The 49335-nt window shown below is 64.5% G+C and carries 47 protein-coding genes and 1 pseudogene (1 of these 48 cut by a window edge); 19 read left to right on the top strand and 29 right to left on the bottom strand.

Features of this window, described 5'->3' with window-relative positions; genetic code table 11:
• A pseudogene (locus NKI15_RS31995) lies at positions 1 to 159 on the top strand (integrase); the annotation flags it as partial.
• Positions 160 to 230: 71 nt separating this feature from the next.
• On the opposite strand, the gene NKI15_RS21540 reads toward NKI15_RS31995, so the two are convergent.
• From NKI15_RS21540 to NKI15_RS21530, 3 genes are read right to left on the bottom strand one after another with little or no spacing between them, the layout of a single operon-like run.
• Positions 231 to 2531 carry a xanthine dehydrogenase family protein molybdopterin-binding subunit gene (locus NKI15_RS21540; protein ID WP_352515033.1) on the bottom strand — a complete coding sequence of 767 codons (2301 nt, stop codon included), beginning with the start codon at positions 2529 to 2531 and terminating at the stop codon, positions 231 to 233.
• Positions 2528 to 3511, bottom strand: a complete 984-nt coding sequence (locus NKI15_RS21535; RefSeq protein WP_023727038.1) for an FAD binding domain-containing protein — start codon at positions 3509 to 3511, stop codon at positions 2528 to 2530. Before NKI15_RS21535 ends, NKI15_RS21540 begins: the two co-directional genes overlap by 4 nt.
• Positions 3508 to 4002, bottom strand: a complete 495-nt coding sequence (locus tag NKI15_RS21530) for a (2Fe-2S)-binding protein (RefSeq protein ID WP_023672519.1) — start codon at positions 4000 to 4002, stop codon at positions 3508 to 3510. The genes NKI15_RS21535 and NKI15_RS21530 overlap by 4 nt, the downstream gene beginning before the upstream one ends.
• Before the next feature lie 458 nt (positions 4003 to 4460).
• On the opposite strand from NKI15_RS21530, the gene NKI15_RS21525 reads away from it, so the two are divergent.
• Complete coding sequence (locus NKI15_RS21525; protein ID WP_023709407.1) at positions 4461 to 5078, top strand: TetR/AcrR family transcriptional regulator; 618 nt, start codon at positions 4461 to 4463, stop codon at positions 5076 to 5078.
• Positions 5079 to 5087: 9 nt separating this feature from the next.
• On the opposite strand, the gene NKI15_RS21520 is transcribed toward NKI15_RS21525, so the two are convergent.
• The gene (locus NKI15_RS21520) at positions 5088 to 7184 is read right to left on the bottom strand and encodes an alpha/beta fold hydrolase (RefSeq protein WP_031205196.1); all 2097 of its coding nucleotides are present in this window, start codon (positions 7182 to 7184) and stop codon (positions 5088 to 5090) included.
• Between the two features lie 134 nt (positions 7185 to 7318).
• Here NKI15_RS21520 and NKI15_RS21515 point away from each other — a divergent pair, with 134 nt between their 5' ends.
• Complete coding sequence (locus NKI15_RS21515; protein ID WP_023672522.1) at positions 7319 to 7681, top strand: hypothetical protein; 363 nt, start codon at positions 7319 to 7321, stop codon at positions 7679 to 7681.
• 24 nt (positions 7682 to 7705) lie between these two features.
• Here NKI15_RS21515 and NKI15_RS21510 read toward each other — a convergent pair whose 3' ends face one another.
• The 3 genes from NKI15_RS21510 to NKI15_RS21500 form a co-directional block, all read right to left on the bottom strand.
• A complete protein-coding gene (locus NKI15_RS21510; RefSeq protein ID WP_023703064.1) occupies positions 7706 to 8011 on the bottom strand; it encodes a hypothetical protein in 306 nt (101 codons plus the stop codon).
• Positions 8012 to 8025: 14 nt separating this feature from the next.
• Positions 8026 to 10575, bottom strand: a complete 2550-nt coding sequence (locus tag NKI15_RS21505; protein ID WP_352515034.1) for a caspase family protein — start codon at positions 10573 to 10575, stop codon at positions 8026 to 8028.
• A 233-nt stretch (positions 10576 to 10808) separates the two neighbouring features.
• Positions 10809 to 12044, bottom strand: coding sequence for an ROK family protein (locus NKI15_RS21500; RefSeq protein WP_352886887.1), 1236 nt, complete (start codon positions 12042 to 12044; stop codon positions 10809 to 10811).
• A gap of 166 nt (positions 12045 to 12210) precedes the next feature.
• Here NKI15_RS21500 and NKI15_RS21495 point away from each other — a divergent pair, with 166 nt between their 5' ends.
• From NKI15_RS21495 to NKI15_RS21485, 3 genes are all read left to right on the top strand, one after another.
• On the top strand, positions 12211 to 12867 hold the full coding sequence (locus tag NKI15_RS21495) for an SGNH/GDSL hydrolase family protein (protein ID WP_023715137.1): 657 nt from the start codon (positions 12211 to 12213) through the stop codon (positions 12865 to 12867).
• Between the two features lie 158 nt (positions 12868 to 13025).
• A complete protein-coding gene (locus tag NKI15_RS21490) occupies positions 13026 to 14171 on the top strand; it encodes a sugar ABC transporter substrate-binding protein (protein WP_352515036.1) in 1146 nt (381 codons plus the stop codon).
• A 72-nt stretch (positions 14172 to 14243) separates the two neighbouring features.
• Positions 14244 to 16106, top strand: coding sequence for an ATP-binding cassette domain-containing protein (locus tag NKI15_RS21485; RefSeq protein WP_352515037.1), 1863 nt, complete (start codon positions 14244 to 14246; stop codon positions 16104 to 16106).
• Positions 16107 to 16124: 18 nt separating this feature from the next.
• Here the strand turns inward: NKI15_RS21485 and NKI15_RS21480 are convergent, their stop codons facing one another.
• The 3 genes from NKI15_RS21480 to NKI15_RS21470 form a co-directional block, all read right to left on the bottom strand.
• Positions 16125 to 17129, bottom strand: coding sequence for a zinc-dependent alcohol dehydrogenase family protein (locus NKI15_RS21480; RefSeq protein ID WP_352515038.1), 1005 nt, complete (start codon positions 17127 to 17129; stop codon positions 16125 to 16127).
• A gap of 48 nt (positions 17130 to 17177) precedes the next feature.
• Positions 17178 to 17450, bottom strand: a complete 273-nt coding sequence (locus NKI15_RS21475) for a hypothetical protein (RefSeq protein ID WP_352515039.1) — start codon at positions 17448 to 17450, stop codon at positions 17178 to 17180.
• 86 nt (positions 17451 to 17536) lie between these two features.
• Entirely contained in the window at positions 17537 to 18289 is a 753-nt protein-coding gene (locus tag NKI15_RS21470; RefSeq protein ID WP_352515040.1) for a DUF899 domain-containing protein, read from the bottom strand.
• Between the two features lie 388 nt (positions 18290 to 18677).
• On the opposite strand from NKI15_RS21470, the gene NKI15_RS21465 reads away from it, so the two are divergent.
• Both NKI15_RS21465 and NKI15_RS21460 read left to right on the top strand, forming a co-directional pair.
• Positions 18678 to 19898, top strand: a complete 1221-nt coding sequence (locus tag NKI15_RS21465) for a helix-turn-helix domain-containing protein (RefSeq protein ID WP_352886881.1) — start codon at positions 18678 to 18680, stop codon at positions 19896 to 19898.
• A gap of 29 nt (positions 19899 to 19927) precedes the next feature.
• Entirely contained in the window at positions 19928 to 20560 is a 633-nt protein-coding gene (locus NKI15_RS21460) for a Vgb family protein (protein ID WP_023705129.1), read from the top strand.
• A 52-nt stretch (positions 20561 to 20612) separates the two neighbouring features.
• Here the strand turns inward: NKI15_RS21460 and NKI15_RS21455 are convergent, their stop codons facing one another.
• A complete protein-coding gene (locus tag NKI15_RS21455) occupies positions 20613 to 20918 on the bottom strand; it encodes a hypothetical protein (RefSeq protein WP_023689804.1) in 306 nt (101 codons plus the stop codon).
• 368 nt (positions 20919 to 21286) lie between these two features.
• On the opposite strand from NKI15_RS21455, the gene NKI15_RS21445 reads away from it, so the two are divergent.
• Entirely contained in the window at positions 21287 to 21547 is a 261-nt protein-coding gene (locus NKI15_RS21445) for a hypothetical protein (RefSeq protein ID WP_023705127.1), read from the top strand.
• Between the two features lie 37 nt (positions 21548 to 21584).
• Here NKI15_RS21445 and NKI15_RS21440 read toward each other — a convergent pair whose 3' ends face one another.
• Positions 21585 to 22316, bottom strand: a complete 732-nt coding sequence (locus NKI15_RS21440; RefSeq protein WP_023673885.1) for a DUF2270 domain-containing protein — start codon at positions 22314 to 22316, stop codon at positions 21585 to 21587.
• A 238-nt stretch (positions 22317 to 22554) separates the two neighbouring features.
• Between NKI15_RS21440 and NKI15_RS21435 the strand changes: the two genes are divergently transcribed.
• Positions 22555 to 24849, top strand: a complete 2295-nt coding sequence (locus NKI15_RS21435) for a cation:proton antiporter domain-containing protein (RefSeq protein WP_023749889.1) — start codon at positions 22555 to 22557, stop codon at positions 24847 to 24849.
• Positions 24850 to 24879: 30 nt separating this feature from the next.
• Here the strand turns inward: NKI15_RS21435 and NKI15_RS21430 are convergent, their stop codons facing one another.
• Positions 24880 to 26088: an MFS transporter gene (locus NKI15_RS21430; protein WP_023705125.1), complete on the bottom strand. Its 1209-nt coding sequence runs from the start codon at positions 26086 to 26088 to the stop codon at positions 24880 to 24882.
• Positions 26089 to 26334: 246 nt separating this feature from the next.
• Between NKI15_RS21430 and NKI15_RS21425 the strand changes: the two genes are divergently transcribed.
• Entirely contained in the window at positions 26335 to 26763 is a 429-nt protein-coding gene (locus tag NKI15_RS21425) for a VOC family protein (protein WP_156931523.1), read from the top strand.
• 95 nt (positions 26764 to 26858) lie between these two features.
• On the opposite strand, the gene NKI15_RS21420 is transcribed toward NKI15_RS21425, so the two are convergent.
• On the bottom strand, positions 26859 to 27446 hold the full coding sequence (locus tag NKI15_RS21420; protein WP_023724498.1) for a dihydrofolate reductase family protein: 588 nt from the start codon (positions 27444 to 27446) through the stop codon (positions 26859 to 26861).
• 136 nt (positions 27447 to 27582) lie between these two features.
• Here NKI15_RS21420 and NKI15_RS21415 point away from each other — a divergent pair, with 136 nt between their 5' ends.
• Positions 27583 to 27999, top strand: coding sequence for a winged helix-turn-helix transcriptional regulator (locus NKI15_RS21415; RefSeq protein ID WP_023705122.1), 417 nt, complete (start codon positions 27583 to 27585; stop codon positions 27997 to 27999).
• A 61-nt stretch (positions 28000 to 28060) separates the two neighbouring features.
• Here the strand turns inward: NKI15_RS21415 and NKI15_RS21410 are convergent, their stop codons facing one another.
• Positions 28061 to 28333: an FAD-dependent oxidoreductase gene (locus NKI15_RS21410; protein ID WP_348528050.1), complete on the bottom strand. Its 273-nt coding sequence runs from the start codon at positions 28331 to 28333 to the stop codon at positions 28061 to 28063.
• A gap of 122 nt (positions 28334 to 28455) precedes the next feature.
• Here NKI15_RS21410 and NKI15_RS21405 point away from each other — a divergent pair, with 122 nt between their 5' ends.
• Positions 28456 to 29559, top strand: a complete 1104-nt coding sequence (locus NKI15_RS21405) for a flavin-containing monooxygenase (protein WP_023705120.1) — start codon at positions 28456 to 28458, stop codon at positions 29557 to 29559.
• A gap of 20 nt (positions 29560 to 29579) precedes the next feature.
• Here the strand turns inward: NKI15_RS21405 and gcvA are convergent, their stop codons facing one another.
• A complete protein-coding gene (gene gcvA / locus NKI15_RS21400; RefSeq protein WP_352515041.1) occupies positions 29580 to 30479 on the bottom strand; it encodes a transcriptional regulator GcvA in 900 nt (299 codons plus the stop codon).
• A 131-nt stretch (positions 30480 to 30610) separates the two neighbouring features.
• On the opposite strand from gcvA, the gene NKI15_RS21395 reads away from it, so the two are divergent.
• The gene (locus NKI15_RS21395) at positions 30611 to 31315 is read left to right on the top strand and encodes an SDR family oxidoreductase (protein ID WP_023673468.1); all 705 of its coding nucleotides are present in this window, start codon (positions 30611 to 30613) and stop codon (positions 31313 to 31315) included.
• Between the two features lie 31 nt (positions 31316 to 31346).
• On the opposite strand, the gene NKI15_RS21390 is transcribed toward NKI15_RS21395, so the two are convergent.
• From NKI15_RS21390 to NKI15_RS21360, 7 genes are all read right to left on the bottom strand, one after another.
• Positions 31347 to 32249 (bottom strand): carbohydrate ABC transporter permease, encoded by a 903-nt coding sequence (locus NKI15_RS21390; protein ID WP_023673469.1) that lies wholly within the window; start codon positions 32247 to 32249, stop codon positions 31347 to 31349.
• A gap of 1 nt (position 32250) precedes the next feature.
• Positions 32251 to 33150, bottom strand: coding sequence for a carbohydrate ABC transporter permease (locus tag NKI15_RS21385; RefSeq protein WP_488494731.1), 900 nt, complete (start codon positions 33148 to 33150; stop codon positions 32251 to 32253).
• Between the two features lie 141 nt (positions 33151 to 33291).
• Positions 33292 to 34617, bottom strand: coding sequence for an ABC transporter substrate-binding protein (locus NKI15_RS21380; RefSeq protein WP_023693796.1), 1326 nt, complete (start codon positions 34615 to 34617; stop codon positions 33292 to 33294).
• 39 nt (positions 34618 to 34656) lie between these two features.
• Positions 34657 to 35742 carry an ABC transporter ATP-binding protein gene (locus tag NKI15_RS21375; RefSeq protein WP_352886878.1) on the bottom strand — a complete coding sequence of 362 codons (1086 nt, stop codon included), beginning with the start codon at positions 35740 to 35742 and terminating at the stop codon, positions 34657 to 34659.
• A gap of 194 nt (positions 35743 to 35936) precedes the next feature.
• Positions 35937 to 36527, bottom strand: a complete 591-nt coding sequence (locus NKI15_RS21370) for a DUF922 domain-containing Zn-dependent protease (protein ID WP_023742421.1) — start codon at positions 36525 to 36527, stop codon at positions 35937 to 35939.
• A gap of 53 nt (positions 36528 to 36580) precedes the next feature.
• Positions 36581 to 37858: a D-tagatose-bisphosphate aldolase, class II, non-catalytic subunit gene (locus NKI15_RS21365; RefSeq protein ID WP_023742422.1), complete on the bottom strand. Its 1278-nt coding sequence runs from the start codon at positions 37856 to 37858 to the stop codon at positions 36581 to 36583.
• Positions 37855 to 38838 (bottom strand): tagatose kinase, encoded by a 984-nt coding sequence (locus NKI15_RS21360; protein WP_031246361.1) that lies wholly within the window; start codon positions 38836 to 38838, stop codon positions 37855 to 37857. Before NKI15_RS21360 ends, NKI15_RS21365 begins: the two co-directional genes overlap by 4 nt.
• A 209-nt stretch (positions 38839 to 39047) precedes the next feature.
• Between NKI15_RS21360 and NKI15_RS21355 the strand changes: the two genes are divergently transcribed.
• On the top strand, positions 39048 to 39677 hold the full coding sequence (locus NKI15_RS21355) for a glutathione S-transferase family protein (RefSeq protein ID WP_352886875.1): 630 nt from the start codon (positions 39048 to 39050) through the stop codon (positions 39675 to 39677).
• Between the two features lie 145 nt (positions 39678 to 39822).
• Entirely contained in the window at positions 39823 to 40056 is a 234-nt protein-coding gene (locus NKI15_RS21350) for a hypothetical protein (protein WP_081731260.1), read from the top strand.
• 66 nt (positions 40057 to 40122) lie between these two features.
• On the opposite strand, the gene NKI15_RS21345 is transcribed toward NKI15_RS21350, so the two are convergent.
• The 6 genes from NKI15_RS21345 to NKI15_RS21320 form a co-directional block, all read right to left on the bottom strand.
• Complete coding sequence (locus NKI15_RS21345; RefSeq protein ID WP_023735430.1) at positions 40123 to 40620, bottom strand: GNAT family N-acetyltransferase; 498 nt, start codon at positions 40618 to 40620, stop codon at positions 40123 to 40125.
• A 10-nt stretch (positions 40621 to 40630) separates the two neighbouring features.
• Complete coding sequence (locus NKI15_RS21340; protein WP_023735429.1) at positions 40631 to 41647, bottom strand: ABC transporter permease; 1017 nt, start codon at positions 41645 to 41647, stop codon at positions 40631 to 40633.
• Positions 41644 to 43275, bottom strand: a complete 1632-nt coding sequence (locus NKI15_RS21335) for a sugar ABC transporter ATP-binding protein (protein WP_502898707.1) — start codon at positions 43273 to 43275, stop codon at positions 41644 to 41646. Before NKI15_RS21335 ends, NKI15_RS21340 begins: the two co-directional genes overlap by 4 nt.
• A 171-nt stretch (positions 43276 to 43446) precedes the next feature.
• On the bottom strand, positions 43447 to 44394 hold the full coding sequence (locus NKI15_RS21330; protein WP_023673481.1) for a substrate-binding domain-containing protein: 948 nt from the start codon (positions 44392 to 44394) through the stop codon (positions 43447 to 43449).
• 406 nt (positions 44395 to 44800) lie between these two features.
• A complete protein-coding gene (locus NKI15_RS21325) occupies positions 44801 to 45808 on the bottom strand; it encodes an aldo/keto reductase (protein WP_352515044.1) in 1008 nt (335 codons plus the stop codon).
• Entirely contained in the window at positions 45805 to 46161 is a 357-nt protein-coding gene (locus NKI15_RS21320) for a hypothetical protein (protein WP_156932639.1), read from the bottom strand. Before NKI15_RS21320 ends, NKI15_RS21325 begins: the two co-directional genes overlap by 4 nt.
• Positions 46162 to 46206: 45 nt before the next feature.
• Here NKI15_RS21320 and NKI15_RS21315 point away from each other — a divergent pair, with 45 nt between their 5' ends.
• The 3 genes from NKI15_RS21315 to ku form a co-directional block, all read left to right on the top strand.
• Positions 46207 to 46431: a hypothetical protein gene (locus NKI15_RS21315; protein WP_023673483.1), complete on the top strand. Its 225-nt coding sequence runs from the start codon at positions 46207 to 46209 to the stop codon at positions 46429 to 46431.
• Positions 46432 to 46548: 117 nt separating this feature from the next.
• Positions 46549 to 49035 (top strand): DNA ligase D, encoded by a 2487-nt coding sequence (gene ligD / locus NKI15_RS21310; RefSeq protein WP_023705108.1) that lies wholly within the window; start codon positions 46549 to 46551, stop codon positions 49033 to 49035.
• Between the two features lie 271 nt (positions 49036 to 49306).
• A protein-coding gene (gene ku / locus NKI15_RS21305; protein WP_023712534.1) for a non-homologous end joining protein Ku crosses the window boundary here: on the top strand, positions 49307 to 49335 show its start. Its footprint extends 877 nt past the window's final position; the window shows 29 of its 906 coding nt (coding positions 1-29); its start codon is at positions 49307 to 49309; its stop codon lies beyond the right edge, outside the window.

Genomic DNA, 49335 nt, shown 5'->3' with positions numbered 1-49335 from the left:
CTGGCGGGCGAACCGGTCGCTGCGTTGGAGACCGAAGACGGACAATGGACACTCTCATTCCATGCCCACCCGCTCGGCATCATCGACACACGGCACATGAAGCTTGTCCGCCGCAGCGCCGCGCCAACCAATCCGCTTGGCGCTGCGGCGGACGCATAGGGGGAGAGAAGTGTCACCTATGTATCCGGTTCAAAGTGTTACCCATCTATCGGCTGGACACACGCCGCTTCCTAGATCAACTTCTCCAGCGTGATCGGGAGGTCGCGTATCCTTTTTCCAGTTGCGTGGAACACCGCGTTGGCGATCGCCGGCGCTACGCCGACGATGGCGAGTTCGCCCACACCCTTGCCGCCGAGCACAGAGGAGTGCAGGTCGGGAATGCCGACCGAGATGACCTCGATATCGGGGATGTCGGCATTGGTCGGCACCAGATAGTCGCCGAGATTGTTGTTGACGATGCGGCCATGCCTGCGGTCGACAATGCCTTCTTCCAGCAGCGCCTGGCCGATGCCCATGATGATGCCGCCCTTCCACTGGCTCTCCGCGAGTTTCGGGTTGTAGAGCCGGCCGGAATCCAGCGCCGACACCACGCGCGACACGCGCACGGTGCCGAAATCCTCGTCGACGCGCACCTCGATGAAATGCGCGCACCAGGAGTGGCGCGAATAGTCGCCCTCGGTGTGCGGCAGTGCCGCCGCGATGGTGGTGTAGTTCTTGTAGCGATCCTCGGCGGTCGAGTTCGCCGGCATGGTGTCGCCGGTGGCCTCGATGCGGTCGCGGCCGACGCTGGCCAGCAGGTCGGCGATCGAGACATCGGGACCATCGCCGCGCGGCGACCTGATGCGGCCATTGGCGACGACCAGCGTGTTGGCCTGCAGCGCGTGGAAGGGCGAGCGCGGATCGCTGATCGCCAGTCCGACAAGCTGATCGAGCGCCGATGTCGCCGCCTTGTAGACCGCGCCCGTCATCACGCCGGCCAGCCGCGACCCGCCGGCCACGCCGGCGCGGGGATACCGGGAATCGCCGAGCTTCACGACGACATGGTCGGCCGCCACGCCGACCGTTTCGGCCGCCGTCTGCGCCAGGATCGTGTACGTGCCTTGGCCCATGTCGATCGAGGAGCTTTCGACCTCGACCGAGCCGTTGGCAAGGATACGCACGATGGCCTCGCCATAAGCGCGCCGCACCGGGTAGGTGCCGGCGGCGACGCCCCAGCCGATCAGCTGGTTGCCGTCGCGCATCGAACGCGGTTTGGACGTGCGCTGGGCCCAGCCGAAGCGTTCGGCGCCAGCCGCGAAAGCCTCGCGCAACTGCCGCGTCGACCAAGCCTTTTTTGCGTGCGGATCCTGCTCGGCGTAATTCCTCAGCCGGATCTCCAGCGGATCGATGCCGACCTCGTAGGCGAGCTCGTCAATGGCGCTTTCGATGCCGAAGGCGCTAGGGTTTTCGCCCGGCGCGCGCATGGCGCCAGGCACCACCGAATTCACCCGCACGACATTCTGCTTCGAGGAGAAGTTGGGCGTCGCATACATGATCGAGGTGACCACGCCCAAAGGCTCGACCCACATGCCGTCGATCGACGTTTCATTGACGCCGCGATGCACGATCGACTGGATCTTTCCGTCACGGTCGGCGCCGATCGTCACCGTCTGGCGGGTCGCGGCGCGGCCGCCATAGCCGGTAAAAGTCTGCGGCCGCGTCATCACGACCCGCACCGGACGTCCCAGCATCTTGGCTGCGGCAGCAGCCACCGCGCCATGGCCGAGCGCCAGCGCCTTGGAGCCGAAGCCGCCGCCAATATAGGGCGAGACCAGGCGCACATTCTCGAACGGCACGCCGAACCATTCGGCATAGGTGCGGGCCATGCCGTCGAGCCACTGGCTTGGTTCCCACACGGTGAGCTTGTCGCCCTCCCAGCGGGCGATGAGGCCATGCGGCTCCATCGGCGCCTGGTATTCGCGCGGCGTGTTATAGGCGCCGCAGACGCGCACCGGGGCAGCGGCGAAAGCGGCCTGCGCATCGCCCCATTCCTTGGTCATGGCGGCGATCGGAATGCCGTCGCCCGCCTTGGCGTCGCTGAGGTCGACGATGGCCGGCGTCTCGTCATAGCTGACCTTGACCAGGGCTGCGGCCGCAACGGCCTGCTCGAAGGTCTCCGCGATGACCGCGGCGACATGCTGGCCCGAAAAGGTGATATCGCGCGCCAGCGGGCAGTAGGGCTTGTCCGGCGGCGGTGTGCCGAACCAGTCCGATGCAGTCTTCAGCGGCATGATGGTGTCCGGCGTCAGCACCTTGAGCACACCAGGTGCCGCCTCGGCGGCTGACGTGTCGATCGAGCGCACCTTGCCTGATGCGATCGTGCTTTCGACCAGGACGCCGTAGGTTAGCCCGTCGAGCTGCTGCTCGACGGCATATTTTGCCGCACCGGTAATCTTGGCCGGGCCGTCGACGCGCGACAGCCGCCCGCCAACCTGATCGGCAGTGCCGTCCGAAGCGTCGCCGTGCCGTGTCCTCGGGTCGTGAATGGTCATGACATGGCTCCCGTCTTGAGGATGGCGCGGGCAACGACGCGCGGCGCCAGTTCGATCTTGTAGTGGTTGGCGCCGTGGTCGATCGCCCCTTCCATGGCGAGCAAGCTGGCTGCCCGCACCCTGTCTTCGCTGAGCACCTTGCCCTTCAACGCCGCTTCCACGGCGTGCGCCCGCCACGGCTTCGTCGCGACGCCGCCCAGCGCGACGCGCAGGTCGCGAATGGTGCGGCCATCGGCTTCGAAGTCGATGCCGACTGCGGCACTTGCAGCGGCGAACTCATACGACTGCCGGTCGCGGATCTTGAGATAGGTCGAACGCCGGGCCGTGCCGGAAGCCGGTATGCTGATGGCGGTGATCATCTCGCCCGGTTGGATGGCATGTTCCCTGTCGGGCGTGGCGCCGGGCAGGAGAAAGAAGTCGTCGACGGCAACCTGGCGTTCGCCAAGATGAACCACGGCGTCGAAGGCGACCAGCGCGGTGGCGAGGTCACCGGGATACATGGCGATGCAGGCGTCGCTGGTGCCGAGCACGGCATGGCCGCGGGTGACGCCCCCGATCGCCGAGCAGCCGCTGCCGGGCGAGCGCTTGTTGCAGGCGGAAAAATTCGCGGGATCGCGGAAATAGGGGCAGCGCGTGCGCTGCATCAGATTGCCGCCGATGGTCGCCATGTTGCGCAGTTGCGCGGAAGCCGCCTGCCACAGCGCTTCGGAGACCGCGGGAAAGCGGCTCTTGATCTCGGCATGGTCGGCGACGTGGCTCATCTTGGCCAGCGCGCCGATCATAGCACTGTTAGCGTCGACCTTGATGGCGTCGAGCCCTGTGAGATGGGTGATGTCGACCAGGCTGTCGGGTTCGGCCACTCCGCATTTGGCGAGATCGACCAGCGTCGTGCCACCGGCAAGCAGCATGGCCCCAGGCAGGGCGGCTGCCTGTCGTGCCGCATCGATACTATCGGCGCGAACGTAGGAAAAATCCCTCATGACGCGACCTCCAGTGCCGCCTGGCGCACGGCGGCAACGATGTGCGGATAGGCGCCGCAGCGGCACAGATTGCCGGCCATGTATTCGCGGATCTCGTCATCCGAGCCGGCATGGCCCTCGCGGATGCAGGCGACCGCCGACATGATCTGTCCCGGCGTGCAGTAGCCGCACTGGAAAGCATCCTGGTCGAGGAAAGCAGCCTGAACCGCGTTGAGCGTGCCGTCATCGCCGGCCAATCCTTCGATGGTGGTGATCTCGCGGCCTTCGACCTGTGCTGCAAGCGTCAGGCAGGACAGCACGCGCTGTCCCTCGACATGCACCGTGCAGGCGCCGCACTGGCCCTGGTCGCAACCCTTCTTGGTGCCGGTCAGGTCGAGGCGATCACGCAATGCATCGAGCAGCGTGACGCGCGGCTCGACCTGCAGTTCGTGACTGTGTCCGTTGATGGTGAGACGGATTGGGATAGTGGTGGATTTGGTTTGGTCGGTCATGAGGCGTCTGGCTCCAGTTGCTTGACGCTAGGGGATTGAAATGGCTCGAGTGGGAGAGGACAAGGGAAGAGGCGACGGCGCGCCTAATCTCCCCCCTTGTGGGGGAGATGCCCGGCAGGGCAGAGGGGGCGCGAAGGAATGCGACGTTCCCGATTTACATGCGTCGAAATAGACCTTTTCCAAGCGGGTGTTGGTCAGGCCTCGATAGGCTGGCGGGACAGGGCCCCCCTCTGTCCTGCCGGACATCTCCCCCACGAGGGGGGAGATTGACAGCTCTGCCGCCCCGACTCTCCAGCGGGCAGGGGATGCTTCAGTCTTCACAATCTCAACACGTGACATACCGGCTCCCCTGATTATATGATAAGACTGCTCCACTAAAACGGAGGCGCCTCCGTTTATCTAGTTGGGGGCTTACCCCTTTGGGTTCAAGCCCCCATATATCGACAGTGGAGAAAAAATTGACCGAGCAGTCGCAAGCAATTGCCGACGAGAAGCGCGAAGCCGCAGCGCCAAGGCCGCTGCGCGCCGATGCGCAGCGCAACCGCGACCGGCTGGTCGAGGTTGCGGCAGCGGCCTTTGCCGAGCACGGTGTCGATGCCTCGCTGGAGGAGATCGCGCGCCAGGCCGGCGTCGGCATCGGCACGCTCTACCGGCATTTCCCAACCCGCGAGCATCTGGTCGAAGTGGTCTACCGGCGTGAAGTCGAGGCGCTCTGTGCGGCGGCCGATGACCTCGCCAGCCACCATTCGGCCGACATGGCGCTGGAACAGTGGATGCAGCGCTTCGTCGACTACATCGCCACCAAGCGCGGCCTGGCGGCCAGCCTGCGCATCCTGTTCAACACCAATTCCGCCGTGTTCTCCGACATGTCGGGCCGGGTGTCGCTGGCCTTGCGGCAACTGGTCGAGGCGGCGGTGGCCGAAGGCTCGATCCGCAGCGACGTCGACGCCTCCGATGTGCTGCACGCACTCGGCGGCATCTACTCGGCCCCCGACACCAAGGACTGGCGCGACCGCTCGCGCCGGCTGGTCAAGCTGCTGATGGACGGGCTGCGGTTCGGGGCAGGGAAGAGGTGACCTAGCGGCTCAAGCCGAACCATCGACCGCATAGAACCGAAACGCGCCGGGCAGCCCGCTTGCCGCCATTTCGCCACGCTCCTCGAACCGCAGGCCGGAGCCGACCACGAGATCGCGCACCGTCCTTGATGCGATGATTTCGCCCGGCCGCGCATGGTCAAGCAGACGCGATGACAGTTCGATCGCCGCGCCTGAAAATTGATGGCCCCGCTGCTCGCACTCGCCGATATGCACCGCCGAGCGGACCTCGACACCGGATTGCCGCAAGCGATCGCGGATGGCGATCGCGCACTGGATCGACCGCGTTGGCCGCTGGAACACCGCGAGCACCTTGCCGTCCGATCGGCTGATCTCTCTGCCTTCGGCCGCGAGGAGTTCGCCACGGAGCGCTTCGGCGTGCCGCTCGGCCGGGTCGATGCCGAAAGGCGAGCCCGTCATATCGAGGGACAGCACCGACACAAGCAGCCGTTCGCCTGGGGCCGCCGGCAAGGCGCCGGTGACGAAAGCCTGGATCTCGTCGACGATCCGATCGGAATTCTCGCCCCAGATGACGTGGTCGCGGCCGGCGAACTCAATGTATCGGGCGCCCTCGATGTGCGTCGCCAGGTAACGTCCTTCTTCCCGCTTCACCCAGCCGTCGCCAGTCGTCTGCATGATCAGTGTCGGAACATGGACAGCAGGCAGAATGTCGCGAACATCGATTTCGGCTCCCCAGCGCCACAGGGCGATCGCGTCGGCGGGCGAGGCAGAATTCCTGAGATAGGCGGCGAACCATTCTGTCTCGAACGTGTCGCTCATCAGACTGGGCGCCGCGTTGCTCATATCCGCCGCCGCTCCCCATTCTTTCTCGACGATCGCCAGATCCTCTTCCACCTGCTCGCTTGTCTTCGCCCACGGATAGTCTTGTGACCACCTGCCGCGGGCGTAGGCCCCATTGAGCACGAGTGCCGCTGTGCGCTCGGGATAGGTCGCCGCGAACAGCATGCACATCGGGCCGCCCTCGGAGCTGCCGAAAAGCACCGTGCGCTTCGAGCCAACCGCATCCAGCACTGCCCGCACATCTTCCATCCGCTCTTCCAGGGTCGGCAGACCGACATTGCGGTCCGAGAGCCCGGTGCCGCGCTTGTCCATGCGGATTAGGCGCGAGAAAGTGCCGAGCCGCCGGTGCACATGCGAAAGCCGCGGCGAGCCCCAGGCGTGGTCGAGGTTGGAGACCCATCCCGGCACATGGATCAGGTCGACCGGACCGTCGCCGGTCACCTGATACGCGATGTTGATCCCGGCCGATTTGACATAGTGGGTCGGGGGGGCTGCGAGTTCGTGGCTGAAGCCGGTAGCGTCATCCGCATCAGTCGTGGGTGGCCGTGCCGGCGCCATTGTGCGGCGTGTGCGCAGCGTCTCGAACAATTGCCGCGTCTCCGGCTCCGGCTGCAGCTTGAGATCGCGTAGAAGCGCGGTGCGGCAGTGCTCATATTGCTTCAGCGCGAGATTGGTCCTGCCTTGCGCCGCATAGGCGCGCATCAGGGCACGGTGGACATCCTCCCTCAACGGGTCCATGGCCAGCAGGCGCGCCGCCGCGCGCACGCATGCGGCAGGATCGTTCGTCGCGGCATAATGCGCGACGAGCCTGTCGAGCGCCGCGACGGCCAGTGCCCGCAGCCGCTCGCGTTCGATCCTCAGCCAGTCCTCGAATGGCTCCTCCTTCAGGCCGAAGCCGTCGAGCAGGTCGCCGCGGTAGACATTGAGCGCCAGTTCGAGGTCTTCGGGTGCCGGGCTGGCGACCAGCGCCTCGAACCGCGCGACGTCGAAATCAAGGCCGTCGAGATGCAGAGCGACGCTGTTGCCATCGGTGAGGAAGCGGCCGCCGCCGCACGTCTGCATGGCCTTCCTGACAGACGATACCGCTTGCCGCAGGCTCATTCGCGCCTGCGCCTCGCTGTTGATGCCCCAGAGCAGGGTCGCCAGCTTCTCGCGCGACTGCGAATGCCCCGACTGCAGCGCGAGATAGGCGACCATCGCACGCGCCTTGCGGCTGATGGCTGGAACCGTGGCCCCGACGCCACCAAAGTCGAAACCACCCAGCAGGTGAAGATAAGGTCCGGTCATCGGATCCGCCACGGTCACAGCGCGACGACGATCCGCTCAAGCTCGGTCCATTTCAACACTTATTCCGCCGCCGAGGCGCTTTTCACGATTCCATCACGCAGGTTCCCACGCGTTGCTCACGGCGCTTGAGGAGATTGTTCGCACTGGATCTCTTTTCGCAGGAGGATACCGTGCATCACCCTGGCCCGACCGAGTGGCCCATCTGGCATGACGACCCCGGGCGCGACCGGCAGGAGCTTGGCGCACCATCGCGTCACGATATTGCGCTGGCCCGCTATCTCGAAACACAACAGGCCCATCGGGCATTGGCGGCTCGCAGACTCGATCCGGCGGCGGTCGTGGCCTCTGCACTGGCAGCGTTCGTCCGCTGCCTTTTCCGTGCAGCGCTGCGCCGAATTGTCCGCTGGCCAACCGATGCCGCGACAGGGATGGACGATTTCGGCTTGACGTTGTCCAAGGCTCATGCGGAATTTAGCAAGACCCTTTGGGGCCGCTGAGTGCAGCGCCCTTGGTCGACGATCTCATCCCCAACCGCCGCCGCCGCCGCCAGCCCCACCGCCGCCTCCGCTGCCGCCGAGAGAAGGAATCACGGGCGGCTTTTGCGGGATCTCCTCGGCCGGCTTGATCACTTTGCCGGTGGCCGCCTTCTTGTATCTGACCACCTTTGGCTGAGGTGCTACGCGAACCACTTTGCGATGGTTCACCGGCGGCGCCGGCTCAAACATCGGCGACACCGAGGTGCAGCCCATGAGCCCGGCCAGAACGCCGGATAGAATTATCCCGATGAATGCCTGCCCGAATGTCTGCTTGAATGCCTTGCCCACCATGGCCTCCTTATTGTTCAGAACAAATCCCGACGCGGATTGGCTTCTTCCCAGACCCCCCGGGCCGCATTGACCAGTTGCGTGTCCAGCGAACCGGACGCGGGAATCTTCGACTTGAGCTCTCGACGCAGGGCGTCCAAAGCTGCCGTTTTCGGCTTGGTGCCGAACTGCGCCAGGCCCTTTTTGGCGTCCGGCAGCTCATTGCGCAGATCGAGCGCGACGGCGAATGCCAGGAAGCGCACCGCGACAGCCTGATCGGCCTTGTCGCCTTTCGCCATTTCAAGCGCCGCGCGATCATAGGCGCTCGACGGATCGCCGCGCGTGGTCGCCAGTTCGAACAGCCTTTGCGCTTCCGCCGGGTCCTGGCGCACACCGGCGCCATCCCTGTACATGCGGGCGAGGCTGCCGGGCGCGTAGGGCTGGCCAAGATCGGTGGCCTGCTGGAACAGGGCCTGCGCCGTCTTCGGATCCTTGTCGATGCCCTGGCCGGCGAGGTAATTGCGGCCGAGCAGGTTCATCGAATACATGTCTTGGCGCTGCACCCCCGCTTGCAGGAAGGCGACGGCGCGGGCCGGATCGGCAGGCACGCCATTGCGGCCCTCGGTGAAGATGGCGGCAAGATCGTTCATGGCATAGGTGTGCCCCATGGCCGCCGCCTTGAGCAGCAGGTCGAGGCCCTTGGCCGTATCGCGGTTGACGCCATAGCCATTGAACAGCGCGCGTCCCCACGAGGTCATACCGTAAGGATCACCCTTGTCGGCGGCAGCCTTGTAGAGAGCGTTGGCCTGGGTGCGGTCTATGGTCGTTCCGGTTCCGGTTGCGTTGAGATAGCCGAGTTCGAAGACGGCGCGCACATGGCCTTTCTTGGCGGCGTCCTCGATGGCTGACCTGGCCTCGCCGACCCTGCCTGCCGCAAGCAGGGCGCGGCCGAGCTCGTAGTGGAAGCGGGCGACGTCTGGATAGGTTTTCACGGCCGCCTCGCAGGCTGCCACCGCACCGGCGCCGATCTCGTTCGGCAGCAGGCCGGGCACCACCCCTTGCAGGTCGAGAGGCTCGCCGGCGGCGGTATCGCAGGCATCGACCGTCGGCGACAGCTTCATTGTCGCGGGCTTAGCCGAGCTGCTGTCGGCCCGGATTTCGAAGCCGACCTCGACCGGCGCGCCGGCGCCGATCTGCGGCTCGTAACGGAGATGGTCGACTTCACCGGCCAGAAGGCTGGATTGCGGCGACAAGGTTCGATCAGGCAATGACAGCGTTCCCGTTGCCGGATACCCGGTGACCTTCAGGCTGACCGCCGGATCGTCGGTGGGGAAATCCAGATTGAGCGCGACCGGGCCGACGCCGACGGGAATATCAAGCTTGCGGTTCTCGATCGCTTCGGCAGCGCCGGTGATGTGGATGCCGCGCTCCAGCACCTGCTGCTTCTGCTCGGCCTCGAGCGAAGCCATGATCTGCTGACCCGCCGCACCTTCGCCGCTCTTGACGCGGAACACGAGTATGCCCTGGCTCCCGCCGCCCCAATTGTCATGCGTGGCATAGGCCAGCATATCCACCTCGTCCTGCGTGGCGGCGCCTTTGGGGACATCCATTTGCAGGCGCGGCAGGTCCTTGCCCTGGATCGGTTCGCCCACCGCGACGTCTTTGCCGTCCAGCACCAGACGGCCCATTGCCGGCGGACGTTCGATGCTGACGCTGATAGCGCCGCCATCGACATCGACCGGCTCCGGCAGGCCGAGAGCGACAGGACCGACCCCCGAGAGCACTACCTTCTCCAGCACTGGCGGCAGCGAAGGCCGGTTGTTGCGGCGCACCAGCACCACGTCATCGATCAGCGAGGAATTTTCCCAGGGCACCTGCATGCCGTTGGTGGCCTGCACGACATCGCGGCGCACCGCCGACATGACCGTGCGGATCTCCTGGTTCGGCGCCAGCGCGCGCCGCGAAAAGGCCGATGAAAACGGGCTGAGGTCGCCGCTGCCGTCATAGGCGACCGCGCCTGGTTCGGTGGCGAAGGCAATCAGCGTGTTGAGCGAGCTTCGCACCTGCGCCAGCCCGGTATTGCCGGCGGTGACAAGCTGGTCGCGCAGCCAGTAATTGTTGCGCGGGAAGGGGTTGTTGCGGCAGGCATCGAGGATGATCACCTGGATCTTCGACTTCGAGCGCAGCTGCTCCAGCACGTCGTTGAGCTTGATGGCCTGGACCTCGATGTCGGCCGCCTTCTTCAACGAGGCGTCGACGGGTATCAGGAAATTCTCGCCGCCGATCTGAAAGCCGTGCCCGGAATAGTAGACGACGGCGAGATCGGCGCCGTCGGCGGCGGCCAGATAGTCCCGGAACTGGCCTTCGAACTGCTGCTTGGTGAGATTCTCGGCGACGAAAACCTCGAAGCCGGCCAGCCGGAACGTGGCCGATACGTCCTGGGCATCCTTGGCCGGGTTCTTCAGCGCCGGGATGTCGCGATAATCGGAATTGCCGATGACGAGCGCGACCCTTCGATCGGCGCAGGCCTCGAAGCTTGTGAAGCCGGCAAGGATGAAGGCCGCGATGAATCCGCAAAGTCGGAGCATGACAAAACTCCTGGTCGCGGCCTGACGCCGACGAGAACACCGCTTGCGGCATCAAGGTCCGTTGAGAGTATGCAACCTGCCACAGCATAAAGTGAAAGGCCCGTCACCGCCAGACCATGCCAGGCGATTTCTTTCGGCGTCGACCTACCGCAGGGTGCAAGTAGCACGCGCTTCACGAGCAGGTATGTGACAAGTCTCACAGTTCGAAATGCCTGGTGCCGGCGGCTGCGCGCCTATTCCTTGAAGAGCAATTCCTTGTCGTTCGAATATTTCACCAGCAACGGAATGCTGGCGCCGCCGATAACGGGGCCGAGATGGCCAAACGTCCCCTCGATGACGGAGAACGGCTCGGGGCGATCGACAAGGATCCGCGCCAGCTTTCTGCGCATGGACTTGGCGATCTCCTTGCGCACGCCATTCGGTATGGCGCCATCGATCACCACATTGTCGATGTCGAGCAAGGCAACGGCACTGCGGGCGGCATAGGCAAGCCCGTCCGAAACCTCATCGATCCACGCGGTGAGCGGCTCTCCAAGGTCGCCCCAATCGTCGGGCGACGACCAGATGCGGCCGGCATCCTTGTCCCCATTGTCCTGGTCGTTGAACTTGCCGGCGAGCGAATGCAGCGAAGCGACGCGCAGCAGCGGCGTCATCCGGTCGCCCTTGCGCCCCGGCGCGGGCACCGGCATGTCGCCTAGCGCCCCGGCCAGCTTGTTGCGGCCGGGGAACAAGTGATGATCGAGCACCAGGCCGCCGCCGATGAAGTGCCCGACATAGGCATAGAGAAAATCGGCGCGGGATCCGCCGGCGCCAAACATCAGTTCGGCCGCGGCCGACACCGTGGCGTCGTTGTAGAGGAACACCGGCCAGTCGAACACCCGGTCCAGTTCGGCGCGAATGTCGATTTCCTTCCAGGCATCCAGCCTGCCCGCCGGCACCGCGCTCTCTTCGCTCAGGTTCCACTGATGGAATGGCGAGGCGATGCCAAGACCGGCGATGCGGTCTTGCTCTATCGATTTGTGCTTGCGGCACATGCGCGCGATGGCGACATTGGCGAATTTCATCACCTCGACGGGCGTCGGATAGTCGAACAGCGTGCGTTCGAACGCGATCACGTCGCCGACGAAATTGACCAGGGCGACATCGGCGCTGCGATGGTCGACCTTGAGGCCGAAGGCATAGGCGGCTTTCGGGTTCAACGCATAGGGAACCGAGGGTTGCCCCAGCCGTCCGCGCAAAGGCTCCAGGCGCAGCAACAGCTTGTTGTCGGCGGCGCGGTTGACGATGGTGGTGATGGTTTGCGCGGCCAGCCCGGTCAGCCGCGTCAAATCGGTCTTGGCCAGCTGGCCGTGCCGGCGGATCAGCGAGACGATCAGGCGTTCGTTGTAGACGCGGCTCTCGGCCTGCGTGGTTCCGCCGCTGCGGCCCTCGGCGATCTTTTCGAGACTGAAGAAGCTGGTGCCGGTCACGCTTTCCCCTGCGCAAGGAGGTTGGCCGCAAGACGAGCCGATCAAAGCGCTGACGTAGCAATGCGGGCACGGCAAGGCAACACTTAAATCCACCCGATGGAAAAATGTAGTTGACGCCGGCCGGCCTGCTGTCGTTCAAAGTATGCAAGCCTGGAGGAGCAATGCCGTGACGCAGACCCGGACAATCATGTGCTTTGGCGATTCCAATACCTATGGCGCCATTCCCACCCTGGCCCGGGTCGGACGGCACCGCTTCACGCCCGACCGGCGCTGGCCGGGCATCATGCGCCGCCAGCTCGGCAGCGGATGGGATGTGATCGAAGAAGGGCAGGGCGGGCGCACCACCGTGCACGACGATCCGATCGAAGGTCTCCACAAGAACGGGCTCAAATCGCTCCCGGTGTGCCTGGAAACGCATATGCCGCTCGACCTCGTCATCCTGATGCTCGGCACCAACGATCTCAAGCATAGGTTCTCGGTAACGCCGAATGATGTCGCTGATTCTATTGAGATCTTGGCCAGAATTGTGCTGCGCAGCGAAGCTGGCCCCGCAGGCGTGGCGCCCGCGGTCCTGATTGTTGCGCCGCCGCCGATGCTGGAGGTCGACTGGTTCGGCCAGATGTTCCTGGGCGGCGCTTCAAAGTCGATGCACTTTGCCGGCCTGTTCCGCGATGCGGCCCGGCGCGCCGGCGCCGCCTTCTTCAACGCCGGCGACGTCGTCGAATCGAGCGCGGTAGACGGCATTCACCTCGACAGCGACGCGCATCGCGTGCTCGGCACGGAATTGGCCAAAGTCGTCCAGTCGCTGATCGGCAAGGCGTGATCGCGTGGGCGAGTCACCCGACTATCTCTGATTAATTAATTCCACTGGAAAAAGTTTTGACTTGCGAGCGGGAAGGTGGGTATCTGGGGAGACTGGGAAGAGTAGCGACCGCGAGGCTTGCGATGCGCGGCAACAATCAACGACAGGGAGGAAGTAAAATGCGATCTGACAGGAACATGATGCTGGCGACGCTGCTCGGCGTTGCCGGTGTGCTCGCGGGCGGTACCATTCTGGCAAGCGCGCAGGACGGCCCGGCCGGGCTCACCAAGCCGGCGGTATTTGCGCCGTTCGATCCGAAGGCGCCGGCCTGCAGCCCACCGCCCGGCCTGAACAAGGTGCTGGCCTTCGCGCAGGACAACGAGCGTGAATTCATGCAGGGCGTCGACCGCGGCCTGGCCGCCGCCGCCAAGGATCGCGGGCTGGAATATCGCCGCGCGCTTGCCAACAATGACGCCGCCAAGGGGGTCGAGCAGGTGCAATTGTTTCTCGCCTCCAAGATCGGCGGTCTGGTGGCGGCGCCTGTGGACCCGGCCTCGATGAGCCGCAGCCTGCAGGAGCTTATCTGGTCGGGCGCCTATGTCGGCACCATCGTGCCGCCGCCAGCCACGTCGCTGCTCAATGCGCCGCAATACGAGACCGGCAAGGTGCTGGCCGAAGCGGCCGCAGCCTACATAAAGGACAAGCTCGGCGGCAAGGCCAATGTCGTCATCCTGTCCCATGACAGCATGGAATTCCTGGCGCCGCGCTTTGCCGCCATGCGCGACATCTTCAAGGCCATGCCTGATGTCACCATCGTCGCCGACATCTCGCCCAATCCCGTCAACAAGGAAGGCGGCTTTGCCACGATGAGCACCATTCTCCAGGCCCATCCCGACGTCGATGTCGTGCTCGGCGCCGACACGGTCGTGCTCGGCGCGCTGGCTGCCCTGGAAGCGGCGGGCAAGGCGCGGCCGGACCAGTTCCTTGGCGGCATCGACGGCGAGCCGGAAGCGGTCGCCGCGATCAAGAAAGGCGGCGGTCCCTACAAGGCAAGCATCAGCCTTGCTTCGCCGGTCTTCGCCTACGCCATGGGCCAGCATGCCGCCGACTGGCTGGAGGGCAAGAGCATCCCGCAGGCGATGGATATCCTGCCCGTGGCCCTGACCAGCGACTACATGGCCCAGTACGAGGCCGACGTCGCCGACCCGGCCGCGGTCTACAAGGACCCGAAGCGCCGCGACATCTATCTCAGGATGTACGGCAACATCTGCTACGATACGCGCGACCAGTATGTGAATTTCCCCTGGTCATCCGAGGCAAAGTAGCGCCTGTTTTTCCCGCGCGATACGGGCGGGTTCAGCCTGACCTGAAACCGCCCGCTTCAGTCAGAGGCAAGCATGAGCACAGACAGCCTTCGAACGGGGACGACGCCGCCGCAAACGTGCCGGTTTTCATCCTTGCTGCCGGGCGTCAAGGTGCCGGGCGAAGCGTCTGGCCGCGTCGGCCTTGCCCTGGTTGCGCTGGGCTTGATCGTCGCCTTCTCGCTGTTGAACAAATCGTTCTTCAGCCTCGACAATTTCGTTGTCATCGGCGTCAACTCGACCTCGATCCTGATTGCCGTGCTCGGCACCTCCGCGCTGCTGATCGCCGGCTATGTCGACCTCTCCATCGGCAGCATGGTCGCCTTGATCGGCATCATCACTGCCAAGGTTGCAGTGGCGACGCAGAGCGCGCTGCTGGCGATCTGCGTCGGCCTGGGTCTGGGCCTTTTGCTCGGTCTGCTCAACGGTCTGCTGGTGCGCAGGCTGAGCATCTCGCCGTTGATCGTCACGCTGGCGATGCTGGCGCTCTATGGCGGCCTTGCCTTCGTCGTCTCCAGCACCGCGGTCTATGGTTTTCCCGAGGCTCTGCTCGAATTGGGGCGGGGCAAGATCTTCGGCATCCAGTACACCGTGATCATCGCCGCGCTGGTCTTTGTGATCGGAGCCTTTGTCTTGACCAGCACGGTCACCGGCTTGAGGCTCTACGCCATAGGCGGCGACCCGCGCGCGGCCGAACTCTGCGGCATTCCGGTGCGGCGCACGGTGGTTGGCCTCTACGCCGCCAATGGCTTGCTGATCGGCCTGGTCTCGGTTCTGATCGCCGGTCGTCTCGGCAGCATCACGCCGACCATCGGCGTTCGCTTCGAGCTCGACGTGCTCACCGCCGCGATCCTCGGCGGCGTTGCGTTTTCCGGCGGCTCCGGCCGGCCGCTCGGCATCGCCATCGGCGTTGCCACCATCGGCATCCTCAATGCAGGACTGATCTTCGTCGGCCTGCAATCATGGTGGCAATCCATTTCGGTGGGAAGCATGCTGTTGCTGGCGCTGGTGGCCGACCAGGCTGCGATCGGTTTTCGCGGCCGGCGCGCTCGGGCCGCCGCGACCAACTTCACGGTGGCGGACAATGGTGCCGTCGCCTCGGCCGGCCCTGCCGTGACGGAGGGCAATGGAGAAGCCCCGCAAGGTCCGGCATTCTCGATTGCCGGCGCCCGCAAATCCTACGGCGCGCTGACGGCCCTAGAAGAGGCGAGCTTCACGGTCGGCAAAGGCGAGATCGTCTGTCTGCTCGGCGACAATGGCGCCGGCAAGTCGACGCTGGTGAAAATTATTTCGGGCGCCATCCAGCCCGATGCCGGCGCGATGACCCTTGAGAGCCAGCCGATTTCCTTCAGGAGCCCGCAGGATGCACGCGGCGCCGGCCTGGAGACGGTCTACCAGGATTTGGCGCTCTGCCCAAACCTCAGCGTCGCCCACAACATGATCCTCGGGCGTGAGGAAACGCGGCGTTGGCTCGGTGTCTTCCCGGTTCGCGACGACCGAAAGGCCGCCGAGCAGTGTCGTGCCCGGCTTGCCGCGCTGGGCGTCACGCTTCGCGACGAAAACGTTCTGGTGCGCTCGCTGTCGGGCGGCCAGCGGCAGTCCATCGCCATTGCCCGCGCGCTTGCCGATCACGTCAAGCTGATCTGCCTCGACGAGCCTACCGCCGCGCTCGGCGTCAAGCAGACCGCGCAGGTCGTCAAGCTGATCCGTTCGATCGCCGTCAGCGGCACCGGCGTCATCCTGGTCACGCACGACCTGTCCACAGTGCGGGCGCTGGCCGACAGGATCGTGGTGCTCAGCCTCGGCCGGGTGGCCTACGACGGCTCGGCCAGACAGCTGACGGCCGATCAGCTCTGGGGCCTGATGGCAAGCGGCACGCTCGCGCCGGCCGCTGGGTAGGAATGCCGATCGCAGGGTCTAAAGCTCGAGGCAGATCTTGCCGAAATGCCTTTGCGCTTCGTAATGCCTGAAGGCGGCGGCGATGTCCTGCAGTGGAAAGCTGCTGTCGATGACGGGCTTCAGGCGGTTGACCTCTATGGCACGGATCATGTCCTGCTGGTCGGCTTTGCTGCCGATTGAAATCCCGCTGATGCGGATCTGGTTTGAAAACAGCGCCGGGACTGACACTTCTGCTGCAAAGCCGGTCAGGACGCCGATGAGTGCGATATGCCCACCTGTCCGGCAGGCCGCTATCGACTGCGCCAGCGTCGCCGGTCCACCGACCTCGATCACATGGTCGACGCCGCGTCCGTCCGTCAGTTCCTTGGCCCTGCCGCCCCACTCCGGCACCGCCTTGTAGTTGATGACGCTGTCGGCCCCGAGTCGTCTGAGCTTCTCCAGCTTCTCTTCATCGGACGACGTGGCGATGACCCTTGCGCCGGCGGCCTTGGCAAATTGCAGCGCAAACAATGACACGCTGCCGGTGCCAAGGATCAGCACCGTGTCGCCGGGCTTTACCTTGCCGCATGTCACCAGGCCGCGCCAGGCGGTGACGCCCGTGCAGGTCAGCGTTGCCGCCTCGAGATGCGTATAGCCCGCCGGCGCCTTGGTGAAGGCCTGCGCCGGCATGCACACATACTCGCTGGCGAAGCCGTCGAAACTGTCTCCGGGAATGTCGCGGCTTGTATCGGATCTCATGTCGCCGGCCAGCCACCAGGGGTAGAAAACACTGACGACGCTGTCGCCCGGCTTGAACGTGTCGACGCCGTCACCGATCGCGATCACCTCGCCGGCGCCATCCGACAGCGGCACGCGGCCGTCAGCGAGCGGCACCTTGCCTTGTACGGCGAAATCGTCGCGCATGTTTAGCGCGCAGGCGCGAATCCTGACCAGCATTTCTCCCGGCCCAGGCCGGGGCTGATCCTCCTCGACCAGGTCGAGCTTGTCCAACCCGCCCGGCGCTCTCAGCCTGACCAGCTTCATAGTCTCTCTCCGACGTAAAGAGCGTTAGCATGGCGGCGGCGGTCCAGCCTATCGCCGGACCGGCCGGCCGGAAATCACGCGCAGCCAGGGCGCCAGATGGACGGCGCTCATCAAGAGATACATCAGCGGCATGCCGGTGAGCGGGGAGGCATCGGCCCCCAGGCACGACATGACGCCGTCGCCAGCGTGAATGCAGGTAAACAGCGCCATCACGGCGAAAACAGGGGCCGCGGCGAGGCACAGCCAGTCGGCGGTGCGGAGAGAAACTGCATCGGAGCGTTGAGGGACCTCACTGTCGGTGCCTGTGCCGATATCGCTCATGGTCGTAATCCCTTGATGATCAATGCCCGGGTTTCCTGTCCCGTGAGGGACAGGAAACCAAGCTGGATGGGCGCCGCTCCAGGTCCTTACTTGCCGTCCTTGTTGCGGAACGCGGCTTCGCCGGCCGCCGACACTTCCTCCCACGTCATGTCGGGTGCGGCGTCGTAATTGTCGTGCCAGTTCCACCAGCTGTAGAGCTCGGTCTGCGGATAGCCTTCGGGCGAATCCTCCCAGATTTCCTGGCGGCCGAGCGGCGTTGCGTCGAGGTAGCTCCAGACCGTGCCCATCTGCTCGTCGCCGCGGTTGTTGATGAAGTAGGTGCGATACACTTTCTTGCCGTCCTGGATGAACACGTTGTGGCCGTGCCATTCGTCGACGCCGAAATCCTTGTCGAAACTGTCGGTGATTGTGTACCAGGGCATCTCCCAACCCATCCGCTGCTTCAAGCTGGCAATGTCGGCCTGCGGCGCGCGGGCGGCATAGGCAAGCGTGGTGTTGCGGGCGTTCAGATGGGCGAGATGGCCGACCTGGTCGGCGCCGAGCGAACAGCCGCGGCAGGCATGTTCGGGCCAGCCGTGGACGCCGGGTTCGTAGAAGGCGCGGTAGACGATCAACTGCCGCCGGCCCTCGAACAAATCGAGCAGGCTCGCTTTGCCGTTGGGACCCTCAAACACATAGGCCTTGTCTACTTCCATCCATGGCATGCGCCGGCGCTCGGCCGACAGCGCGTCCCTGGCGCGCATCGTTGCCTTTTCCTTCACCAGCATCTTTTCGCGCTCGGCTTCCCATTCCTGCCTTGAAACGACCGGTGGGGTCTTCATTGCCACGTGCTTGGTCATTGCTTGTTTCCTTTGCCAGTTGTTGAGCCGTTGTGGCTTGTCGTTGCCTGTTGATCGTGAGGCAGGCTAGGGCCGCGAGGCGGCGAGGGCGGAGTTACAAATGTGACGGCATTTGCAGGCGGGCCACCGCAGCAGGGGTGGCGAGGCCGCACGGTGGGCTCGAGGTCCTCGGAAGCAGGCATGGTCGGTTTTTCCTTATTGAGAAGCTTAACGCGACTGTCTGAGATGCTCAGGCTAGCGAATGCGAATATTGCCGTCAACGCAGCCTGGGCGTCTTCAACCAGTCCAGATGGCTAGGTCGCCGTCCGCAGCTTGCTGCTTGGCGGTGGTGACTTAAGTTAGGGCCGGTAAGGGGAGCGGTGGGAGTTACAAATGTGACGGGATTTGCATGGACTCGCTGATCACCGCGGCAGGGCTGGCGCTGGCGGCGGGCAACCCGCTGGCGGCACTCGACCGCGTCGCCTTGCGCGAGGATGCCCCGGCGCTGGCGTTGCGCGGCATTGCCATGGCGCAGCTCGGCGATTTCCATCGCGCCAAAGTACTGTTGCGTAGGGCCGGCCGTGCCTTCGGTCCAAAGGAGGCGGTGGCGCGCGCCAGGTGCGTTGTCGCCGAAGCCGAGATCGCGCTTGTTTCGCGTGATCTCGGCTGGCCGTCCAAGGCGCTCGACGCGGCGCGGTCGACATTGGAAAAGCATGGCGACCGGCTGAACGCGGCGCATGCCGGGCATCTCAAAGTGCGCCGCCTGCTGCTGATCGGCCGCCTCGACGAAGCTGAAGACGCGCTGGCTGGGCTCGATCCGTCGCCGCTTCCGCCGGCCTCACGCGCCGCGCATGAACTCGCGGTTGCCGGCATCGCCATGCGGCGCCTGAAGACGAAGGCCGCGCGCGCAGCCCTTGAGTGGGCGCGCCATGCCGCCCGCCGGGCCGGCATTCCGGGTCTTATAGCGGAGGTCGACAGCGCCTTCCTGGCGCTGGAGACGCCGGCGGCGCGGCTGATCGCAGGCGGCGAGGAGCATCCGCTGTTGCTCGAAGAGGTCGAGGCGCTGCAGGCGTCGCGCGCGCTGGTCGTCGATACGTTCCGCTATATCGTGCACAAGCAGGAAACAACGATCTCGCTGGCAACGAGGCCGGTGCTGTTTGCGCTGGCGCGCGCGCTTGCCGAAGCCTGGCCGGCGGATGTGCCGAGGGCGACGCTGATTGCCCGCGCCTTTGGCGGCCGGCATGCCGATGAATCGCATCGCGCCAGGCTGCGGGTCGAGATCGGCCGGCTGCGAGCCGAATTGCGGCCGCTGGCGGGCATAGGCGCGACCAGCCAGGGCTTTGCGCTAAAGCCGCGCGAAGCAGGCTCCGTGGCGGTGCTGGCGCGGCCGATCGAGGAGCGGCACGCCGCGGTGCTGGCCTTCCTGGCTGATGGTGAATCCTGGGCCAGCTCGGCGTTGGCGCTGGCGCTGGGCGCCGGACAGCGCAGCGTACAGCGGGCGCTCGAGCAGTTGGCCGAGACCGGCAAAGTGCAGTCCTTCGGCCACGGCCGGGCGCGGCGCTGGATGACGCCACCGGTCGCTGGTTTCACGACCACCTTGTTACTCCCGTCGCCGCTGCCGAACGGCTAGGAAAGGTGACCATGATCGAGGACCAGGACATGAAACATTCAGCAGCGGAAATCCTGCGCGAATACGGGCCCTTTCCTGATGTCGACACCGTGCACGGCGTGAGCTTCGACGGACAGAATGTCTGGTTTGCGACGGGCGAGCGGCTGACCGCCTTCGATCCGGCAAGCGGTGAGACGCTGCGCTCGATCGATGTCGCCGCCCATGCCGGCACCGCCTATGACGGCCGGCATCTGTTTCAGCTCGCCGGGGACCGCATCCAGAAGATCGACCCGGATACCGGCAAGGTGCTCTCCACCATCCCGGCGCCCGGCGGCGGCCGCGATTCCGGCATGACCTGGGCCGAGGGCACGCTCTGGGTGGGGCAGAACCGGGAGCGCAAGATCCACCAGATCGATCCCGAGACCGGGAAAATCCTGCGGACCATCGACTCAAACCGCTTCGTCACCGGAGTGACCTGGGTCGATGGCGAGCTCTGGCACGGCACCTGGGAAGGCGACCAGAGCGATGTCCGGCGCGTCGATCCGCAAAGCGGAAAGGTGCTGGAACGGCTCGACATGCCGGCAGGGGTGGGCGTTTCCGGGCTCGAATCCGACGGCGGCGACCGCTTCTTCTGCGGCAGCGGCCCCGGCGGCATGGTGCGATCAGTGCGTCGGCCGAAGTAAGGCCGTCAAGTATTGGGCCGGCAGCGTGTTTCCTACGGTCATCCCGCCGAGATCATATCCCGGAGCCGTCGAGCAGCGGGACGTCTTCGCCTTGCCACGGACTTGGCATTGAAGCCCGGCTCAGATTGGCCGTCGGCAGCGGCATCCAGCATTTCAACTCCGGTTCGGGGTATTCGATCACCCGTCCTGGCGACGAATCGGAAGAGCGCCAGCCCTCGGTGCCGAACTGGTCGGCGCGCGACCAGTAAGCGAGGTCGACCTCGGCCGGCCCCTGTTCCGATGGCCTGACCGTGACCAGGATGCGGCTGCCGTCCTTGGGCGCGCTCGCCATGTGCCGCCAGCGATCGGGTTCGTCCATTCTCATGTCCTCCTGCACGTTGCAGGGATAGTCGCCGCGCTCTTGGCAGCGGTCAACCCGAACTTTGCCCAAGCACGAGATCTGTTTAGTACTCCCGCGCCGTCGGCCGAAACAGGATCTGGTTCATGTCGACCTCGTCGGGCTGGCTCACGGCGAACGCCCACATGGCGAAAGAATCCGGGTGCCGGGCCGCAACAGGAAAATCGAAGCCGGCATGTGAACGGGCTCACATGCCGCCACTGCAAGGAACGCTATGGGACGTCCGGCCATGACAGGGGTTTCGGATGACACTTGCTGATCTGTCTTTTTATCTCTTCACTATTTTCAATGGCTTGCGCGTGGTGTCCTAGCTGCCGCAGATCGTGCGGGTGGCCCGGGACAGGCACGGGGCGTCGGCGATTTCCTACGCGACCTGGCTGTTGTGGACAGGCGCCAACGCCACGACGGGACTCTACGCCCACATCAATCTGAACGATCCCGCTCTGGCGGCGATCAACTGGCTGAACGCCGTATGCTGCGTGCTGGTCATCGCGCTCACCGCCTACAAGCGCCATCGCGCACGGCTTCCGGTTGAGGAAGCCGCAAGCCGGTCGGAAGCGACCGCTCTGATGGTCGACAATGTCTGCTGAAGATCACCGCGGCAGATTGCGCTTTTCGAGGCCGCTCTCAGACATGCACGGTGCCATGCGAAAGCTCGCCCTCGTCGCTTGAGATGAGGAAAGCGGCTGCGAGTAGGCCGACATAGAACAGCCCGACCATGCACACGACATAGATGCCTGGAACCGGGCCGAGCTGCGCCACGCGCGCGGCGTCGAGAAATGACGCGCCCAAGCCTATCGGCGACCCTTCGCGCTGCAGACTGGGCGTCGTGATCTTCAGCACCCACGCCAGCATCAGGATCGTGTACATGAAAATGTAGTTGCGGCGCAGCCGGCGCACCAACGCCGCGCGTTGCGAGATCAGGAAGCGCGGCGAACGCAGGCCTTCGCCGACGATGGCCAGCCAGTTGGAGGCGTAGTCGGGCTGCGGCGAGAAAATCTGCGCGAAATAATAGCGCTCGAACTGGCGCACCCTGGCCCGGTAGACGTCGAAGAAACGATAGCGCCGCGCCTCGATCCATAGCAGCAGCGTGGTCAGCAGCATGGCAAAGAGCAGCACCCCATGATGGGCGCTGGGCGTCGAGAGTGAGACTGAGAGCATGGCGGCGACGACAGTAATCGCCCAGTTGCTGGTACGGTCCAGCCGGTCGCGCCAGCCGGCCATGCGGGCGATTTCGGCGCGGTGGAAATGCGACATGGTGGCCACGAATTCCGATGAGGTGAGCTTCAGCGCGAACGCATCAGAGGCCCGCGGCGCTGCAGCCGCTTCGTCGGTTTTCACGGTCTTGACCTGGGACATCCCTTGCCACGCGCCTCCCAACGCCATGGCCGGCCGAAACGACGCCGGTCATCCCCATCCGCGCAACGCGCAATCGGTTGAAAATGTTCCGTCGCCGGCCCGGGTCTCGGCGGTTTATCCGCAGTCAGATAGGCCCGTTATGCGATTCAGGTAAGGAGGAACCTGCGGCGCGCCAAGGGAGCGTGGCGTGCAACCGATCTCGACCGCAAACGTTATACCGGGCACGATGAGGGGGTGCATGTCCTTCGTGGTCAACCGGCGCCGGTCGGTCGCGCTTGCCGCGGCAGCTTTCGCATTCATGCCGGCCGCATCGTTGGCAGCCGAAAAGACCGGCATGTCCAGCGAGGGCATTTTCGTTCTCGAAATCCTCCTTCTGCTTCTCGTCGGCCGCGGCATCGGCGAATTGCTGGAGCGTCTCGGCCAGCCGGCGGTGATGGGTCAGCTCATCGGCGGCATCCTGCTCGGGCCATCGCTGCTCGGCTGGCTATTGCCGGAAGCAGAACGCGTGATCTTTTCAGGCGACGCCACCCAAAAGAGCATGATCAGCGCCATCGCACAGCTCGGCGTGTTGATGCTTCTGTTGCTCACCGGGATGGAGACGGATCTGCGGCTGGTGCGCAGGGTCGGCCGTGCGTGCTTTTCCATCTCCGCCGCGGGCGTCGCCGTGCCTTTCGCGCTCGGCTTCACCGCCGCACAGCTCATGCCGGCCTCGCTGCTGGCCGACGGAACCGAGCGCATTGTCGCCGGTCTCTTCCTCGGCACGGCGCTGTCGATCTCCTCGGTCAAGATCGTCGCCATGGTGGTGCGCGAGATGAACTTCATGCGCCGCGATCTCGGTCAGATCATCGTCTCGTCGGCCATCATCGAGGACACGATCGGCTGGGTGATCATCGCCATCACCATCGGCATCGCCACCAAGGGGCGCATCGAGCTCGGCAGCCTTGCCTTCACCATTGTCGGCGTCGCCGCCTTCATGGGGTTTTCCTTCACGATTGGCCGCCGCATCGTCTTCGACGCCATCCGCTGGACCAACGATACGTTCCGCAGCGAATACGCCGTCGTCACCGTCATTCTCGCCATCATGGGCGCAATGGCGCTGATCACCGATCTGATCGGCGTCCACACCGTGCTCGGCGCCTTCGTCGCCGGCATACTGGTTGGGGAATCGCCGATCCTGTCGCGTCATATCGAAGGGCAATTGCGCGGCGTCATCATGGCGCTGTTCATGCCGGTTTTCTTCGGCGTCGCCGGCCTTTCGGCGGATCTCACCGTGCTTGTCGACCACGAGCTTGCGCTACTCACGGCCGCTTTGGTGCTGATCGCCAGCTTCGGCAAATTCGCCGGCGCCTTCATCGGCGCCGAGCTTGCCGGCATGAGCCGCAGGGAAGGCATCGCCGTCGGTTGCGGCATGAACGCGCGCGGCTCGACCGAAGTCATCGTCGCCTCTATTGGCCTGTCGATCGGCGTTCTGTCGCACAATCTTTTCACCATGATCGTGACCATGGCCGTCATCACCACGCTCGCCATGCCGCCGACCTTGCGTTGGGCACTCGGCCGCTTGCCGATGGGCGAGAACGAGAAGAAGCGTCTGGAGCGCGAGGAGATCGACCAACGCGGCTTCATCGCCAATCTGGAACGACTGCTGGTGGTGACCGATGAGGGCGTTGTCGGCCGCTTTGCCGCTTACCTCGCAGGAGTCGTGGGCGCCGGCAGGCCGACGACGGTGCTGCATGCCCGAGGCGAGGGGGAGGAGGCCGAGCCCGGCACGGATGCGAAGCTCGAGCCGATCGAAAAGGGTGCCGAGGACAGCCGCGAGGCCGCCAGGAGTTCGGACGAGGAGCTGGCCCGCGCGGCGCCTGTCACGCGGCGCCACGAGGCCGAGCTTTCGGCCGAAACGGTTGCCAAGGAGGCGCGCAAAGGCTATGGGCTGCTGCTGATCGGGCTCGGCCGCGCGGTCACCTCGAAAGGTGGGTTTACCCGCCGCATCAACGAGATCGCCGGCGCCTTCGAGGGTCCGCTATGCCTGGTGCTGAAGGCGACCGGCGCCGGCCGCCAAATGCCAAGGCTAGGACCTGAAGGCGGGAAGATTCTGGTTCCGGTCAACGGCACCGCGATCGCCCGCCGGGGTGCCGAAATGGCACTGGCGATTGCAGCGGTCACGGGTGCTCGGGTCAAGATACTTTATGTCGCGCGCGTCGGCCGCGACGAACCGCGCGACACTGTCTCGCATCGCCACAGGGAGGCGGTGCTGAAGGATACCGTCGCGCTAGCCGACCGCTATGGCGTCGAGATCGAGACGGCCATCCGCAGCCGGGCCGCCGCCGCCGATGCCATTGCCCGCCAGGCCGGCAGGGCGGCGGCGCTGATCGTCATGGGCGTGGCGCGGCGCCCTGGCGAGGAACTCTTCTTTGGCGAGACGACCACCGGCGTGCTGCAGCGCTGCCAATGCCCGGTGGTGCTGATCTCGGACGCCAGGCTCAGCCGCGACGACGAGGGCAGGGAAGAGCTGCGCTCGGGAACGGGGACAGGGTGATGAGTATTTCCCCTCGAGGGGAAATTTCGCTCATGCCGCCTGCAGCCTCTCTCGGCCGGGCTGCGGCGGGAAGCCGATGGCGATGCCGGCAGCACCGAGTCCGATCAGCGCCGAGCCGATGAACAGCCAGGAATAGCTGGCATAGGCGTCGAAGATCATGCCGCCGGCGAGCGGGCCGAACGACATGCCGAGGCTGGACAACAGGGTCGCGGCGCCAAGTATCGTGCCGATGATGCGCGGCCCGAAATAGTCGCGCGCCAGAACCGCATAGAGCGGCATGACGCCGCCATAGGTGGCGCCGAAGATGATCGCCAGGAGATAGAACTGCTCGAGATTGCCGACGGCGAGATAGGCGGCGATCACCACCGCCTGGATGGCGAGGCCCACGATCAGCACCGGCTTGGCGCCCAGCCTGTCGCCGAGCACGCCGTAGAGCACGCGCCCGCCAAGGCCGGCAAGGCCCTCGACGCTGTAGATCGACACGGCTGCCATCGGCGCCACGCCGCACGACATGGCATAGCTCACCATGTGGAAGATCGGCCCCGAATGCGCCGCGCAGCAGGCGAAGAAGGTCATACCCAGCACCAGGAATTGCGGCGAGCGCAGCGCCTGGCCGACTGACATGCCGGGGGCCGCGGCAGGCGCGGGCGCGCTGCCATCCGCTGCCGCGACCGCCGTCGACGGCTGGCGCACCAGGAAGACGGCCGGCAGCAACAGCACCCAGGCCATGATGCCGATGTCGAACATGGCGGTCCGCCAGTCATAGGCCGTGATCAGCCAGCGCGCGAAGGGCGAGATGGTCATCGGCGCCACGCCCATGCCGGCCGAGACCAGCGACACGGCCAGGCTGCGATGGGTCTCGAACCAGGCGGTGGTCAGCGCGATCATCGGCGCGAAGAAGGCGCTGGCCGCCAGCCCGACGATGACGCCATAGCTCAGCTGGAAGACCAGCAGCGATTGGGCTCGGCTCGCCACCACCAGCGACAGGCCGAGCAGCACCGCGCCGGCAAAAACCACCGGGCGGGCGCCGACACGGTCATAGATGGCGCCCCAGGCGAAACCGCCTGCACCCATCACCAAGAAATTCAGCGTCATGGCGCTGGAAATGCCGGTTCGCGACCAGTTGGTGTCGAGCGCCATCGGCTCGAGGAAGATCGCCAGCGAAAACATCGCGCCGAGCGCCACACAGGTCATCAGCGCGCCGCACGCGACGATCACCCAACGGTAGGAATTGTTCATGCTCTTCTCCCGAGATCGGTTTCGATGCGGCGCCACTCGCTCCAGCTCCGTTGCGCCGCTTGCGTCCGAAGGACGTTGGCGGGATTTCGAATCCGACAATCCGGTTGCATTTTTTATCCGGTCTGCGTGGAAGTCCATCCGGATATGACAAAAGCAGGGTGTAAGGCTGCCAAGCGCGCCGACAAGATAGACTGCCGAATTGACGAGCCGCTCCGCGGCACTAGCTTTGTGGTCTCGCGACGGGAGATATCGCTCATGGAACTGCATCGCGGCCGCCTCATCGACCACGTCCAGCTGGTGGTCAGGGACCTCAAGGCGAGCCGGCGCTTCTATGAAGCCGTCTTCAAGGTGCTCGGCATTCCGATCGGCGGCGAGGCCGAGGACTATTTCTGGGCCGACGAACTGTTCATCTCAAGCCTCGACAGCCGGGCGGCGAGGGGACAACTGACCGGGCGCCATCATCTGGCCTTCCAGGCCAGGGATAACGCCATGGTCGATGCCTTCTACAGGGCCGGCCTCGATGCCGGCGGGGCCGACAATGGCGCGCCGGGTGAGCGGCCCTACCACCCCGGCTACTACGCCGCCTTCCTGCTCGACCCCGACGGCAACAACATCGAGGCGGTGTTTCACGGGCCGGCAAAGCGAAGTGCCGCTTCGGTCGAGATCAATTTCTAGCGCAGGTTCACGAGGAGCGGGTTGCGGTGATCCGTCCGGAGTTCTCGCAAAAACAAAGAGTTGAAGCGGTCCACGGATTCAATCGCTGAACTGCTTCACATTGCCGGCGCGTAGCGGTTCACCACCATTCCGCAGGCATAGGCTTTAGAGCCGAGCAGGCGCAATTTCCGGAAGCCGCCACGGTCGAAAATCCGCTCGCCGTCGCCCAGCGCGGCCGGATTGATGAACAGCTGGAACTCATCGACCAACCCCGCTGCAATCAGCGCCGAGGCAAAGCCGGCGCCGCCGAACACCGCCATGTCGCCTTCACCTTCAGCTTTCAGCGCCTTGACCTCGCGCGGCAGGTCGCCGCTGGCAAGCGTCGTGCGCTCCCACCGCGATGCCGCGAGCTTGTCGCTCAGCACCACCTTGCGCGCCTCGACGATGCGCTGCGCAAAGGCGTAGAAGGGATCGTGCGGATAGTTTTTTGCCGCATTGCCCCAATGGGTTAGATAGCCTTCTTCGGCCATCTTGCGGCTGAGCAGAATGGTATCGATGCCGGCGAACACCGCGTTGAAATCCTGCTTCAAGTCGTCGTCCCACGGGCAGTTGGCGCCCCATTCCCAGAGCTGCCAGTGCTCATCGCCGGCCGCGCCGACAAAACCGTCGACCGACATCTGCATCTGCAGGATCAGTTTTCTCATCGTTGTTCTCCTGATTGAGCTCTGGTGTCACCAGCGCCAGGTCAGGCGGCGTTGGTTATTGCTTTACTTTCGGAACCATTGACACGAGTGAAAAATGATGTCAATAGTAAAGTGATTTAAAAATGGAAGCATTTAAATGTCGACCAGGGAAAGATCCGGCTGTCCCATCAGCCTATCGCTCGAATTGCTCGGTGACCGCTGGACGCTGCTGATCATCCGCGACATGATTTTCGCCGGAAAAAGGCACTTCCGGGAGTTTCTGCTATCAGGCGAAGGCATCTCGTCGCGCACCCTGGCCGAGCGGCTGCAGACCTTGCAGGATGAGGGCATCGTCACCAGAAGCGACGACCCCACGCACAAGCTCAAGGCGATCTACAAGCTGACGGAGGCGGGCATCGACCTGTTGCCGGTGCTGGCGACGCTCGGCGCCTGGGGCAGCAAGTACCGCAACGCCGATGACGAGCTGGCAAGGATCGCCGACGAACTGGCGGCGGGCGGCGAGGCGGGCCTGGAGCAGATAAAGAAGAAGCTGCGCGCCGAGCATATCGGCTAGGAGCAACGCCAGCCCTCCCTTCGGGCCGATGGGGGCTAGATCGACACGACGTCGCGCAGCCTCACCCTTCCCATCCCGCAAATCGCTGTGGCCGGAGCCATGTCTGCTTCGGATTGCCATCGCCCGAAACCACGGCCTCTTCCAGCCAGCGCGCGGTGGCGGGGGCGGCATGCATGCCGATTGGGCCCATGCCGCCATGCACGTAGAGCTCTTCGACCGCGGTGCGGCCGGCGACAGGCAGCCCGTCCGACAGCATGGGGCGATTGCCGGGATAGACATTCGTCACCGGGGGTGAGCCGAGACCGGACAGGATGCGCAGCGTGCGCGCCGCGATGCGAAGGCGTCTCGGCGCTAGCGCGCCGATCCACCTTCTCCAACAAGGGGAGAAGGTGAGGCGCGCCTTGTCCCGCCTGCGCTTCTACGCGTAGCCTAAGGAGCTAGCGGGAGGAGAATCGCTTGGACACCACTGTCGTTATTGTCGGCGCCGGGCCTGCCGGCCTTGCGGTCGGTGCCTGCCTGAAGCGGGCAGGAGTGGATTTCATCCTGCTCGAAAAATCGCAGGAGATCGCGCCCGCCTGGCGGCGGCACTATCGGCGACTGCATCTGCATACGGTCAAGTCGTTCTCGTCGCTGCCGTTCCTGCCCTTTCCCAAAAACTATCCGCGCTACGTGCCGCGCGAACTGGTGGTCCGTTACCTCGACGACTATGCGGAAAAATTCGATCTGCGCCCGCGCTTCGGCGTGACGGTGAAAGCCATTCGCCTCGGGGACGGCGGTTTTCTGGTCGAGACAGGATCGGACAACCTCAAGGCGCGCCATGTCGTTATCGCCAGCGGTAACAATGCCGAGCCGATCGTCCCCCGGCTCCCTGCCATCGAGGCTTTCAAGGGCGAGGTGCTGCACAGCGCCGACTATACGCAAGCGGCGCCCTTTGCCGGCCGCTCGGTGCTGATCGTCGGCATGGGCAACACCGGCGCCGAGATCGCGCTCGACTTGGCGGAAAATGGCGCGCGTCCGACCATTTCGGTGCGCAAGGGCGTCCACATCGTGCCGCGCCAGCTGTTTGGCGTGCCGATCCAGATGGTCGGCATCGCCAGCCGGCCAATGCCTCAGGCGCTGAACGACTGGATGTTTCCGATCATCCTCGATTTCGCGCTGGGCAAGCTCGAGAAATACGGCATCGTCAGGCCGAAGCAGGGCATCCTGCAACAGATCGACGAAGTCGGCCGCATCCCGGTCATCGACGTCGGCACGGTCGACGCCATCACCAAAGGCGCCATCAAGATCGCGCCCGACATAGCGGGCTTCACCGAGCGCGGCGCTGCGTACACCGACGGCAGGCAGGAAAATTTCGACGCCGTCATCCTCGCCACCGGCTATCGCCCGGGCTACGAAAAGTTTCTGCCCGTGGAATTGCAGCCGGAGCGCAGTGGCGTCAACGCCCGCGCCTCGCAACTCGGCCTCTACCTCGTCGGCTTCTACAATCCGGTCACCGGTCTGCTCAGGGAAATTGGACGCGAGGCGAAGGCAGTGGCGGCCGACATTGCTCGGCGGCGGTAAAAGGGGAGATCGGCTATCCATCACAGCCGCGCCGCATCGCCCTCATCCAGCAGCCATTGCCGCACGGCTTGCGTCGGTTCTGGGTGCCGTTGCTTGCGCGGCATCACGACATAGAAATCGTGCGTCCCACGCATCTCCGCGTTGATCGGCTGCACCAGCCGGCCGGCGGCAATGTCGGCGGATACGAGAAACCGGCTGGCCAGCGCGATGCCCTGGCCGGCAATGGCGGCGTCGATCGCGAGGCCTGTCTGGTTGAAGCGCATGCGTTTGGCCTCGGTGGCCATCCTCAGGCCGAGCGCCTTTTCCATGAATTCCGGCCATAGATTGTGCGCGTCGTGCAGCAGGACGTGGTGCTGGATGTCGGTCGGCGCGATCTCGTTCGCGCCGGTCGGCAGCAGGGCAGGGCTGCAGATGGCGATGATCTGCTGTGGAAACAAAAGATCCACCATCAGGCCGGCGCCGAAGGGCAGGCGGCCTTGCCTGACCGCAATGTCGACGCCATCGGCCTGAAAACTCGACAGGCTTTCGCTGGCCAGGATTCGCAAATCGACCAGCGGGTTGTGCGCGACGAACTCCGGCAGTTTCGGGATCAGCCATTTGGTGGCAAAGCTCGGCGTGACGCTGATCGTCAGTCGCGCCGGTTCGGGCCGCAACAGCAGCGTTGCCTCGGAGATCAGCTCGAAGGCGCGGCGGATGTTCGGCGCATAGGCGCGGCCTTCGTCGGTCAGCGCCAGGCCGCGCGGCAGCCGGTCGAACAGCTTTGCGCCGAGATCGGCCTCCAACCCGCGTATATGCTGCGCCACCGCCCCTTGCGTCACGTTCAGCTCCTGCGCGGCGATGCGGAAGTTGAGATGACGCGCGGCGGCTTCGAAGGCACGCAGCGCATTCAATGGTGGCAGGCTCAGGAAGGCTTCAGGCATGCAGGAGTTTTTCTACAGCTTGATTTCAGGCTTTCTGGTTCGAACCAGATGGCAAAACCGTTTATAGCATTGCTCGAAGGTCGGAAACATGTGCTTCAGAGTCCCGCCAGCCCGTGCGAAGGAAAATCGAGATGAGTGTAGAAAAAGTAGCAGTCGTCGTCGCGGGTGGCAGCGGTATGGGCGCGGCGGCGGCCAAGCGGCTGGCGGCGGACGGGTTCAAGGTCGCGATCCTGTCGTCCTCCGGTAAGGGCGAGGCTCTGGCCAAGGAGCTTGGCGGCCTCGGCGTCACCGGCTCCAACCAGTCGAATGACGATCTGCAGCGGCTCGCCGATCTGACGCTCGAGCGCTTCGGCCGCATCGACGTGCTGGTCAACAGCGGCGGCCACGGGCCACGCGCGCCGATCCTCGAAATCACCGACGAGCAGTGGCACACCGGTCTCGACGTCTATCTGATGAACGTCATCCGGCCGGTGCGCATCGTGGCGCCGCAGATGGTCAAGCAGAGGGCTGGCGCCATCATCAACATCTCGACCGCCTGGGTGGTCGAGCCGAGCCCGATGTTCCCGACATCCGCCGTGTTCCGCGCCGGGCTTGCCGCCTACACCAAGATCTTCGCCAACACCTACGCCGCCGACAATGTGCGCATGAACAATGTGCTGCCCGGCTGGATCGACAGCCTGCCGGCCACCGAGGAGCGCCGCGACAGCGTGCCGATGCAGCGCTACGGCACGTCGGAGGAGATCGCCGCGACCATCGCCTTCCTCGCTTCCGAAGGTGCGGGCTACATCACCGGCCAGAACATCCGCGTCGACGGCGGCATCATCGGCGCGATCTGACCGCGCCGGTCGCCTTGCGTGAGCCGGCGCGTCACTCCTTCACCGCGCCGGTCATCGACGAGACATAGTGCTCGACGAAGAACGAATAGAGCACCACCACCGGAAGCGAGCCGATCAGCGCTCCCGCCATCAGCGCCCCCCATTCGTAGACGTCGGAGCGCACCAACTCGGTCAGCACACCCACCGGCACGGTCTTGTTTTCCGAGGACTGGATGAATGTCAGCGCGTAGATGAACTCGTTCCATGACAGGGTGAAGGCGAATATGCCGGCGGAGATCAGGCCCGGCACCGAGAGCGGCAGCACGATTTTGGTGAGGATCTGCCACCGGCTCGCTCCGTCTATCAGCGCGCATTCTTCCAGTTCGAACGGGATGGAGCGGAAGTAACCCATCAACAGCCACGTGCAGAACGGCACCAGGAAGGTTGGATAGGTAAGGATGAGCGCGAAGGGCGTGTCGTAGAGCCCGAGGTTGAACACCATTACCGACAGCGGAATGAACAGGATCGAGGGCGGCACCAGATAGGCGAGGAAGATGCCGAGGCCGACCTGCCGCGCCCCGGAAAACCGCAGCCGCTCGATCGCATAGGCGGCGAACACCGACGCCAGCAGCGACAGGAAAGTAGCGGCGGTCGAGATGATGATCGTGTTGAGCAGCCAGCCCGGATAGGAGGTCTCGAACAGGAGATAGCGGATATGCTCCAATGTCGGATGCACCACCCAGAACGGATTGAACTGCGCATAGTCGGTCATCTCGAGATTGGGCTTAACCGCCGTGATCGTCATCCAGTAAAACGGAAACAACAGCACGAAGACGAACACCAGCAGCGGCAGATAGACCGTCACCACGCGGCGCGGCAGGCTCTGCAGGTAGCCCATGCCGCCTTCGTCGATATCCCCACGTTTCGCCTTCCTTGTCGCGGCCGTCTTGACCATGTCAGTCTCCGCCGCCTTGTTGCCATTTGCGGCGTTGCAGGCCGAAATAGCTGAACAGGATCGCCGCCAGCAGGAACGGGATCATGGCCACCGCGATGGCCGCGCCCTCGCCAAGCTGGCCGCCGGAAATGCCGCGCTGGAAAGACAATGTCGCCATCAGATGCGTGGCATTCACCGGTCCGCCCCGGGTCAGCACGTAGATCAGCTGGAAATCGGTGAAAGTGAACAGCACCGAGAAGGTCATGGTGATGGCGATGATCGGCGTCAGCAGCGGCAGAGTCACATAACGAAACAACTGCCAGCGACTGGCGCCGTCGAGCGTGGCCGCCTCGTAGAGCGACTGCGGAATGGTCTGCAGGCCGGCGAGCAGCGTGATGGCGACGAAAGGAATGCCGCGCCAGACGTTGGCGGCGATAACCGAAGCGCGCGCATTCTCCGGATCGCCGAGGAAATTGATGCGGTGGTCGATCAGGCCCATTTGCTGCAGCGCCCAGGACAGGATGGAGAACTGCGAATCGTAGATCCACCAGAAGGCGATGGCTGACAGTACGGTGGGCACCACCCAGGGCAGCAGGACTATCGCGCGGAAGAACCATTTGAACGGCAGGTTTTCATTGAGGATGAGCGCCAGCCACAGGCCGAGCACGAACTTCAGGATCGAGGCGCTGACCGTGTAGAGCAGCGTGTTGAAGACGGAGAGCCAGAAGACGTTGTCATTCCAAAGGTACTGATAGTTCTCGACGCCGATGAATATGCCGGGGCGGCCGATCCGGGCATCGGTGAAACCGAGCCAGACGCCCAGCCCGAGCGGATAGGTCAGGAAGACCAGCAGCAGCGCCGCCGCCGGCAGCATGAAGCCGAAGCCCAGCGCGTTGCGGCTTTCGGGAATCCGCGAAAGCATCGACGGACGCGGCTGGGCGGCAACGGACGGCACGGCCATGGAGGGCTCCTCATCGGGGAATCAGGTCACGGCGTCAACGGCCGCCATGGGATTGTGCGACGGGCCGGGCAGCGCACTAGACGCTGCCCGGCGGTGCCGTGATCAAACGCGGTAGTAGCGGTTGGCGCGCTTCTCCGCCTCCTCCATCGCCTCCTGCGGCGTCGCCTGGCCGGTCACCGCCTTGGCAAACATGTCGACCAGGACATAGTCGGCCATGGTCGCCGCCGAGGCATAGCCGAGCGGCCCGGCATAGCCGTTGGGACGCAGCGTCGCCGAGGCCTTTGCGTAGGCGGCGTTGTTCGGGTCGGCCGTCCACACCGGATTGTTGTCGAAGGCCTTCAGCGTCTGGCAGCAATAGCCCGCCGAGGAGGTGATCCAGTCGGTCATTTGCGGATCCTCGAACATGAACTGCAGATAGGCCTTGGCCGCATTGGGGTAGGGCGTGTAGTTGAAGATGACGGCCGTGGTCACCTGGAACAGTTCGACCGATTTCCCGACGGGACCGATCGGCAGGTTGGTGGTGCGGATGTCCTTGGCGATCTCAGCCAGCTTCGGATCGTTGTCCTTGTTGATCTTGGCTGTGTTGTAGGCGGAAATGCCGTTGGCGATAACGCCGAGTTCGCCGGCCAGGAAGGCGCGGTTATTATTGACGTCCAGCCAGCTTTCGGTCCCGGGAATGAAGGTCTTGTAGAGTTCCTGCGCGTAACCGATCGCCTTTAGCGTCTCGGGGCTGTTGATCGCCACCTTGCCGCTCTCGTCGACCATCTGGCCGCCATGGCTCCACAGCAGCCAGTGCGCGTAGTTGTTGCCGTCCCCGACGCCATGGCCGTGCGTGAAGCCGGCCGGATGTCCCTTTGCCTGCAACGCCTTGCAGAGCTCGAGGAAGCCTGCCGTGTCCTTCGGAAATTCCGAGAAGCCGGCCTCCTTCACCCAGCTTTCGCGATAGACGATGGCATTGCCGATGGTGGCCAGCGGCAGGCCGACGAACTTGCCGTCCCGCGTCGCATATTGCTTTGGTCCGTCGTGCCAGCCGCCATATTTCGAGCCCAGATACTCGCCGAGCTCGGTCACGTCATGCAGCTTGTCGGGATATTGATGCGGGTCGTCGAACCAGACGAACATCAGGTCCGGGCCGGAACCGACATTGGCGGCGACCGCTGCCTTGGGGCGAATGTCCTCCCAGCTTTCCTTGTCGACACGAACCTCGACACCTGTCGCCTCGGTGAAGCGCTTGGTGTTGGCCAGCCATTGATCCTCATCGCCCTTGACGAAGGGCGACCAGCGCAGCAGCCGCAGCTTTGCGCCTTCCTCGGGCTTGTATTTCAAGCCCTCCTGGGCAAAAGCCGGCGAGCCGACGAACCGGCTTCCCAGAGCTCCCGCCGCGGCACCTGCGGTCGTGCGGATTACATCGCGTCTCGTGAATTTCATGGTCGTCTCCTCCGGTTTATCTTCCTTGCTATGCGGTCCTTACCATCCCTTACGCGTTTCAAATCGTGTTCCGGTCTTGCCGTCAAAGAGATGAATCAGGCCAGGCGCGGCAGAGAGCCGTATGGATTCGCCCGGTGTGAAGGCATGGCGTTCGCGGAAATTGGCGACGATCTCGTCGCCGCCGGCGGTGCGGCCGATGATCTGCACTTCCGACCCGGTCGGCTCGACCACCGCGACGGTGACTGGAAAGCCTTGGTCTGACGATAGCCGCAAATGCTCGGGCCGTATTCCCAGCACCACCGGATGACCGTTGCCAACGGCCGGCGCGCCGGCCAGCGGCACGGAAATTCCCCCGGCGCCGCGAAAGGACGGAGATCCGTCGGTGACGATCTCGCCCTTGATCAGGTTCATGGCGGGCGAGCCGATGAAACTGGCGACGAAGAGATTGTTTGGCCTGTCGTAGAGCTCCAGCGGCGGTCCGATCTGTTCGACGATGCCGTCATGCATGACGACGATCTTGTCGGCCATGGTCATGGCCTCGATCTGGTCGTGGGTGACATAGACTGTGGTCGTCTTGAGCCGCTGGTGCAGTTCCTTGATCTCGGCGCGCATCTGCACCCTGAGCTTGGCGTCGAGATTGGAGAGCGGTTCGTCGAACAGGAAAACCTGTGGATCGCGCACTATCGCCCGGCCCATGGCGACGCGCTGGCGCTGGCCGCCGGAAAGCTGGCGCGGATATCGCGTCAGCAATGGCACCAGCCCGAGGATTTCGGCGGCGCGCTGAATGCTGGTAGCGCAATCGGCCTTCGAAACACCTTTGAGCATGAGCGAGAACGCCATGTTCTCGGCGACCGTCATGTGCGGGTAGAGCGCGTAGTTCTGGAACACCATGGCAACGTCGCGCTCTTTCGGCGCAACGTTGTTGACGACCCGATCCCCGATCGCGATCTCGCCCCGAGAAATTTTTTCCAGGCCGGCGATCATCCTGAGAAGGGTCGATTTTCCGCAACCCGACGGGCCGACCAGCGTGACGAATTCGCCGTCGTCGATATCCACACTGACGCCATGCAGGACCTCGACGGTCCCGAACGATTTGTAAACATCGCCGATCGCGACAGACGCCATCGATCTCCTCCCGAATGCTTCTTGCGACGCCCCGAAGGAAACCGCTCCTCTCCCGCCTCGCGACCGTCTCCCATTCCCCCAACAGGTCGCGTGACGATCAGACGGTAGCGCTACCAAGCCTGCCTGTAAAGCGGCCATGCGGCCGGTGCTCTTGTCGTTCGGAACACCGGCGCAATGACCGGTTCGCCGGCAAACTACCCCCCATTCACAAAAGCCAGCACCAGCTTCTGCAGGTTTCCGCCGGGGCCGAATTCGACCCGGTCGAAGTCGCGGCTCGCCTGCCGCTGAGCCAGCGAGATCTGGGCGAGTTGCCTCGTCAGCTCGGTTCTGATCTTGCTGCAGCCGGGGTCATCAGTAACGGTCAGGCCGACGCTCACCGCCTCGATCTTGCGCACCATCTCGGCGATGGCTGCGCCATGCACTCTCTCGTGGGCGGCGAGCCCGGCGATGAACACCGTCCAGTTCTTCTGGACGGAAGCCGGCAACGGTTCGGCCGGCTTCGGCAAGGTATAGGTGATGATCAGTTTCGGCCGCGCCGACACCAGCTCGCAGGCGTCGCCTTTCGGCCTGTAGTCCCTGGTCCAGGTCAGCTTGAAATTGGTGTGCGCGATGACCCGGCCCTTGCCGAGCAAGGGGCCGGCTTCACCGATCGCGGCATAGAGTTCCGGGCCGGTCCGCCCTGCGATGGCGTAGGTCTCGACCTTTTCGACCGGCTTCCAGTCGGCGCGTGCCGGCGACGCCAGCAGAGAGGCCGCGAACAGGAGAAAGAACATGGCTGGTTTCATGGAAACGTCAGAGACACTGGGCTGAGGCAAAGATCAACCCGGCGCAAATGCACTCAGGTCCCACGGCAGGCCGCGTCATAGTCGGCCAGCACCTGATCGACAGCTTCGAGAAGGATAGCCTCGGGATTGCCCGCCGACCCGAGTTCGGCCGGCAGCGCCGGCAGGAATTGCCGCATCAGCGTTTCGGGAATGGCGACCCCGTCCAGCGCCTTGCGCAGGCGCTCGACGGCCGCGACAGCGGTGGGGTTGCTCCAATAATAGCGGATGCGGTCGCTGTAGCTGTAATGCCGCTGCACATAGAGCTCTGCTTCGTTGCCGTGATAGTGGCTGTGCCAATGGCCGGGTGCTGCCAGCATCGCGCCTTCCATGGTCCGGGCGAGCGACCGGTCGCCATAATCCGTGATCATTTCGGATGCTATCAGGTCGAGCCCGTAAAGCGCCTCGCGCAAGGCGAAGGTCAGGCCGGGGCCGACCTTGAGGATGGGAAAGCCGTTTGCGACCAGCGCGGTCAAAGCCGCACGGCTCTGGTAGTCGGTCGAATGCGCCTCGTAGACGAGCGACGGCTGCTCATCGAGCAAGCCGGTCAGGCCCTTGGATTTCTCGGGCGCGTAGGCGACGACGTTCTGGCTGCCGAATTCCACGCCCGGCTGCACCACCACGGCGATGACGCGGCCGAAGGCCTCCGTCAGCCCCTCACGGGCAAAGATCTCCCGGTGAACCTCGATCGTGCGCCGCGCCGCCTCCGCCTCGGTCGGCTTCAACTCGCTGATCGCGTGGTGGACGCCGCCGGGGGCGGGGACTTCGGTGCCGATGATGTAGACCGGCAAGGTGCTGCCTGCGGCGTGCGCGGCCGTTTCGGCCGCCTTTGCCAGTCGCGCCGCCCGGGTGGCGATGGTCTCGTCGTCAAGCGCCGCCGGCTCGCCGGCGCAGCCCATCGATGCGTCGAGATGAATCTTGGTGAAGCCGGCCGCGATATAGGCGCCGACCATGGCCTCGGCCTTGTCCATCGCCTGCGCCGCCGGCTCTGCGCGCCACGGGTTCGGTCCCAGATGGTCGCCGCCGAAGATGATGCGCGAGGCTTCCAGCCCCTCGCGACAGGCGATCTCCAGCACGAAGGCGACGAACAGCGCCGGGGTCATTCCGGTATAGCCGCCGAACTGGTTGACCTGATTGCAGGTTGCCTCGATCAGCAGGCTTTTATCCCTGTCGGCAACGGCGCGCCGTATTGCTGTCTGGATCACCAGCGGATGAGCCGAGCAGATCGAGGTGATGCCGTAGGGCGGGCCGTTTTTGCGCGCGCTGGCGAGGCCTGCAAGCGGGTTGGCACTCATGTCCGTCTCGCTGTTCCCTTGATGAATTGGTCAAGCGCATCGAAGCCGGCGGTGCCCTCCATCGGGCCGCGCCGGGTGACGTTGCGGGCGCCGGCGGCATTGGCATAAAGCAGCGCCTTGCCGGGCTCCATCCCCTGGCGCCGGCAGGTCAGGTAAGTGGCGCCGAAACAATCGCCGGCGCCCGTCGGGTCGACTTCCTCGACCTGAAAACCGGCGCAGTCGATCCTGGCGCCGTCGGCGCCGAACCAGGAAGAGCCGTCAGCACCGCGCTTCAGCACGATCTCGCCGACGCCTCTGGCAAACAGCGCCGCCACCGCCTGATGCTCGTCATCGACGCCCGCCGTAGCGAGCAATTCGTCGCCGGACGGCAGCAGCAGGTCGGCATCGTCGATGAGTGCGGAAAACAGCGCACCGTCGGCGCCGATCAGCTCCTTGCGCACATTCGGGTCGAACGAGGTTGAGCCGCCGCGGGCACGCACCGCCCTCACTGCGTAGGTCACAATCTCCTTCAGCCCTGCCACCGACAGCGTCGATCCCATGATATGCAGATGGCCGGCTCTGTCCGCCAGCAGGCGCGCAGCAGTGGTCAGGTGGATCTGCCCGGCGGCGGATTCGGCGATGTTGTAGACGAAGTCCCTGATACCATTGGGCCGATAGCGCACGAAGGCGCATCCCGTCGGGAAGCGGTCGCTGATATCGACGGCGGAGACGTCCACACCGTCGCGCTTCAGCCTGTCCAGGTTGAGCGTGCCGAAATCGTCGCGGCCGACGCAGCCGATAATGCCGGCGCCGCCCCCCAGCCGCGCAACCTGATCGATGAAGATCGCCGGCGCACCGCTGGGGAATGGCCCGACGAGCGTTTGCGGCTCGAGGAAGCCGAAACCCCGTTCCGTCGCCATGATCTCGACCAGGATTTCGCCGGCGGCAATTGTTGGCCCCACGGCCTCGGCGGCGATTTCGCTGCGGCGCGAAAGGCTCATGCTTGCGATTCCTCCTTGTCACAGACTGATTGCTTGCTCGCGCAGTTGTTCGGCACAAATGTTTATCGGGTAAATCGCACATAGGGCGAAGTCAATAAAACCTTACATGCGTATAGTTTATTTATTCTGCGCGTACACATTGCAGGATTCGGGTGGCTGGGATCGTGGCACCGTGCAAATCAGGCGTCGACCGCAGTGAAAGGACAGCCATGCTCACGCTTCATGATTATCTGCCGTCGCAAAACGGTTGGAAGGCGAGGGTCGTGCTCGGCCTGCTCAACATCCCCTATGAAAGCCGCCTGGTGTCGACTTTCGAGGGCGAGAGCCACACCGACGCCTTCCTGAAGCTCAACCCGGCCGGCGCCGTTCCTGTGCTCGAACTCGAGGATGGCCGTGCGATCGCCGAATCGAATGCGATCCTCATTTATCTCGCCGAAGGCACGCCCTTGCTGCCGGCGGATCGCTATGTCAGCGCGAAAGTTATGCAATGGCTGTTCTTCGAACAGTACCATGTCGAGCCGGTCATCGGCTCCCTGCGCTTCTGGACGCTGGCCGGAAGGCTGGAGCGCAACCAGGCGACGCTTCCGGCCAAGCGCGAAGCCGGCGCCCGCACGCTGGCAGCGCTGGAGCGCAGCCTGAACGACACGCCCTTCCTTGTCGGCGACATGCTCACCATCGCCGACATTGCTGTCTATGCCTACGGCCACCGTGCCGAAGATTGCGGCTTTGCGCTGGCGGCTTATCCGGCGGTTCGTGCCTGGACGGGCCGGGTACGCGACGCCATCGGTCCCGGCTATCCCGTGCATCTCTACAGCATCGATCGGCATTCGGCTGCTTGAAGGCAAAAGGCGCGTTCACCTTGCTTAGTCGAAAAGAAGACCCAGATTCTGCTTTGTCGGCGGTTTTTTCTCGCAATCCGTTGGCTGGATGGCCGGGTCTCGGCGTCATCTCGACGACCGGCCGGCACTTAGCATGGAGGTGACCATGACACGCAACGACATCATTTCGGTGTTGGGGCCGGTAGACGAGGCGGTCATAGCCGACATCGCGCTGACCGGCGCCACCCTTGAAGAACTGCGCGAGGCGTTCGCTTGGCTCGGTGCCGACGAGGCGCTGGTCAACGAGGGTCGCCCCTTGCCGGGAACGAAGGTGGCGCGGCTGATCGAAATTCTCGATATGCCGGACGACGAGGACGGCCGGCAAGCGGCGTCGCAGTAGGCCGTAGGCGTAGGGTATCGGTCTGCGCCACCTTATTCCCTATTCCCTACGGCCTATTCCCTTCCCTTACGCCCTCGACAGCAGCCGGCGCATGATCAGCGAGGCGTGGCCGCCAACGCCGTGCGCGGCCGTGTGGCGCTCGACCACTTCGAAACCGTGCTTGCGATAGAAGGCGATCGCCCGGTCGTTGCCCTCGATCACTTCCAGCGCAATGCTGGGGATGCCGGCATGCGCGACAAGCACCGCGTGCAGCAGGTCGGTGGCGAGCCCGCTGCCGAACTCTGTCTTGTCGATGTGCAGCCGGTCGAGCAGGACATCGCCACGATCGTCCATCGCCGCCATCGCGTAGCCGGCGATCGAACCGTCCGGCCGTTCGGCCACGAACGACATCTTGTTGTCGTCCCCAAGTTCCTCTGCCAGCCGCTCGGGCGCATGCTTGTCGTCCGAGAGCCGCGCTGTATTTTCAGGTCCCAGGATCGACGAATAGGTGCGCCGCCAAGACTCTCCCAGCAGCCGCGATACCGACGCTACATCGTTCTCTGTCATCGCCCTGATCTGAACCATGGCCGATCCCTTACTGCCTTACCCGCGACTTCAGCCACCGATCGAAGGCCACGGCCAGGATCAGGATCAGGCCGATGACGATGCTTTGTGTGTAGGAAGAGACATTGTTGAACTGTAGCCCGTTCTGCAGCACGCCGATCAGTGCTGCGCCCACCACCGTGCCGCCGACCGAGCCGATGCCGCCGAATAGCGAGGTGCCGCCGATGACCACGGCCGAAATCACCGTAAGCTCGTAGCCGATGCCGGCCACGGCTTCGGAGGAGTTGAGCCGTGCTGACAAAACGAAGGCGGCCAGCCCGGCGAAGAAGCCGACGATGACATAGACCGAGATCAGAATGCGGTCGACGCGCAGGCCCGACAGGCGTGCGGCCTCGGCATTGCCGCCGACGGCATAGACGGCACGGCCATAGCGCGTATAGCGCAGCACGATGTGGCACAGGATGGCGGCCGCCGCGAAGATGATCGCGGGCACCGGCACCGGTCCGATGAGCCCGGTGCCGAACCAGCGCATCGAGGCGTCGAAACCGGAGATCGGTCCGCCATTGGAGATGGTCAGCGTCAGGCCGCGAAACACTGTGAGACCACCCAGCGTGACGACGAAGGGCGGCACTTTCAGCCTGGTGATGGCAAAGCCCTGGACGGCGCCGGCCAGCGCCCCGACGATGACGGCGGCAAGCAAGGCGGCGAACCAGCCATATCCTTGCGTGCCCGTGGTCGACAGCGACAGCGTGTTGGCGGTGCCGCCCTTGGCCACCACCGCCGCCACCATGCCGCAGAAGGCGAGCAGCGAGCCGACCGACAGGTCGATGCCGGCAGTGAGGATGACGAAAGTCATGCCAAGCGCGATCAGCCCGGTGATCGAGATCTGCCTCAAAATGTTGAACAGGTTGATTGGATCGATGAAGCTCGGCTTCAGCACGGTGAAGATGACGATCAACACCGCCAGGAACATCAGCGGCCCAAAACTCATCAGAAGCCGCGCGATGTTGATGCCGCTGCGCTGGGTCTGTTCGGTGGTGCTGGTCATTGCATTGCGTCCTGCTTGCGGTCGAGCGCCATCAGTTCCATCAGTTTTTCCTCGGTCGCTTCGATGCCTGGCATTTCGCCGGTGATACGGCCGCGCCGCATGGTGACGATGCGATCCGACACCGCCAGCACTTCCGGCAGTTCCGACGAGATCATCATGATGGCGATGCCGCGCGCAGCCAACTGGACCAGGATCTGGTGCACTTCGGCCTTGGCGCCGACATCGACGCCGCGCGTCGGCTCGTCGACGATCAGTACTTTCGGGTCGCGCGCCAGCCAGCGGGCCAGGATGACTTTTTGCTGGTTGCCGCCGGACAGGCCCTCGATCGCCTGGTCGGGCGAGGCCATGCGGATCGACAGTGCCTTGCGATAGCCGGCCAGCGCCTCGCGCTCGCGCCGTTCGGCCATGAAGCCGGCCCCATTGCTGTAGCGGCCGAGCGAGGCGATCGAGAAATTGTTGAGAATGCCCAGTGCTGCAAAGATCGCCTGGTGCTTGCGGTCTTCCGGCACCAGCCCGATGCCGAGTTTGATGGCGTCTGCGGGGGAGGCCGGGGCGATCGGCTTACCGTCGAGCGCAATCGTGCCGGCGGCGATGCGGCCGGCGCCGAAAATGGCGCGGGCAAGCTCGGTGCGGCCGGAACCGACGAGGCCGGCAACGCCGAGGATTTCGCCGGCCTTCAGATCGAGGTTGACGCCTTCGAGTACGATGGCATGCGGCGCCAACGGGTCGCGTACCGTCCGCAGCCCGCGCACCGAGAGCCTGACCTCGCCGGCGACATCGCGCTGCGTCGGCCGCGCGTAGAGCTCGGAGGCGGCGCGGCCGACCATCTTCTCGATGATCTTCGGGATCTGGATCGGCTGGCCGTCACGGTCGAGATGACCGGCCAGCCTGCCGTCGCGCAACACCGTCATCCGGTCGCAGATCGCCGACGCTTCTTCCAGCCGATGGGTGACGAACATGATGGCGACACCGTCCTTGCGCAGCCTGTCCATGATCGACATCAGTTTCTGCACCTCGGTCTCGGTCAGCGCCGAGGTCGGCTCGTCCATGATGATCAGGCGGCTTTCCAGCGACAGAGCGCGGGCGATTTCGACCAGCTGCTGTTCGGCTACCGACAGCGAGGACACCGGCGTCGCCGGATCGATGTCGAGACCGACGCGGGCGATGATCGCGCGCGAGGCGTCCTCCATCCTGCGCCAACTGACCAGCCCGAGCGGCCCGAGCGGCGCGCGGCCGATGAAAATGTTTTCCGCAACCGTCAGCGTCGGGATCAGGCTCAGTTCCTGATAGATGGTGACGATGCCATGCCGCTTGGCATCCTGCGGACTGGACGGCGCGTAGTCGGCGCCGTCGAAGACGATGCGGCCGCTTGACGGCGGCATCACGCCGGACAGGATTTTCAACAGCGTCGACTTGCCGGCGCCGTTCTCGCCGAGCAGGCCAAGGATCTCACTGGGCCGCACCTCGAGCGAAACGTCGATGAGCGCGGTGACGCCGGAAAAATGCTTGGTCACGCCTTCGACGGAAAGGAGCGGGGGCGATGATGCGGTGGGTTCAACGGCGGACAAGCATTGCTCCCGGATTGCGATAGGCAGCGGGACAGCGCCCCCCTCTGTCCCGCCGGACATCTCCCCCACACGGGGGGAGATCAGCAGTTTTGCCGGCAGCACTATTTCTATAACGTTGGCGATTGGCGAAAGCAGACGTGACGGCCAATCTCCCCCCAAGTGGGGGAGATGTCCGGCAGGACAGAGGGGGGCGCGACAGAGCGCGACCTCCACCCGTCATGGGCCCTACTCTCACTTCGTCTCGTTCAACCTCTCCGCCTTGTCGAGATTGTCCTTGCCGATGACGATCGGCGTCAACAGCACCAGCTTCTCCTTCGGCTCGGTCTTGTCCCTGGCGAAGGCGACCGCGATCTGCACCGCCTTGCGCGACTGTTCGCCGGGGAACTGCTCGACCGTGCCGGCGAGCTTGCCGTCGCGCACGGCGACCAGCGCTTCCGGCAACGCGTCGAAGCCGTAGATCTTGACGTCGGTGAAGTTGCGCGCGGCACAGGCTTCGAGCGCGCCGAGCGCCATGTCGTCATTGGCGCAGATGATGGCGTCCGGCTTGCCGTTGGCGGCAAGCCCGGCCTCGGTCACCGACAGCGCTTCGGCGCGGGCGAAATTAGCGGTCTGCTCGAAGATGATCTGGTACTTGTCCTTGAGCGGATCGAGCACATTGTGGACGCCTTTGTTGCGGTCGATCGCGGGCCCGGCACCCGGCTGGCCCTGCAAATGGAACAGCTTGGCGCCGTTGGGGAACGCCGCCACCATGGCCTGCGCCTCGGCCTCGCCGCCCTTGACATTGTCGGCGCCGACATGGGCCAGAATGCCCTCGACGCCGTCAACGCGGCGGTCGATAGTGACCACGGGAACCCCGGCCTTGACCGCTTCCTCGATCGCCGGCGCCAGCGCGTTGACGTCAAGCGGCGAAATCACGATGGCGTTGACCTTCTGCACAAGTGCGGCCTCGATGTCGGCGGTCTGCTTCGGCGCCGAGTTCTGGCCGTCGCTCTCGGTCAGATTGACGCCTTGCGCCTGCGCCTCCGCCTTGATCTCGTTCAGCATGTGCACAAAGAACGGAAAGCCGAGATTGGGCACCGAGCCCAATATGGTCAATTTGTCGGCGGCAAAGGCCATGGGCGCGGCCAGCGCCATGGCGCCGGTCGCCACGGTCGACAACAGGAATTCGCGTCTGTTCATCAGATATCCTCCACATGAACGCAGGAGCCCGAAACCGGGAGCGGCTCGGGACGGTCCTTGCGTCAATTCAAAATGGAGTGTCCTGTGAACGCCCCGAGGGGACGCGAGGCGCTCCAGCCGGTCCGCCGCAACGTTCTCCTCCGCACGGCGCCGACCCGAGGATGCTAGCCAAGGAAAATCGATTACGCAAGGTGAGGCGAGGGGCTGAAACTGCTAATCTCCCCCCTTGTGGGGGAGATGTCCGGCAGGACAGAGGGGGGCGCTGTCCCGCCGACATTGGCCAATTTCACTTACATCTTTGAGCTAACCTCTACGCAGAATACTTGATGCGGGCGATCCTTCGCGCCCCCCTCTGCCTTGCCAGGCATCTCCCCCACGAGGGGGAAGATTGGCAGCTTAGACGCCTCTACCTGTCGATGGTCGTCATCACCCGCTCATTGTAGCGCGGCCCTGAGACCTTGCCCGGCGCAAGGGCTGCATCGAGCGCAGCCATCTCGGCGGCGTCGAGCGTGACCGCGGCCGCAGCAACATTTTCTTCGAGATACTTGCGCCGCTTTGTCCCCGGGATCGGCACGATGTCAATGCCGAAACCGTCGCCCTTGCCGAGCACCCAGGCCAGCGCGATCTGTGCGGGCTTTGCCCCTTTGGCCGCGGCCACCTCCTGCACCGCAGCCGCAGCCGCGACATTAGCGTCGTAGTTGGCGCCCTGGTAGCGGGGGTCGCCGCGGCGGAAATCGCCTTCCGGATAATCCTCGGCGCGCTTGACGTCGCCGGCGAGGAAACCGCGGCCGAGCGGCGCGAACGGCACCAGGCCGATGCCGAGCTTTTTGAGCAGCGGGATGATCTCCGGCTCCAGATTGCGCTCCCAAAGCGAATACTCGCTCTGCAGCGCCGAGACAGGGTGCACGGCATGCGCACGGCCGATATTCGCCGCGCCCGCTTCCGACAGGCCGAAGAAGCGCACCTTGCCCTCGGCAACCAGCCGGCCGACCGTGCCGGCGACGTCTTCCATCGGCACCGCCGGATCGACGCGATGCTGGTAGTAAAGGTCGATATGGTCGGTGCCGAGCCGCTTCAGCGAGCCCTCCAGCGCCTCGCGGATATGGTCGGGCCGGCTGTCACGCTCCGTGCCGACCTGTCTGCCGTTTTCGATGCGGAAGCCGAATTTGGTGGCAAGGGTCACCTCATCGCGCCGGCCCTTCAGCGCCCGCCCGAGCAGTTCTTCATTGGCATAGGCGCCGTAGACTTCCGCCGTGTCGAGGAAGGTACAGCCGAGTTCGATGGCTCGGTGCAGGGTGGCGATCGATTCCGCCTCGTCGGCAGGGCCGTAGGACTGGCTCATGCCCATGCAGCCGAGGCCGATCACCGAGACCTGCAGCCCCTGGCTGCCAAGTTTGCGGGTGCTGAGGGTCATTGCCGTTCTCCTTGGGGCTGAGGAAAACTATAGCGGCCGCTCCTCCAGTTTCCATAGCTGTTCGGCGGAAGAACAGCGCTTCCCTTGACAAAACCCAGCCGCAAGCGCCTTTGCCGGCGGTCATTGGGGGCCATGGGATACCAATGAAGAAGATCTACGAGAAGCCGACGCTGAACCGGCGTCAGCAGCTCTCGCGCGTCACCGCGCTCATAATTCCTTCGGACCACTAACCGAATATTGTCGTCGCCATTGCAAAGTCCGCTGCCGAGGCGCAGCGGTTTTTTGCTGCCGTCGGATCGTAGCGCTGCCAGAAGCAGGCGGTCAAAATTGACAGAGCGGCCGATCTCCAGCATCCTTATGCCGCCGCCATGTCTTGCGGTCTTGTGTATGAGTGAGCCATGGCCAGTTCCGTCACCAGCCAGAATTCCAAGCGCGCCGCGGTGCGCAAGGCGCTCGACCGCCACAAGGTCTACGTCACCGCGCAAAGCTTTTCCGGCGGCGTCTACTCGGCCCGCGTGCTGGTCGACGGCGAGGCCTACTGGGTCGACGAGTTCCGGCTGAGCCAGCTCCAGCAAGGGCTGTCCCCGGCCGAGCTAGACCTGACGCCCGCCTCAGACGATTGAGCGTGATCTCCACATTCTTCGCACCGCGCTGGGAAATTTGAAATGTTGGCGGGACAGCACTGTGCAGGAACGCGGCGCCGGGAAGGTTCGTCCGCCGCCGCCGCTCCCGCCTGACCCATGCCAACCCCGCCAACACTCAAGGCCTATCGCGCCAAGCGCGAATTTACGAAGACGCCGGAACCGGCGGGCGGGCTTATTTCAGGCGACGGCAACCGCTTCGTCGTCCACAAGCATCACGCCACCGCCGACCATTACGATTTGCGCCTGCAGGTCGGCGGCGTGCTGAAAAGCTGGGCGGTGCCGCGCGGCCCCTCGCTCAACCCTGCCGACAAAAGGCTGGCGGTCGAAACCGAGGACCATCCGCTCGAATATATTGACTTCGAGGGCGTCATTCCCGAAGGCGAATATGGCGGCGGGCCGATGATCGTCTGGGACACCGGCACCTGGGCGCCGATGGACGATGTCGACAAGAGCCTGCGCACCGGCGCCTTCAAGTTCCGGCTGGCCGGCGACAAGTTGAATGGCGGCTGGATGCTGACCCGTCTGAAGCCCAAGCCCGGCGAAGACAGCGAGAAGAAAAACTGGCTGCTGTTCAAGGAGCGCGACCTCGCCTCCGACACCAGCCTCGACATTCTGGAAGCGCGGCCGGAAAGCGTGAAGACCGGCAAGCGCATCGAGGAGCTGGTGGCGCCGCCGAAAAAGCCGGCGCGGCTGCCGCCAAAACCCGGCGCGCTGAAACCCGGTGCACTGCCCGGCGCGATCAGGGGCGATCCGCCGTCGCGCATCGAGCCGCAGCTCGCCACGCAGGTGCCGAAGCCACCGGGTGGGCCAGTGGAAGACACAGGTGAACTCTGGTTGCACGAAATAAAATTCGACGGCTACCGTACCATGGCGCATATCGCCGATGGCGAGGTCAGGCTGATCACCCGCGGCGGCATCGACTGGACGAGGCGTTACGGCGACCTGCCGCAGGCATTCGCCCGGCTGCCCCTCAGCCAGGCGATCATCGACGGCGAGATCATGGTGCTGGACGAGAAGGGCATCTCGCGTTTCGCGCTGCTGCAGGATGCGCTGTCGGCGGGTGCGGGCAGCAAGCTCCATTTCTATGCCTTCGACCTGCTGCATCTCGACGGCTGGGACCTCCGCAAGGCGCCGCTCGCAAACCGCAAGGCCCTGCTCGCCGAACTGCTAGCCGGGCAGGGCGCTAACTCCGCCATCCAGCTGAGCGACCATGTCGAAGGCGACGGGCAGGGGCTTTACGATCAGGCCTCGATCCTTGGGCTGGAAGGCGTCGTCTCCAAGCGCGCCAACGCCATCTACCAGAGCGGCCGCACCAAGACCTGGACCAAGGTCAAGGCGCTGGAGACCGGCGATTTCATCATCGCCGGCTACACCGTTTCCGGCGCGGCCGAAGGACTGGCGGCACTCGGCATGGCTGAATTCGCGGATGGCGAACTGCACTATCGCGGCAAGGTTGGCACCGGCTTCGATGCCGCTACGGCGGGCGACTTGCTGACCCGGCTGCAGCCGCTGCGCGACGGCGCGACAGCCCCCGAGGGTGTGCCGCGCGAGATCATGCGCGAGATGAAATGGGTGCGGCCGATGCTGTCGGCCCGCATCCACTACGCCAACCGCACGGCCGACAATTCGCTGCGCCACGGTGTGTTTCGCGGCCTCAGGGATGTCGGCCTGTCGACGCCGGTGTCGCCGAAGCGCAAGCGGCTGATCGCCGAAGCCGATCTCGCCACCATATGGGTGACCAATCCGGAGCGGCGGCTGTTCGGCAAGACCGGGCCGACCAAACTCGACATCGCCGTCTACTACGCGCTGGTCGGCGATTTCATGCTGCCGCACATTATGGGCCGCCCGGTGTCGCTGGTGCGCTGCCCGACGGGCCTGCCGAAGGACTGTTTCTTCCAGCGCCACGCCTTCACCGGCATGCCGCCCTCTGTGGTCACTTTTGATGCCACCAACTCCGAAGGTGAAACCAAATCCTATCTGTCGGTCGAGGGAGCAAAAGGCTATCTGGCGCTGGCGCAGTTCGGGGTCGTCGAGTTCCACACCTGGGGCACCCACCGCACCAGCCTCGACAAGCCCGACCAGATCGTCTTCGACCTCGACCCGGGCGAGGGCGTCGCCTGGCGCGAAGTGGTCGAAGCCGCCGTCCACATCAAGGGCGAGCTGGAACGGCTCGGCCTGGTGCCGTTCGCCAAGACATCAGGCGGCAGCGGCATCCACATCACGGTGCCGGTGACGCAAAAGCAGAACTGGAAAAAGCTGCACCAGGCGACCAGCGCCATCTCCACGCTTCTGGCGGCCACCGCGCCCGACACTTTCACCACCACAATGGGCAAGGAAAACCGCAAGCGCCGCATCTTCATCGACTATCACCGCAACGCCCGCGGCCACACCTCCGCGGCGCCTTATTCGCTGCGCGCCCGCACCAACCTGCCGGCGTCGACGCCGGTGAGCTGGAGCGACCTTGAGACGATCGATGCGCCGCAGGATCTGAACTATTCCTCGCTGCCGGGGTTGTTGGCGACCTCGGGCGACCCCTGGGCGGACATGGAGGATTTCGCGAGGGATTTGCCGGCCTTCAAATAAGGTTTTTCTCCCCATTTCATGGGGGCGAGGAACCCAAGTCCATCGACGCTTCGGACAATTTGAATTATTCTCGGCCTTGGACCTTCAGGGCGACTGGAAGATTTCGCTAGGGATTTGCCTGTATCGTGCCCGGTCGGTGTAGGATTTCCGCAGCACCATTCGTCCTTTGGACGAAGCGCTGCAGTAAGCATGATCCCGAAAAGTGGCAACCGGTTTTCGGTAAGATCATGCTCAGTCTAAATGTCAGTGCGTGGCCGCGTAGGAGAGTATCATGGCGCCCAGGGCAAGTTGGAAAGGTTA

It is taken from the genome of Mesorhizobium sp. M0862 (genome assembly GCF_040319795.1).
GTDB lineage: Bacteria > Pseudomonadota > Alphaproteobacteria > Rhizobiales > Rhizobiaceae > Mesorhizobium.
Note: the sequence above shows the minus strand (reverse complement) of the source record. Positions and strands in the feature narration are given on the sequence as shown.

What these genes read in the sequence shown, in the direction of transcription:
- NKI15_RS21540 (WP_352515033.1), bottom strand. Translation starts at nt 2,531, where the DNA reads ATGACCATTCACGACCCGAGGACACGGCACGGCGACGCTTCGGACGGC.
- NKI15_RS21535 (WP_023727038.1), bottom strand. Translation starts at nt 3,511, where the DNA reads ATGAGGGATTTTTCCTACGTTCGCGCCGATAGTATCGATGCGGCACGA.
- NKI15_RS21530 (WP_023672519.1), bottom strand. Translation starts at nt 4,002, where the DNA reads ATGACCGACCAAACCAAATCCACCACTATCCCAATCCGTCTCACCATC.
- NKI15_RS21520 (WP_031205196.1), bottom strand. Translation starts at nt 7,184, where the DNA reads ATGACCGGACCTTATCTTCACCTGCTGGGTGGTTTCGACTTTGGTGGC.
- NKI15_RS21510 (WP_023703064.1), bottom strand. Translation starts at nt 8,011, where the DNA reads ATGGTGGGCAAGGCATTCAAGCAGACATTCGGGCAGGCATTCATCGGG.
- NKI15_RS21505 (WP_352515034.1), bottom strand. Translation starts at nt 10,575, where the DNA reads ATGCTCCGACTTTGCGGATTCATCGCGGCCTTCATCCTTGCCGGCTTC.
- NKI15_RS21490 (WP_352515036.1), top strand. Translation starts at nt 13,026, where the DNA reads ATGCGATCTGACAGGAACATGATGCTGGCGACGCTGCTCGGCGTTGCC.
- NKI15_RS21485 (WP_352515037.1), top strand. Translation starts at nt 14,244, where the DNA reads ATGAGCACAGACAGCCTTCGAACGGGGACGACGCCGCCGCAAACGTGC.
- NKI15_RS21480 (WP_352515038.1), bottom strand. Translation starts at nt 17,129, where the DNA reads ATGAAGCTGGTCAGGCTGAGAGCGCCGGGCGGGTTGGACAAGCTCGAC.
- NKI15_RS21475 (WP_352515039.1), bottom strand. Translation starts at nt 17,450, where the DNA reads ATGAGCGATATCGGCACAGGCACCGACAGTGAGGTCCCTCAACGCTCC.
- NKI15_RS21470 (WP_352515040.1), bottom strand. Translation starts at nt 18,289, where the DNA reads ATGACCAAGCACGTGGCAATGAAGACCCCACCGGTCGTTTCAAGGCAG.
- NKI15_RS21465 (WP_352886881.1), top strand. Translation starts at nt 18,678, where the DNA reads ATGGACTCGCTGATCACCGCGGCAGGGCTGGCGCTGGCGGCGGGCAAC.
- NKI15_RS21460 (WP_023705129.1), top strand. Translation starts at nt 19,928, where the DNA reads ATGAAACATTCAGCAGCGGAAATCCTGCGCGAATACGGGCCCTTTCCT.
- NKI15_RS21455 (WP_023689804.1), bottom strand. Translation starts at nt 20,918, where the DNA reads ATGGACGAACCCGATCGCTGGCGGCACATGGCGAGCGCGCCCAAGGAC.
- NKI15_RS21440 (WP_023673885.1), bottom strand. Translation starts at nt 22,316, where the DNA reads ATGTCCCAGGTCAAGACCGTGAAAACCGACGAAGCGGCTGCAGCGCCG.
- NKI15_RS21435 (WP_023749889.1), top strand. Translation starts at nt 22,555, where the DNA reads ATGTCCTTCGTGGTCAACCGGCGCCGGTCGGTCGCGCTTGCCGCGGCA.
- NKI15_RS21430 (WP_023705125.1), bottom strand. Translation starts at nt 26,088, where the DNA reads ATGAACAATTCCTACCGTTGGGTGATCGTCGCGTGCGGCGCGCTGATG.
- NKI15_RS21420 (WP_023724498.1), bottom strand. Translation starts at nt 27,446, where the DNA reads ATGAGAAAACTGATCCTGCAGATGCAGATGTCGGTCGACGGTTTTGTC.
- NKI15_RS21415 (WP_023705122.1), top strand. Translation starts at nt 27,583, where the DNA reads ATGTCGACCAGGGAAAGATCCGGCTGTCCCATCAGCCTATCGCTCGAA.
- gcvA (WP_352515041.1), bottom strand. Translation starts at nt 30,479, where the DNA reads ATGCCTGAAGCCTTCCTGAGCCTGCCACCATTGAATGCGCTGCGTGCC.
- NKI15_RS21395 (WP_023673468.1), top strand. Translation starts at nt 30,611, where the DNA reads ATGAGTGTAGAAAAAGTAGCAGTCGTCGTCGCGGGTGGCAGCGGTATG.
- NKI15_RS21390 (WP_023673469.1), bottom strand. Translation starts at nt 32,249, where the DNA reads ATGGTCAAGACGGCCGCGACAAGGAAGGCGAAACGTGGGGATATCGAC.
- NKI15_RS21385 (WP_488494731.1), bottom strand. Translation starts at nt 33,150, where the DNA reads ATGCTTTCGCGGATTCCCGAAAGCCGCAACGCGCTGGGCTTCGGCTTC.
- NKI15_RS21380 (WP_023693796.1), bottom strand. Translation starts at nt 34,617, where the DNA reads ATGAAATTCACGAGACGCGATGTAATCCGCACGACCGCAGGTGCCGCG.
- NKI15_RS21375 (WP_352886878.1), bottom strand. Translation starts at nt 35,742, where the DNA reads ATGGCGTCTGTCGCGATCGGCGATGTTTACAAATCGTTCGGGACCGTC.
- NKI15_RS21370 (WP_023742421.1), bottom strand. Translation starts at nt 36,527, where the DNA reads ATGAAACCAGCCATGTTCTTTCTCCTGTTCGCGGCCTCTCTGCTGGCG.
- NKI15_RS21365 (WP_023742422.1), bottom strand. Translation starts at nt 37,858, where the DNA reads ATGAGTGCCAACCCGCTTGCAGGCCTCGCCAGCGCGCGCAAAAACGGC.
- NKI15_RS21360 (WP_031246361.1), bottom strand. Translation starts at nt 38,838, where the DNA reads ATGAGCCTTTCGCGCCGCAGCGAAATCGCCGCCGAGGCCGTGGGGCCA.
- NKI15_RS21355 (WP_352886875.1), top strand. Translation starts at nt 39,048, where the DNA reads ATGCTCACGCTTCATGATTATCTGCCGTCGCAAAACGGTTGGAAGGCG.
- NKI15_RS21350 (WP_081731260.1), top strand. Translation starts at nt 39,823, where the DNA reads ATGACACGCAACGACATCATTTCGGTGTTGGGGCCGGTAGACGAGGCG.
- NKI15_RS21345 (WP_023735430.1), bottom strand. Translation starts at nt 40,620, where the DNA reads ATGGTTCAGATCAGGGCGATGACAGAGAACGATGTAGCGTCGGTATCG.
- NKI15_RS21340 (WP_023735429.1), bottom strand. Translation starts at nt 41,647, where the DNA reads ATGACCAGCACCACCGAACAGACCCAGCGCAGCGGCATCAACATCGCG.
- NKI15_RS21335 (WP_502898707.1), bottom strand. Translation starts at nt 43,275, where the DNA reads ATGTCCGGCGGGACAGAGGGGGGCGCTGTCCCGCTGCCTATCGCAATC.
- NKI15_RS21330 (WP_023673481.1), bottom strand. Translation starts at nt 44,394, where the DNA reads ATGAACAGACGCGAATTCCTGTTGTCGACCGTGGCGACCGGCGCCATG.
- NKI15_RS21325 (WP_352515044.1), bottom strand. Translation starts at nt 45,808, where the DNA reads ATGACCCTCAGCACCCGCAAACTTGGCAGCCAGGGGCTGCAGGTCTCG.
- NKI15_RS21320 (WP_156932639.1), bottom strand. Translation starts at nt 46,161, where the DNA reads ATGCTGGAGATCGGCCGCTCTGTCAATTTTGACCGCCTGCTTCTGGCA.
- NKI15_RS21315 (WP_023673483.1), top strand. Translation starts at nt 46,207, where the DNA reads ATGGCCAGTTCCGTCACCAGCCAGAATTCCAAGCGCGCCGCGGTGCGC.
- ligD (WP_023705108.1), top strand. Translation starts at nt 46,549, where the DNA reads ATGCCAACCCCGCCAACACTCAAGGCCTATCGCGCCAAGCGCGAATTT.